The organism is Monashia sp. NPDC004114, assembly GCF_053603855.1.
In genome coordinates, this window is record NZ_JBSGGK010000024.1 from 1 (window position 1) to 57671 (window position 57671).

Consider the following 57671-nt stretch of genomic DNA (forward strand, 5'->3'; position numbering starts at 1 on the left):
TGCGGGTGACCCCCTGCGGGGCTCCGACCGCCCGGGCGACCAGCTCCAGCAACGCGTCCGCGCGCCGGGTCGCCGGCAGCCGCGGATCCGCCGGCACCCCCGCACACACGTGACACCCACGCTCGAGGGTTCTCACACCGGCCGACCCACCGACGCACGGTGCGCGCGCCTCATCGCACGCGACTCCTTCCGGGTGCTCAGCACAGGTCCGCCCGTGACGCGCGGATGCCCCACCGAGAGCGCTGTGCGAGCCGAAAGGATCAGGTTGCCCACCCGCCGCGCCATCCGCGGGGGCGGAGCCGCCGCGCTCACCTCGCGGCTCGATGAGGTGCCCGCAGACCGGGTGCCGATACGGCACCACATGCGCATCCCAGTCCAGGTCCGGCCGCGGCCGTGCCAGCGGGTCGATCGCCGCGTCCAGCACCGCTGCCCCCTCCGGGTCCAGCCGCAGCCGGTACTCCACCAGCCCCGCGGACCGGCCCACCCGCGACAACGCCCGCCCGGCCCGCAACCGGGCCTCCTCACCCTCGACCTGCTCGGGCGGGCGCAGCGAGACCCGCGCCTGGCGCACCAGCCTGCGAACCTCCCGCACCCCCAACGCCTCGAGCTGCTCGACCATCGCACCCACCACCGAGTCCAGGTGCGCTCGGTCGGCGACCCCGGCCACCTCGTCGTGGAACCGCACGACCACCGCCGCCTGGGCCACCGTCGCCGCCCCCGAACGCACCTTGCCCGCCAGGTCCCGCCACCGCGGCTCGCCCATGATCGCCCCGACGGCGGTCAGCTCGGCCGCCCCGGCCCCCTCCAACACCGGCGCGTGCGCCGCCACCCAGTCATTGCGCGACAGCCCCTCCCGCGCTCCCAGACTCCGCGAGGTCACCTCACCGGCCAGCACCGCGCACAGGCTGTGGGCCAGCTCCCGCACCGCCTGAGCCTGCCCGATCGCATCACCGATCCCCGTCTCGGGCATGCACCACGTCGGGAACGAGCGGGTCAGCAGCCGCAGCTCGGCCGCGATCCGCGCCAACCGCGCCGCCAACCCCGGCAACCCCCGAAGCGCGTCCAGCTCGGCCGCCGGACCCGGCTCCGACGAGGCCAGCGCCGCCAGCACCGCCACCGGATCCAGCACCGCATCCAGCGCCGCATCGGGACCAGCGTCCACACCGGCCTCCACACCGGTCACCGGCTCACGGGTCGTCGTCGTCATGAGTCGAACATACGTTCGACCACCGACAGTCCAACCCCGCCATCCACAGGGCCGCACGGCGACCGGTCAGCCAAGGGCAACACCTAGAGCCGATCCTGGAAGGCCGCGAATCACCGCGCGCGTCCGAATCACCGCGCGTCCGAATCACCGCGCGTCCGAATCACCGCGCGTCCGAATCACCGCGCGTCCGAATCACGTCCGAATCACCACCGAGTTACCACCGGAACACCGCGAGCGGCGACTCACCGGTCGGGGTCATCCCATGTCCAGCGGGTCCACTCGCACGGCGACGACCTCAGACGCCTTGCGAGCGGACCGAAAGGCCTTGAGCGCCACGAGCGCGTGCGTGAGCGCCGTGGTGTCCCCCACTGGCACCCTCACCAGCACCTGATGGTCAGCCGGTGACCGCTCCCCAGCCGCTCCAGCCGCTCCCACCGCTCCCGCAGCTCCCACCGCTGCTCCGCCCGCTGCCGAGCTTCTCGAACCCACCGACGTAACCGGTCCGCGCTCCCCACCGGCCGACCTGGCTCCGCCGAAGCCCGGCGAGAACGGGAGAGGACCGAGCACCTGTGCCGCCGCGGGCAGGTCCACCTGGGTCAACGCCTCTTCGAGGGCCCGCCGGCTACCGGTCAGCTGGGCGATACGCACGGCCGGAGGCAGTCCCAGCTCGCGTCGGTCGGCAAGCTCGCGGGCGGCCAGCCACGTGGGGTCCCAGCGCACCAGCGCCTCGACGGCTGGCAGAGCGATCGCCTCCGGAGCGCCGCAGAGGACCACAGCGCGACCCTCACTCGCCAGGGCGGCGGCCGCCATCCACCGCCGAGCCGCTTCGAGCGGTGCGTCGAGGACGGGAAGGTCGAGCATCGCCCAGGCGTCAAGGAGCACGACGGCCGAGTAACCCCCATCGGCCACGGGCTCCGCGCCCGGTGTGGAGATCACGAGCGACGGCGCTGCCCCCACGGTCGCCAGCACCTCGCCCGATCCCGACGTGTGAACGGGCACACCCGGGAAGGCTCGGCCGATCTCCTCGGCGGTCCGCCGTGCTCCGGTGACCGCGGACCGCAGCCGGTGCGAGCCGCAGTGGACGCACTCGAAGCGTCCACCCGCGACCGGCAGGGCGCACCACCGGCAGGTGGGCGCCGCCCCCGACGAACCGAGCGCGACGGGGCCCTGGCAGCGAGCACAGCGCACCGGGGTGCGGCACTGCGCACAGCTGAGTGCGGGCAGGTACCCCCGCCGTGGCACCTGAAGCAGGACCGGCCCGTCGAGGAGGCCGTCCTTGGCGATCCGCCACGCGCGGGAGGGGATGTGTGCGCGTGCGGCGGGACCGTCGCGCTCCTCGTCGGCGCCTTCGCCCGCGATGGTGACTCGCGGCATCGCCTCGCGCAGGGCGGCCGGGGTCGCCTCGACGGGCACCATGAGCCCGGCCTCGACGCCGAGCTGGACTCGCAGGCTGCGGCCGAACCCTCCCGAGAGCAGCGCGGCGCCGGTGGCGGCGGCACGCAGCTGGAGCACGACACCGACCTGGTGATACGGCGCCCTCGGCTCGGCCAGGAGGTCGTCGCCGTCGTCCCACCACGCGACCAGCCCGAGGTCGTGCACCGGCGCGAAGGCCGCGGCCCGCGTGCCGATAACGACACGAACGTGGCCTCGCAGCACCTTCAGCCACGCGGTGTACCTCGCCTGCGGTCCTTGGTCGGCCGTGAGCCGGACATGCCTGCCCTTGCCGACGAGGGCGACGAGAGCGGACTCGAGCCGGTCGACGTCACGATGGTCCGGGACGATGAGCACCGAGCCGCGCCCCGCCGCCAGGGCCGTCGCGGCGGCCGTCGCGAAGGCGGCCGGCCAGTCCTCGTCGGGCCGCCGTCCGGGCAGCGCCTGCCAGGCGGCGGCCGGCGCCTCACCGTCGGCAATGCGGCGCAGCCAGGCAGGCCCGGCCGGGTATGCCGCCCACGGGCCGGGAGCGGGCGCCGTCACCGGCCCGCAGGGTGGCGGCTCGACCGGCAGGTTCCGCTCCGCCGTGGCGTGCCGCTTGGGCACGGCGAGTCGGAGCACGTCGCTCACGGTGCCGGCATACCGCCCGGCGACGGCACGCGACAGCTCCAGCACCTCCGGCGTCAGCACCGGCTCGGGACTGACCACGCGGCGAATGGGCGTCAGCGCTCCGGCGTGCTCGGCACGCTCGCGTCGCTCGACGACGAAGCCGTCGAGATCGCGGCCCGCGAAGCGCACCCGCACCCGAGCGCCGGGGACGGCGTCCGTGGCCAGCTCGTCAGGCACGGCGTACTCGAAGAGCCGGTCGAGATGGGCCAGCGGCGTCTCCACGACAACCGCAGCGACCGGCCGGTCGGCCGGTCGCTGCGAAATGAGGTCGTCGCCCACGGGGGCGAATCTAGTCTCAGCCGGAGACGGCGGCCCTCAGCGCGTCCACACGGTCGGTCCGCTCCCACGTGAAGCCGTTCTCGACGCCGTCGGCCTTGGTGCGGCCGAAGTGGCCGTATGCCGCGGTGGGCCGGTAGATCGGCCGGAGCAGGTCGAGCGCGTCGACGATGGCGGCGGGGCGCAGGTCGAAGACCTTCGTGATGGCGGCCTGGATGGCGTCGGTCGGCACGGTCTCGGTGCCGAACGTCTCGACGTAGAGGCCCACGGGCTGGGCCTTGCCGATGGCGTACGCGACCTGGACCTCGCAGCGACGGGCGAGCCCCGCAGCCACGACGTTCTTGGCGACCCACCGCATGGCGTAGGCACCGGAGCGGTCGACCTTGCTCGGGTCCTTGCCGGAGAAGGCGCCGCCGCCGTGGCGGGCCATGCCACCGTAGGTGTCGACGATGATCTTGCGGCCGGTGAGCCCGGCGTCGCCCATCGGGCCGCCGATCTCGAAGCGGCCGGTGGGGTTGATGAGCGCACGGAAGTCGGAGGTGTCGAGGTCGGTCCCCTCGGCGGCAAGCTCGGCGAGAACGGGCTCGAACACGTGTGCCTTGATGTCCGGCTCGAGCATCCCCTCGAGCGACACGTCAGGGGCGTGCTGTGTCGAGAGCACGACCGTGTCGAGCTTGACCGCCTTGTCGCCCTCATAGGCGATGGTGACCTGGGTCTTGCCGTCGGGGCGCAGGTAGGCCAGCTCCTCGCTCTTGCGCACCTGGGTCAGGCGCTCGGCGAGCCGGTGCGCCAGGAAGATCGGCAGGGGCATGAGCTCGGCGGTGTCGTCGCAGGCGTAGCCGAACATGAGGCCCTGGTCGCCGGCCCCCTGCTTGTCGAGCGGGTCGACGCCGCCGTGGCGGTTCTCGTGCGCCGTGTCAACGCCCTGGGCGATGTCGGGCGACTGGGCGCCGATGGAGATGGAGACGCCACAGGTGCGACCGTCGAAGCCCTTCTGCGAGCCGTCGTAGCCCACCTCGAGGATCGTGTCGCGCACGAGCTTGGGGATCTCGACGTACCCCGTCGTGGACACCTCACCGGCCACGTGGACCAGTCCGGTCGTGACCAACGTCTCGACTGCGACGCGCGCGTGCTTGTCCTCGGTCAGGAGGGCATCGAGGATCGAGTCGCTGATCTGGTCGCAGATCTTGTCCGGGTGGCCCTCGGTGACGGACTCGGACGTGAACAGACGTGCGGTCACTTGCTCTCCCTAGCTCTGTGCGGTGGTTGTGCGCCGCGTCGCGACCACGATGAGCCGTGGTCTGCGTAGGGCGCCGAGTGTAATCCTCAGGTCAGTAGCGGCACGACGGCGTCCCACAGCGCATCGGCCACAACGTCCTTGGTCGTCGGACCGACGGTGGTCACGTCGTCGCTGCCGCGAAGCAGGATGTGCACGGTCGTGTCGTCGCGGCCGAACGTCTTGTCGACGCCGACCTCGTTGACGACCTGGACGTCGCTGCCCTTGCGTTCGAACTTTGCCCGCGCGTGGTCCATGACACTTCCGGCGGCATCGCCGGTCTCGGCGGCGAAGCTCACCACGACCGGCCGCCCGCCGCCGCGCTCGGCGCGCTCGCTGACGAGGGCACGGACGATGTCGGGGTTCTCGACGAGGCGCAACGTCAGCCCGTTGCCCGACCCGTCGCCGGAACCGTCATCCCGGGGCGTGCTTGCTTTCTTGATCTTGCTGTCGCTCACCCGGGCCGGGCGGAAGTCGGCGGGCGCGGCCGCCATGACGACGACGTCGGAGCTGGCGGCCTCGCCGAGCACCGACCCCATCAGCTCGAGGGTGGTCTCGACCGGGAGCACGCGTATGCCGTCGGGCGCGGCAAGCGCGACGTTCGCCGCGACGAGCGTGACCTCGGCACCGCGCGCGGCTGCGGCCCGCGCGATGGCCCAGCCCTGCTTGCCCGAGCTGCGGTTGCCGAGGAACCGCACCGGGTCCAGCGGCTCGCGGGTCCCACCCGCACTGACGACGACCTTGCGGCCGGCCAGGTCGAGGCGACCGACTGGCCGCTCGTCAGCCGGCTGGCCATCGTCCGCCTCCGACGAGCCCTCGAAGTGCCCGCGGGATACGATCGCCAGGCACGCGGCATACAGGTCCTCGGGCTCAGGAAGCCGGCCCGGCCCGGTGTCGGCGCCCGTCAGCCGCCCGGAGGCCGGGTCGATGACATGCGCGCCGCGCGAGCGGAGCGTGGCGACGTTGGCGCGCGTTGCCGGGTGCTCCCACATCTCGGTGTGCATGGCCGGCGCGAACGCCACCGGACAGCGCGCGGTGAGCAGCGTGTTGGTGAGCAGGTCGTCAGCGAGACCGGCGGCAGCCTTGGCGAGCACGTCAGCAGTGGCCGGCGCGACGACCACGAGGTCGGCGTTCTGCCCGATCCGCACGTGCGGGACCTCGTGCACTGATGACCACACGTCGGTGCTCACCGGCTTGCCGGACAGCGCCGACCATGTCGGCGCCCCCACGAACCGCAGGGCAGCCTCGGTCGGCACGACCGTGACGTCGTGGCCGTTCTCGGTGAACAGCCGTAGCAGGGAGCACGCCTTGTAGGCGGCGATCCCGCCGCTCACTCCGAGGACGACCCGCAGCGACTGCATCAGTGGTGGGTGCTCCCTGCTCTTCGGTCCGCGCGTCGGCCCGGCTCAGGCCTCGGTCGGCTCGGAGGTGAGCAGGCCCTCGTTGATCTCGCGCAGCGCGATCGACAACGGCTTCTCGTGGACCTCGGTCTCGACGAGCGGGCCGACGTAGTCGAGCAGGCCCTCCTGCAGCTGCGAGTAGTAGGCGTTGATCTGGCGAGCCCGCTTCGCGGAGTAGATGACGAGCGCGTACTTGGAGTCGGCGGCGGTCAGGAGGTCGTCGATCGGCGGGTTGGTGATGCCGATGGGAGCAGCCTGGGTACCGGACACAGTGATCTCGTTTCGTTTCGGTGAATCGTGGTGAATCGGGGCGAACCTCGTGCTCGATGCGGATGGCGCACCGATAGACGCACAGCAAGGCTCACCGGGTGGCGTGCCCCGATCTCATCAATGATACGAGTTCCTCGCTCGCACGCCGAACATCGTCGTTGACGATGACCTCGTCGAACTCGGGCTTGGCTGCCAGCTCGGCCCGCGCGGTCTCGAGCCGGCGCTCCCGCTCGGCCTCCCCCTCGGTGCCTCTGCCGACGAGACGACGCACCAGCTCGTCCCAGCTCGGCGGGTCGAGGAACACGAAGAGCGCGTCGGGCCAGCTCTCGCGCACCTGGCGCGCTCCCTGCAGGTCGATCTCGAGCAGGGCGTCCCGGCCCTCGCGGATCGCCCGCTCGACGGGCCCGCGCGGCGTGCCGTACTTCGCCGCGCCGTGCACGACGGCGTACTCGAGGAACTGTCCGGCGACCACGAGGCGGTCGAACTCCTGCTCATCGACGAAGTGGTAATGCACCCCGTCGACCTCGCCCGGACGTGGCTTGCGCGTCGTCATCGAGACGGAGAACCACACTCCGGGGAAGTGCGTGCGGACATAGGAGGCGATGGTGCCTTTGCCGACAGCGGTCGGCCCGGCGAGCACTGTGAGACTGCCCGGCCGTGGGCCGTGGTTCTGCGAGGGCGTCCTGGTGCTGGGCTCCGCCGACATCACTGCCGTTCGAAGCGGCGCAACAGGGCCGCGACCTGGTTGGCCCCGAGGCCGCGCACGCGGCGGGACTCGGCGATGCCCACCTCGGCCATGATCGCCTTGGCCCGAACCCGGCCGACGCCCGGCATCGACTCGAGCAGCTCGGTCACCTTCATCTTGCCGATGACCGGGTCGATCTTGCCGTCCTCGAGGACCTCGGCGAGCGAGCCGCTGGAGTACTTGAGGCGGTTCTTGACCGCCGCCCGCTCCCGACGAGCGGCCGCAGCCTTCTCAAGAGCTGCTGCCCGTTGCTCAGGGGTGAGCGGTGGAAGCGCCACGGTCTTCGGTCTCCTCGCTGCCTGCGGGAACGACTGCGCCCCCGCCCGATCCAGATGTTGTCTCCGCCGAACCTAGCGAGCCGCACGTCCGTGCCGCAACGCGGGGGCGCGATCCCCACGGCCGCGGTCGGCGCCGTGCATCGTCGCGGCGGCACCGCCTCACTTGGAGAGGTCGATCCCGCAGGTCTCCTTCGCGTGGGTCTCGATCTTCTTCGCGGCGCTCTCGAAGCCCTGCATCTGCTGCGTGAGCGCCGTGAGGTCCGGCTTGTCCACCGTGAACTTCTCGAACAGTGACTCGAGCGAGATCCACTCCGACCTCACCTCGTCGGGCGCCGTGGCCTCGATCTGCTTGACGGTCACGACGAAACGGGTCGCGGCCTCCTTGTTCTGCAGGGACGCACCTGCCGACGCCCACTCGGACTCAGCCGACGTGAGCGCGTCGCAGTATGCCCCGCCCGACGATGAGCAGGCAGAGATCGACAATATCGCCGCCACGAGGATCAGCGTCCCCGTGCGCACGGTCGTCGCTCGCACGACCCCACCGTATGCCGTGCGCGCTGGTGCGTCTTGCGAGTGGCACAAGTGGGTGCCGTGGGTCACGCCAGGAGCGACTCGGCGACGCGCCGGGTCTGCGCAGCCAGGCGTCCCGGCTCGGGGCCTGCGGAGAGGATCTCGCGGCTCGACGCGGCGAGCACCTGACCCCGCGCCCGACCGAACGTCGCGGCGATCGTGTCCACCGTGCCGCCCTGCGCCCCGATGCCCGGGGCCAGGACGGGCGTCGCGGCGGACACGAGGTCGAGCCCGAGGTCGGAGACCGCGGTGCCGACGGTCGCGCCGATGACGAGGCCGACGCTGCCGAGCTCGCCACGGGCGCGAGCCGGGGCGTTGTCGGCCGACGCGCCGTCCACCATCGAAGCCGCCACGTAACGCCCATCTCGGACCGCATGCTGGACGGTCGCGCCCTCCGGGTTCGAGGTGAGAGCGAGGACGAAGACACCGCGGCCGGTCTGCTCGGCAAGGTCGATGGCGGGCCGCAGCGACTCGTAGCCGAGGTAGGGGCTCACGGTGAGCGCGTCCGGTGGCGCGACAGCGTCCTTGCCGAGATAGGCCTCTGCGTATGCCGTCATCGTCGACCCGATGTCACCGCGCTTGGCGTCGAGGATCGTCAGCGTCTCGGCCTCGCGGAGCTCGGTGATGACGCGTTCGAGCACGGCGAGCCCGCGGCTGCCGAACACCTCGAAGAACGCCGACTGCGGCTTGACCGCGGCCACGCGGCCGGCGAAGGCCTCGACGCACGTGAGCGCGAAGCGCTCCAACCCGGCGACGTCGTAGGTCAGCCCCCACGACTCGACGAGTGACCGGTGGGGGTCGATGCCGGCACAGAGCGGGCCGTTGAGGCGCATCGCGGCCTGGAGGCGGGCCCCGAAGCTCGTGGTCATCGTTCGGACTCCAGTTCTGGTTGGGACAGGCTCGTGGCCTGGCGTCGGACTCAGTCTCGGTGGGCGATGCCGACCGCGTCTGCGAAGCGGTCGTACCCCTTGGCGTCGAGCAGCTCGCACAGCTCACGGAGCACCCGCACCGGGGCCGACGGGTCGTTGAAGACGGCCGTGCCGACCTGGATGGCGCTGGCACCGGCGGCGACGAGCTCGAGTGCGTCGCGGCCGGTCCGGACGCCGCCGACGCCGATGATCGGCACCGTCGCCATGCGGCCCTCGATCATCGCTCTACGGACCTGCCAGATGGCGCGCACCGCGACCGGCCGGATGGCCGGCCCGGACAGACCGCCCGTGACGCCGCCGAGCTGCGGTCGCATGGTGTCGGTGTCGATCACGAGGCCGAGCAGGGTGTTGATCATGGTGAGCCCATCGGCGCCTGCGTCGACGCAAGCCGACGCGATCGCCGTGATATCCGTGACGTCCGGGCTCAGCTTGGCGAAGACCGGGATCTCCGGCGGCAGCTGCTCACGCACCAGGCCGATCACCTTGGCCGAGGCCCCCGGGTCGCACGCGAACACCAGGCCGCGGTTCGCGACGTTGGGGCACGAGATGTTGACCTCGACTCCGACGACGGCGCCGAAGTGCCGGCTCGCCCGGAGGGTCGCGGCCACGTGGGCGTACTCCGTGCTCGAGCTACCGGCGATGGACGGCAGGACCCGAGCGCCGACGGACGCGAGCCAGGCGAGGTCCTCGTCGACGAACGCCTCGATGCCCGGCCCCTGGAGCCCGATGGAGTTGAGCATCCCCGAGGGCGTCTCGGCCATCCGCGGGGTGCCCCGGCCCGAGCGCGGCTCGGCCATGACCGACTTGGTGACGAACGCTCCGAGGTCGGCGACGTCGAAGAAGCGGTGCAGCTCCTTGCCGTTGGCCGCACACCCCGATGCGGTCATGAGCGGGTTGGGCAGACGCTGTCCGGCCAGGTCCACAGCGAGGTCGACCATCAGTGACCCCCCACCTTGGGTGCGCCGACCGCGTCGTCGGGCACTCGGGCGTGGTTGCCGTCGAAGGCGTCCCAGCGCACCCGATCCCCCCTGAACACCGGCCCTTCGACGCACGAACGGACCATCCTCGTCAGCCCGTCCGTGCCGACGACCGGCATGACGCACGTCATGCACACGCCGACACCACACGCCATGGACTCCTCGACCGCGACCTGGGCGACCGCCCCGTGGTCGCGGGCCACCTCGGTGATGGCGCGCAGCATGCCCATCGGCCCGCAGCCGTAGACGACCGCTGCACCAGTGCGCTCGATGATGCCGGGCAGCACGTCGCTCACCCAGCCACGCTGTCCGGCGGACCCGTCGTCGGTGGTCACGGTCACGCCGTCACCGCTGCGTCGTGCCTCGACGACGCCGAAGAGGCGGTCCTCGCTTGCGGCGCCGAGCACCATCTCGACATGACAGCCGCGTTCGCGCAGGTCTGACGCGAGCCAGAAGAGCGGGGCGCTGCCGTAGCCGCCGCCGACGAGGACACACGGGACGGGCTCGGTCGGCAGGGGGAACTGCTTGCCCAGCGGGCCGACGACATCGATGGTGTCGTGCGGCTCGCGCTCGACGATCCACCGGGTGCCGACGCCGACGGCGGAGACCACGATCTCGACCGTGCCGCCGTAGGTCCCGCTGGGAGTGGCCCGGTGGATCGAGAACGACCTCCGCAGCAGGGTCGCCGACGACTCGCCGCCGACGGCGAGCGCCACGAACTGACCGGGACGCGCCAGCTCGGCGACGCCGGGCGCGACGAGAGTGAGGTGCTGGTAGGCCCCGACGCGCCGGGTGGCGATCACCTCGGCAACCTCCTGCACCACCTTGGCCCGCAGGCCGGTCCCACCCGCGATCGAGCCCGTCACGCGTCCGCCCCCGTGCCGACGAGGGCCCGGCGACCGTAGAGGTCGAGGTCACGGGCGTGGTCCTGGAGCGACTTCACGCGGATCTCCTCGGTCAGCTGCGCCTCGATGCCGAGCACTGCTGCGGCCAAGGTCGCGATCGTCGTGACGATGGGCTTGTCGGCGCTGGTCGTCGCCGCCCGGATCGCGTAGCCGTCGGCACGGGCATCCTGCCCTGACGGGGTGTTGACGACCATCTGCACGGTGCCGTCGAGGATGAGGTCGACGATCGAGCGCTCGCCATGGTCGCCGTCGCCGCGCTCGGTGATCTTGCGGACGAGGGTCGCCTCGATGCCGTTGCGCTTGAGGACCGCAGCGGTGCCGCTCGTCGCAAGGATCGTGAAGCCGAGGTCGACGAGCCGCTTGACCGGGAAGAGCATGGCCCGCTTGTCGCGGTTCGCGACAGACACGAAGATCGCGCCGGAGCGCGGCAGGGCCGAGCCGCTGCCCTGCTGGGCCTTGGAGAACGCCGAACCGAAGTCGACGTCGATGCCCATGACCTCGCCCGTCGAGCGCATCTCCGGGCCGAGCAGCGAGTCGACGGCCACACCCTCCTTGGTGCGGAACCGCTTGAACGGCAGCACCGCCTCCTTGCACGACACGGGCGCGTGTGCGGGCATCGCCCCGCCGTCGCCGACCGCCGGCAGCAGGCCCTCCTCGCGCAGCTCCTTGATGCGCGCTCCCAGCATGACCCGCGCGGCCGCGCTGGCCAGGGGCACGCCCGTGGCCTTGGCGACGAACGGCACGGTGCGCGACGCCCTCGGGTTGGCCTCGATGACATAAAGGATGTCCTGTGCCAGCGCGAACTGGACGTTCATCAGGCCCCGGACGCCGATGCCCTCGGCCAGCTTGCGGGTGGCCTCGCGGACCCGCCCGAGCTCACCGTCCCCGAGCGTGGCCGGCGGCAGGGTGCACGAGCTGTCACCCGAATGGATGCCGGCCTCCTCGACGTGCTCCATGATGCCGCCGAGGTACATCTCCTCGCCGTCGAACAGCGCGTCGACGTCGATCTCGATGGCGTCGTCGAGGAACCGGTCGATGAGGATCGGGTGGTCCGGAGAGGCCTCGGTGGCCTTCTCGACGTACGTCACGAGCGAGTCGTCGTCGTAGACGATCACCATGCCGCGCCCACCGAGGACGTAGGACGGGCGGACCAGGACCGGATACCCGATCTCGCGTGCCACCGCAAGGGCTTCGTCGGGGCCGTATGCCGTTCCGTGCTTGGGTGCCACGAGCCCGGCGCGCGCGAGGACCTGTCCGAAGGCCCCGCGGTCCTCGGCGAGGTGGATCGCCTCGGGCGACGTGCCGACGATCGGGACGCCTTCCGCGGCGAGGGCCCTGGCCAGACCCAGCGGCGTCTGCCCGCCGAGCTGGACGATCACTCCCGCGATCGGCCCGGCCTGCGACTCGGCGTGGATGACCTCGAGGACGTCCTCCAGGGTCAGCGGCTCGAAGTAGAGGCGGCTGCTGGTGTCGTAGTCGGTCGACACGGTCTCCGGGTTGCAGTTGACCATGACGGTGTCGAAACCCTTGTCCCGCAGGGAGAACGACGCGTGCACGCAGGAGTAGTCGAACTCGACTCCCTGGCCGATCCGGTTCGGTCCGGAGCCCAGGATGATGACCGCCGGCCGTTCGCGCGGCTCGACCTCGGTCTCCTCGTCGTAGGACGAGTAGTGATAGGGCGTGCGAGCGGCGAACTCGGCCGCACACGTGTCGACCGTCTTGTAGACCGGGCGCACGCCGAGGGCGTGGCGTACCCCGCGGACCACGGCCTCCGGCATACGGCGGATGCCCGCGACCTGTGCGTCACTGAAGCCGTGCCGCTTGACCAGGCGGAGCAGGTCGGGCGTCAGCTCCGGGGCATCCGCGAGCATGGCGGCAACGTCGTTGACGAGCGCGATCTGGTCGAGGAACCACGGGTCGATGCCGGTCGCGGCATGGACCTCCTCGACGGAGCACCCACCCCGAAGGGCCTGCTGCACCAGCACGATGCGCCCATCGGTCGGGACCCGAGCCTCCTCGAGGGCCCGCTCCGCGGCAGCCTTGCCGATCTCGCCATCCCAGTGGAACGTCGCGCCCTTCTTCTCCAGTGAGCGCAGCGCCTTCTGGAGGGCCTCGGTGAAGTTCCGCCCGATAGACATCGCCTCGCCGACCGACTTCATGGTCGTCGTCAGGGTGGGGTCGGCTGCCGGGAACTTCTCGAACGCGAAGCGCGGCACCTTGACGACGACGTAGTCGAGCGTCGGCTCGAAGCTCGCCGGCGTCTCCCGGGTGATGTCGTTGGGCACCTCGTCCAGCGTGTAGCCGATCGCCATCTTCGCCGCGATCTTGGCGATCGGGAACCCCGTCGCCTTCGACGCGAGAGCGCTGGACCGGGACACGCGGGGGTTCATCTCGATGACGATGACCCTGCCGTCGCGCGGGTTGACCGCGAACTGGATGTTGCAGCCACCCGTGTCGACGCCCACCTCGCGGATGACCGCGATGCCGATGTCCCGCAGCCGCTGGTACTCGCGGTCGGTCAGTGTCAGCGCCGGCGCCACGGTGATCGAGTCGCCGGTGTGCACGCCCATCGGGTCGAGGTTCTCGATCGAGCAGACCACCACGACGTTGTCGGCGTGGTCGCGCATGACCTCGAGCTCGTACTCCTTCCAGCCGAGGATGGACTCCTCGAGCAGGACCTCCGTGGTCGGGCTGTACTGCAGGCCCTGCCCGGCGATGCGACGCAGGTCCGCCTCGTCGTAGGCGAACCCGGAGCCCAGGCCGCCCATCGTGAACGACGGGCGGACGACGACGGGATAGCTCAGCTCCCCGGCGGCGGCCAGGCACTCGTCCATCGTGTGGCAGATGATGCTGCGGGCCGACTCTGCACCGCAGCGCTCGACGACGCCCTTGAAGGCCTCGCGGTCCTCACCGAGCTGGATCGCCTCGACGTTGGCGCCGATGAGCGGGCACCCGTACTTCTCGAGGACGCCGTTCTCGTGCAGGGCGATCGCGCAGTTCAGGGCAGTCTGGCCACCCAGCGTGGCGAGCACCGCGTCGGGCCGCTCCTTGGCGATGATCGCCTCGACGACCTCCGGCGTGATCGGCTCGACGTACGTCGCGTCGGCGAACTCCGGGTCCGTCATGATCGTGGCCGGGTTGCTGTTGACGAGGACGACCCGGATGCCCTCCTCGCGCAGCACCCGGCACGCCTGGGTGCCGGAGTAGTCGAACTCGCACGCCTGGCCGATGACGATCGGCCCGGAGCCGATGACCAGGACGCTCTTGATGTCGTCACGCTGAGGCATTATTTGCTCGCTCCGCTCGCGTTGGTCATGAGTTCCACGAAGCGGTCGAAGAGGTACGCGGCGTCGTGGGGTCCCGCGGCCGCCTCTGGGTGGTACTGCACCGAGTAGGCCGGCACGTCGAGGCACTCGAGACCCTCGACGACGTCGTCGTTGAGGCACACGTGCGACACGCGTGCCCGACCGTATGCCGTGTCGCTGTCGCGGTCGAGCGGGGCGTCCACGGCGAAGCCGTGGTTGTGCGCAGTGACCTCGACCTTCCTCGTGGACCGGTCCATGACCGGCTGGTTGATGCCCCGGTGGCCGTACTTCAGCTTGTACGTGCCGAACCCGAGAGCCCGCCCGAGCAGCTGGTTGCCGAAACAGATCCCGAAGAACGGGACGCCGGCGTCGAGCACCTGCCGCAGCAGTGCCACCTCACGCTCAGCCGTCGCCGGGTCGCCCGGCCCGTTGGAGAAGAAGACACCGTCCGGGCCGCCATCACCGACGGCCATGACGTCCTCGAAGGACGCGGTGGCGGGCAGCACATGGACCTCGATGCCGCGCTGCGCCATGAGCTGGGGCGTCATCGCCTTGATCCCGAGGTCGACCGCAGCGACGGTGAAGCGCTTCTCGCCGACGGCAGGGACGGCATACGGCTCGGTCGTCGTCACCTCCTCGGCGAGCGCCGCGCCGGCCATCTGCGGGCTCCGGCGCACCGCGTCGAGCAGGTCCGCCTCCGGCCGCCCTGCGGCGACGCCGCTGAAGATCCCGACCCGCATCGCGCCGCGCTCGCGCAGGTGGCGGGTCAGCGCCCGGGTGTCGACCTCACAGATCCCGACCACCCTCTGGTCGCGCAGCTCGTCCTCGAGGTCACGCGTCGCGCGCCAGCTGGACGACCTGAGGGCCGGGTCGCGCACGACGTAGCCCGCGACCCAGATGCGAGTGCTCTCGTCATCCTCGGTGTTGACGCCGGTGTTGCCCACGTGCGGAGCCGTCATGACGATGACCTGGCGGTGGTAGCTCGGGTCCGTGAGAGTCTCCTGATACCCGGTCATCCCCGTCGAGAACACCGCCTCGCCGACTGTCTCGCCGAGGGCGCCGTAGGAGGCCCCCCGGAAGGTGCGGCCGTCCTCGAGCACGAGGACGGCGGCCTCTCGAAGCCGGCTCGTGCGGTCGTTGCGACCCGGCACGTGGATGGGTGTCTGGGTGGTCACTCGTCAGCCCCCGATGCGTTGGCGTTCGTCAGTACTCGTTCGGTGTGGGACTCCGGGTCCGCGACGAAGGTCACCCGCCCTCCGAAGACCGTGGTGGCTACGGCGCCGCGGAACGTGCGTCCGTGCCACGGGTTGTTGCGGGACCGGCTGCGGCTCGCGGTCGCGTCGACCGTGACCTCGCGGTCGGGGTCGACCAGCGTGATGTGAGCCGGGCTCCCCGCCTGGAGCGGGCGGCCTTGGTGCGCAAGGCCGCCGATGCCGGCCGGGGCGACGGACATGACTCGCGCCACGTCGGCCCAGTCGAGCAGGCCGGGCCGCACCAGCACCTCGCTGACGACCGAGAGCGCCGTCTCCAGGCCGATCATGCCGAACGCCGCGTCGACGAAGGCGTGCTCCTTGTCGTGCCGCGCGTGTGGTGCGTGGTCGGTGGCGACGGCGTCGATCGTGCCGTCGGCCAGGGCCTCGCGCAGCGCCTCGACGTCCTCCGTCGGGCGCAGCGGCGGGTTGACCTTGTAGACGGGGTCGTAGCCGGAGAGCAGGTCGGTCGTGAGGGCCAGGTGGTGCGGCGTGACCTCCGCCGTGACGGAGATGCCCTGCGCCTTGGCCCACCGGACCACCTCGACCGTGCCGGCAGTGGACACGTGGGCGATGTGCACGCGAGAGCCGGTGTGGCGAGCCAGCATGACATCGCGGGCGACGATCGACTCCTCCGCGACCCCGGGCCAGCCCGGCAGGCCCAGACGCCCGGAGATCTCCCCCTCGTGGCAGCAGGCGTCAGGCCCGGCGAGCCGCGGCTCCTGCGCATGCTGGGACACGACGCCGCCGAACGGCTTGAGGTACTCCAGGGCCCGGCGCATGATGCGGGCATCGTGGACGCAGTGTCCGTCGTCGGAGAACACCCGCACCTGCGCCCGGGACCGCGCCATGAGGCCGAGCTCGGCGAGCTCGGCGCCCTCGAGACCCTTGGTCACAGCGCCCACGGGCACGACCTCGGTCAGGCCGCAGGCACGTCCGAGGTCGAGCACCCGCTCGGCCGCCTCTGCGGTGTCGGTGACCGGGCTGGTGTTGGCCATGGCGTAGACCGCGGTGTAGCCGCCCGCCGCCGCTGCCGCCGAGCCCGTGGCGATCGTCTCGGCGTCCTCGCGGCCCGGCTCGCGCAGGTGGACGTGGAGGTCGACCAGCCCGGGCAGCGCGACGAGGCCGTCGGCGTCTATGACCTCGGTGTCCCGAGCCGACGCGACCTGGCCGAGCGATCCGACCTCACGGATGACGCCGTCGACGACGAGCAGGTCAGCTGCCTCGGCCCCGAGCAGTCGGGCCCCTCTGATGAGCAGTCGGGTCATCGGGTCGCTCCTTCCGAGGGCGCGGCGTTCGTCGGTACGGCCGGTGGGCCGTCGTCTCCGGCGAGCAGGTGGTAGAGCACGGCCATCCGCACCGCGACGCCGGCCGACACCTGGTCGAGAACGACGGACTGTGGCGAGTCGGCCGCCTCGGGCGCGATCTCCAGCCCGCGGTTCATCGGCCCGGGATGCAGGACGAGCACGTCGGGGTTGCGGGTCACGAGCGTGTCGAGGCGGTCGCGGGTCAGGCCGTAGCCGACGGTGTACTCGCGCGCCGTCGGGAAGAACCCACCGCTCATCCGCTCGCGCTGCACCCGGAGCATCATCACGGCGTCGACGTCGCCATGCTCGCCGCGTCCTTCCAGGACCTCGTCGAGGTCCCAGCTCGTCGCGAAGCCGTCGGCCGCGCTCCAGGCCGCGATGCCGCTGGGCATGAGGGTCGGTGGCGCCACGACGGTCACCTTGGCGCCGAGGGTCTTCAAGGTGATGACGTTGCTGCGGAAGACCCGCGAGTGAGTCAGGTCGCCGACGATGGCCACGTGCCGGCCGTCGAGGTCGCCCATCCGGGTGCGGAGCGTGTAGGCGTCCAGAAGCGCCTGGGTGGGGTGCTCGTGCGTTCCATCACCGGCGTTGATGACGCTGCACCGCACCCACTGCGCGACCTGGTGGCAGGCCCCGCTCGCGTTGTGCCGGATGACCAGGGCGTCGACCGCCATCGCATCGACGGTCATGGCCGTGTCGCGCAGACTCTCGCCCTTGCTCGTCGAGGAGCCCTTGGCCGAGAGGTTGATCGTGTCGGCCGACATCCACTTGCCGGCGATCTCGAAGGACGAGCGAGTGCGCGTCGAGTCCTCGAAGAAGAAGTTGATCACGGTGCGGCCGCGCAGCGTCGGGACCTTCTTGACCTCGCGCCGCTGCAGGTCGTGCATCGAGCCGGCGGTCTCGAGGATGTCCTCGACCTCGCGACGGGTCAGGTCGGCCGACGAGATGAGGTGCTTGGTCATCGGGCCTCTCCCCCGCTGATCCGGACGACGTCGATGCCGTCGATCTCGGCCACCCGGACATGGACGCGCTCGTCGCGGGAGGTCGGGAGGTTCTTGCCGACATGGTCGGCCCGGATCGGCAGCTCACGGTGGCCGCGGTCGACGAGCACTGCGAGGCGCACCGCGCGCGGGCGGCCCAGCTCGGACAGCGCGTCGAGCGCAGCGCGGATGGTCCGGCCGGAGTAGAGCACGTCGTCGACGAGGACGACGACCCGGTCGTCGATGCCGGTCGCCGGGATCCGCGACCGGTGGGCGGCCCGGACCGGCTGCCGGCGCAGGTCGTCACGGTGCAGCGTGATGTCGAGCTCGCCGACGGGGATCGGCGTCCCCTCGACGTCGGCGATGCAGGAGGCGAGGCGGGTCGCGAGCGGGACCCCGCGCGAGGGGATGCCGAGCAGGACCAGGCCTTCGCTGCCCTTGTTGCGCTCGAGGATCTCGTGACCGATGCGCCGCAGCGCCCGGGAGATGTCCCCTTCGCTCATGACGTCGCGTGCGTCGGCAGGGGTGCTGGAGCGGTCGCTCGATGGCTGGGCAGGCACACTCAGGTCAGGGCAGGTCACAGCCGCTGGACCTCCTTCCCCGCCTCACAGGACGGTGGTTAAAGGACGTCGTTCGGCGCCGAGTCTAGCCGCCGGACGCCGCTGCTCCGAATCCGGCCCGCGGTCCGACGATGCGAGCCGCGGGAGAAGCACGAAGCCACCCGCGGGCGGGTGGCTTCGTGCAGTGGGCGCGGCGCGGTGCCGCAAAGCAGGCTCGGACTGCCGTTCAGACGATCGTGGCCTTGACCTCGGCGAGCCGGCCCAGCAGCCCGTTGACAAAGCTCGGCGACTCGTCGGTGGACAGGTCGGTCGCGAGTGCGACCGCCTCGGAGATCGCCACGGCGTCGGGGATCTCGTCGTTGTAGAGGACCTCCCACGCACCCATCCGCAGGATCGCCCGGTCGACCGCAGGCATCCGCTCGATGGTCCAGCCCTGGCTGTAGTCGGTCAGGGCCGTGTTGATGTCAGTCCACTTCGCGACGACACCGCGCACGATCTCCGCGGAGTACGGGTTGTTGCCCACACGGGACTCGGAGTCTGCGAGCCGCTGCTCGAGCAGCGTCTGGGCGTTCATCCCGCGCTGGTCGGCCTCGAAGAGGATGTCGAGGGCTCGCGAGCGAGCCTTGGTGCGTGCAGCCACGTTGGGGGCCGGTCCTGTTCCGTGTGTCTCGTCGCGGTGTCGTCAGTCGTTGACGCGGCCGAGGTATGACCCGTCGCGGGTGTCGACCTTGACCCGGGTGCCGGTCTCGAGGAACAGCGGGACCTGGATCTGCGCACCCGTCTCGAGGGTGGCCGGCTTGGTGCCGCCGGTGGAGCGGTCGCCCTGCAGGCCCGGCTCGGTGTGGGTGATCTCGAGGACCACGGACGCGGGCAGCTCGATGTAGAGGGGCGCGCCGTCATGGGTCGCGACGATGGCGTTCTGGTTCTCGAGCAGGTAGTCGGCCGAGCCGCCCACGGTGGTCTCCGACACGTGGAGCTGGTCGTAGGTGTCGGTGTCCATGAAGACGAAGTCGGAGCCGTCCTTGTAGAGGTACTGCATCGTGCGCTTGTCGACGTTGCTCGTCTCGACCTTGATGCCCGCGTTGAACGTCTTGTCGACGACCTTGCCGGACAGGACGTTCTTGAGCTTGGTGCGCACGAACGCAGGGCCCTTGCCCGGCTTGACGTGCTGGAACTCGACGACGGACCAGAGCTGTCCCTCGAGGTTGAGCACCATGCCGTTCTTCAGGTCGTTGGTCGAAGCCATCGTTGTCAAACCACTTTCGTATGCCGGCCGGCTGGGTCGCGCGCCCACGGGCACGCCGGAGCCCCGGACGTTCTTGACTTGGGAAGTTGCCGCGCAAGTCTAGCCGCGCGGATCCCTGATCGAAGAATCGGCAGGAGGCGGCTCCCTCCGGCGGTGTAGGCTCGTGCCCTTTCGCCGAGCGCACGGCGCGCGAGCGTGGACAGGGTGGTGGGGGGTGGTGACGATGCACGACGGATCCGGCGCACTCGCTGACGAGCAGCGCTACCTCGAGCTTGCTCGGGCCGAGCTGGCACGGATGCGGGAGGCCGCCCTCAGCCTCGATGCATCACGAGCGAGCGACGCCATCTCGGGAGAGGTCCTCTCCCGCGTGCTCGCGAGACGGATCGCATCGCTGCAGGACGACCCGCGCACGACGCTCTTCTTCGGTCGCATCGACGTCGACCCACCGGGAGGCCCGGCGGAGCAGTTCCACATCGGTCGGCGGCACGTCTCCGACGAGTCCGGCGACCCGGTCGTCGTCGACTGGCGGGCCCCCGTGTCCACGGCGTTCTACCGCGCGTCGCAGAGCGACCCGATGGACGTGGTGCTGCGGCGACGGTTCGGCGTCGACCATGGCCGGCTCACAGCCCTGGAGGACGAGCACCTGCGGGACCCGGGCCACGACGGGCGCGGCACCCTGCTCGCCGCCGAGATCGAGCGGCCCCGCACCGGGCCGATGCGCGACATCGTGGCCACCATCCAGCCCGAGCAGGACGAGATCGTGCGCAGCGACGTCGGTGTCACCGTCTGCGTCCAGGGCGCGCCGGGGACCGGAAAGACCGCCGTCGGCCTGCACCGCGCCGCCTGGCTGCTCTACTCCTTCAGGGACCGGCTCGACCGCTCCGGGGTGCTCGTCGTCGGACCCAACAGGGCGTTCCTCGACCACATCGGCGCTGTGCTGCCCTCGCTCGGCGAGGTCCGCGTCCGCCATGCCACGATCGAGTCGCTGCTCCAGCACGGCACGGTGCGCGCGACGGAGACCGCCGAGGTCGCACGCCTCAAAGGTGACGCCCGCATGGCCGGGGTGCTGCACCGCGCCGTCTGGTCGCACCTCCGGCGCCCGACCGAGCCCCTCGTGGTCCCGCGCGGGGCGCGCAAGTGGCGCGTTCCGGCATACGTCGTCGCCGACGTGCTCGACGAGCTTGCCGGGCGGGGCGTCCGCTACTCCGCGGCTCGCGACCTGCTCCCCCAGCGCCTCGCTCATCACGTCCTGCTCGAGATGGAGCGGGATGGGGAGGCGCCGGACGACCGTGTCCAGGACGCTGTGGCGAAGTCACCCGCGGTGAAGCGGTACGTGGCGTCGGTGTGGCCCGCGCTGGATGCCGCCGCCGTGCTGCACGGCCTCTGGTCCGACGCAGACTTTCTGGCGACGGCCGCAGACGGCGCCCTCACCGAGCAGGAGCAGGCCGCGCTGCTCTGGCCCCGGCCGCCACGCACCAAGGGCAGCGCTCGCTGGAGCCGGGCCGACATGGCCCTGCTCGACGAGGTCACCGACCTGCTTCAGCGGGAGCGGAGCCTCGGGCACGTCGTCCTCGACGAGGCGCAGGACCTGTCGCCCATGCAGCTGCGCGCAGTCGGGCGGCGCTGTTCCACGGGGTCGGCGACCGTGCTCGGTGACATCGCCCAGGGCACGACGCCGTGGGCGACGTCGTCCTGGCGCGAGGCGATGACCCATCTCGGCAAGGCCGACCACGATCTCGTCGTGCTCGACCGCGGTTTCCGAGTGCCCGCTGCGGTAATCGAGTACGCAACGCGGCTCCTGCCCGCGATGGCGCCCGGGCTCGGTGCGCCGGTGTCGGTCCGCGACAATCCCGGCCGGCTCGACATCAGAGCAGTCGCCGCTCCCGGCGCTCTGCTCGACGAGGTTGCCGCCCTGGCGGCTGCGGCGGCTAGGCAGCCCGGGTCGGTCGGCGTCATCGCCGCGGACGGCACCATCGAGGCGCTATCCGGAGCTCTCACCGACCGCGGCATCCGGCACGGCCGGCTCGACGACGACCACGGCGACGACGAGGACCGGCAGGTGGAGGTCGTGCCTGCCAGCGTCGCCAAGGGTCTCGAGTTCGACCGCGTCGTCGTCGTGGAGCCGGCCGCCATCGCCGCGGCCGAGCCGGACCAGCGCACGGGACTACGGCGGCTGTACGTCGTGCTCACCCGAGCCGTGTCAGAGCTGACGATCGTCCACGCCGAGCCTCTGCCCGCCGACCTCGCGCCACCGCCAGCTCGGGTCGAGGTGTTGGGGTCACGGTGATCGCTCGCTGCATGCCGCGACACCTCGCCTCGACCCGGGATACCTCGAACGGGGGTCGTCACACCGCGATGGTCAGTGCAGCGGTGTAGCCCGTGGCCGGGTCGCCCGACATGGTGGCGAGCTGGTGGATCCCGCCGTCGTCTCCGAAGACCATGTCGGTCGCGAGGCTGACCCGCGAGAGATTCAGGACGCTCTGCTCGTAGCCCGCCGTCGCGTAGACGGTCTCGCAGGTCGACTGCGGCAGGGCGATCTGGGAGGTCTTGACGATCGGGCCGCTCGTCGTCGCCTCCGCGACGCTCGCGTAGACCTCGAAGTGGATGTGCGGCCAGCGGCCGTCGTAGCAGGCCGGATAGACCGAGGTGAACGTCGCCGTGCCGGTGACGTCGGTGGGCTGCACGCCACGGAGATAGTTCTCGCTCTCCACCCCGCTGGAGTAGAGCGAGTACTGCCCGTCGCGGTTGCAGTGCCACAGGTAGACCGCCGCCCCGGCCATCGCGGTGCTCGACGCGAGGTCCTTGACCGTGAGCCGGACGGTGAGCGGGACGCCTTCCGCGGTCGTGGTCGAGCCGCCGTAGCTCTGACGGATGTCGGAACGGACGATCCCGGAGTCGTCGAGGACGTTCGGACCGTTGGATCCGTCCCCCGGGAAGGGTCCGCCGGTCTCGTCCGGTGCCTCGACGAGTGCCCCACCGGCCGAGGAGGCGCTTGCCGACGCGCCCCCGGCTCCTGACCCGGCAGAGCCCGATGACCCCACCCCGCTGGACGTCGCGACGTCTGTCGGAGTGCCGCAGGCCGCGATCGCTCCAGCCACGCCGAGCCCACCGATCAGGCTGAGGGCTCGGCGGCGGTCGAGGAGCGTCCGCAGGTCGAACCGCAGACCGCGGTCGTGGTCCTCGATCTCGGTGCCGTCGTCGCCGAGCCAGTCGGATGCCGGACGCTCCTGCCGTGCCATGGTGAGTCCTTCCGTCGTTCGACCCGGGCGGGCTTGCCTGGCTCGATCCTGGAGGCCCCGCCAAGGGTGCCTCTGTCCGGCGGCTATGAGGTGACTGTGTCCCCAGCGTGGCGGTGACCCGGGTCCGGCCGGCGGCCTACACGAGGGCTCGCAACGCGAGCAGGTACGACTGGAGGCCGAAGCCGGCGATCGTGCCGGTCGCAACGCCTGCGACGACCGACGTGTGACGGAACTCCTCACGAGCGGCCGGGTTGGACAGGTGCACCTCGACGAGGCTGCGGCCGCTCGTGGTCACGATCGCGCAGGCGTCGCGGACGGCATATGAGTAGTGCGTGAACGCGCCGGGGTTCAGCACGACGTCGGCGCCGGCGTCGACAGCCTCGTGGAGCCAGTCCACGAGGACGCCCTCGTGGTTGGTCTGGCGGCAGTCAGCGACGAGCCCGAGGTGGCGCGCCTCACGCTCGACCGCCTCGTGGATGTCCTCGAGCGTGTCGGAGCCGTACACCTCCGGCTCGCGCGTGCCGAGCCGGTTGAGGTTGGGGCCGGACAGGACGAAGACCCGCGGTGCCGTCATGCGGCGAAGTCTAGTGAGCGCCGTGCCCGCGGGTCGGGGTCTGCTCGTCGGTGTCGGAGGCATGGTGGGCGACGAGGTCGTATGCCGCTCGCAGCAGGTCGTCACTCGGGCCGACCAGCCGGTCGGGGTGGGCCAAGGAGTCGAGCACGACGAAACGCAGCGTCGACCCGCGAGACTTCTTGTCGCGCCGCATCGCCTGGTGCAGCTCCGCCCAGCGGTCGTCGCGGTAGCCGGTCGGCAGGCCGAGCGACGCGAGAACCGACCGGTGGCGCGCGACGAGCGCATCGCCTTGCGGCCCGGCGAGATGACCGGCCAGGCGCGCGAGCTCGGCGACGTAGACCATGCCGACCGCGATCGCCTCGCCGTGCCTCCACCGGTACCCCTCGACCTGCTCGATGGCGTGGCCGAAGGTGTGGCCGTAGTTGAGGATCTCGCGCAGTGAGCTCTCGCGCAGGTCAGCGGCGACGACGTCGGCCTTGACCCGCACGGCCCGCTCGATGAGCTCGGTCAGGTGCGGGTTGTCGGCGCGCCGTGCCGCCACCGGGTCGGCCTCGACGAGGTCGAGGATCACCGGGTCGGCGATGAAGCCGCACTTGACGACCTCAGCGAGGCCCGCGACAAGGTCGACGGCCGGGAGGGTTGCGAGCGCGTCGACGTCGCACAGCACGCCAGCGGGCGGGTGGAATGCGCCGACGAGGTTCTTGCCCTCGGCGGTGTTGATACCGGTCTTGCCCCCGACCGCGGCGTCGACCATGCCGAGCAGGGTCGTCGGGACCTGGACGACCTTGACCCCGCGCAGCCAGGTGGCGGCGACGAAGCCGGCGAGGTCGGTCACCGTGCCACCGCCGACCCCGACGACAGCGTCGGACCGGGTGAAGCCCTCGCGGCCCAGCGTCCCCCAGAGATCGGCGGCAACGGCTGCTGTCTTGGCCGGCTCCGCGTCGGGCACCTCGGCGGTGGTGACGGCATACCCCTGTCGCCGTAGCGCGCCGGCAACCCGGTCCGCGACATCAGGGAGCGTCGGGGGGTGCACGACGAGCACCCGGTCGACCCCGACGCCGAGAAGGCTGCCGACCCGGTCGGTCACTCCCGAGCCGATGACGACGTCATAGTCCCCGCCGACCGAGATGGTCGTCGGCTCGGCCAGCGTCACGCCGACGCCCCGTCGAGCGCCGGCACGATGAGGTCGACGACCTCGTCGGGCGTCCGCCCGGCCGTGTCCACCGTCAGCGTCGCGACACGGCGGTAGGTCGGGCGGCGGTGGTTCATCATCGCAACCCAGGACGCGCGCGGGTTGACCGAGAGCAGCGGTCGCGAGCGGTCGAACCCGATGCGCTTGCTCGCGTCGGCGATCGCCACGTCCAGGAAGACCACCACGTGGCCCGCCAGCGCCTCCTCGGTCAGCGGGTCCATGACCGCACCGCCGCCGAGCGCGACGACGCCCCGCTCCTGCTCGATCGAGCGCGCCACCTCGCCGCGCTCGAGGTCGCGGAAGAACGGCTCACCGTCGTCGACGAAGATGTCGGAGATGGAGCGGCCCTGCGCCGCCTCGATGGCGGCGTCGACATCGTGGAACTCGACGCCGAGCCGGTCGGCGAGCGCACGACCCACCGTCGTCTTGCCGGCACCCGGCGGGCCGACCACGATCGCGACGGGCCGGGCGGATGCCGGCGTCACCACGTGCGCAGCCCCTCCGGGACGGCGGCGAGGTATGCCGCGTGGTTCCGCGAGGTCTCGGCGACCGAGTCGCCGCCGAACTTCTCGAGGCAGGCCTGCGCGATGACCAGCGCCACCATGGCCTCGGCGACGACGCCCGCCGCGGGGACGGCGCAGACGTCCGAGCGCTGGTGGATGGCCGTGGCCGCCTCGCCCGTGGCGACGTCGACGGTCGCGAGCGCCCTCGGAACGGTGCTGATCGGCTTCATCGCGGCGCGCACCCGGAGCGGCTGGCCCGTCGACATCCCACCCTCGGTGCCCCCGGCGCGGCCGGTGCGCCGCACGATGGCACCCTCGACGAGGTCCATCTCGTCGTGCGCCTCCGACCCCCGGCGGCGTGCGGTCTCGAAGCCGTCGCCGACCTCGACACCCTTGATCGCCTGGATGCCCATCAGTGCCTGCGCGAGCCGGCCGTCGAGACGGCGGTCCCAGTGGACGTGCGAGCCCAGGCCCGGCGGCAGGCCGTAGGCGAGGACCTCGACGACGCCGCCCAGGGTGTCGCCGTCCTTGCGCGCCGCGTCCACCTCGGCCACCATCGCGGCCGACCCGTCGGTGTCGAACGCACGCACGGGGTCGGCGTCGAGTCGCTCGACGTCGTCCGGGGTAGGCACCAGCGCGTCGGACGCGACCTCCGCGCGACCGATGGACACCGTGTGCGACACGAGCCGGATGCCGTAGGCCTGCTCAAGGAAGCGGGCGGCGACCTCCCCGAGCGCGACGCGCGCGGCGGTCTCGCGCGCGGAGGCACGCTCGAGCACCGGACGGGCGTCGGTGTGACCGTACTTCTGCATGCCGACGAGGTCCGCGTGCCCGGGACGGGGGCGGGTCAGCGCCCTGTTGCGGGCGATCTCCTTCTCCGCGTTGACATCGTCGGCGGCGGCATACGCCTCTTCCGAGACGGCCTCGGGGCTCATGACGGTCGTCCACTTCGGCCACTCGCTGTTGCCGATGCGGACCGCGATGGGCGAGCCGATCGTGACCCCGTGCCTGAGCCCGCCGAGGAACTCGACCTCGTCCTGCTCGAACTTCATCCGGGCTCCGCGGCCGTAGCCGAGCCGGCGGCGCGCCAGGGCGGCCTGCAGGTCCTTGGCGCCCACCTCGACCCCCGCCGGAAGCCCTTCGAGGACCGCTACCAGCGCGGGGCCGTGCGACTCACCGGCCGTCAACCAACGCAACATGTCTCGATCCTCCCACGCTGGTTCCGGGCCCAGCCGGGCCGCCCGCGAGGCGGACGGCGCGGGTCAGACGAGGTGGACCTCGGCGAACAACGACAGCAGGAGCCCGACGAGCATCCAGGGGCCGAAGGCGATGTCGTCCTTCCTGGTGCCCCTGCGCAGGAGCAGTCGGGAGAGGCCGTAGAGGCCGGCCAGGATGAACGCAGTCCACGAGGCGACGAGCGTCGTGGTCACACTGAGATAACCGGTCGCGAGACCGACGAGGCCGGCGAGCGTGACGTCGCCGAAGCCGAACCCGCTGCCCAGCAGGGCGGCGGCGAGGGCGAGCAGGAAGTAGCCGACCCACAGCACGGCGCCGGCGATGGCCGCTCGGCGCAGCGCCCCCCAGTCTCCCGACGCCAGGGACGCGAGAGCGAGCTGCCCCACGAGCATCGGGTACGCCGGGTAGGTCAGCCCCCGCGGGAGCCGGTGCACGTCGGCGTCGATCCACGCCAGGGCGACCGCGACGAAAGCGAAGCCGAGGTATGCCGGCGACAGCGCCCACTGCGACGCGGGACCGAAGCGCCACGCCAGCAGGCCCCACAGCAGCCCGAGCCCGACGGTCACGGCATACGTGGAGACGCGCGGCCCGCGCCCGGTCTCGTCGTCGAGCCGGTAGCCACCGGATGCGAGGCGGCGACGCAGCACCTCCCCCATCGCGAGCCCGGCCAGGGTCACCGCGACGACGAACCACCAGGGTGTCGCCGGCGACTCGACCCAGGTCATGCTCGCGCTGGTGGGGCCGGGCTCGAGCCACGCCGGGCGAGCGCTTCGTGCAGCGCGTCGCGCATCGCGCCGAGCGGGGCCTCGCGGCCCGTCATGAGCCGGACCTGTGCGGCCGCCTGGTGCAGAAGCATGTCGGTCCCTGGCATCAGCGTCCAGCCGCGCTCCACCGCGGCCAGCTGCACCGGCGTTGCGCCGGCACCGTAGACGACATCGAGGAGTACTCGGGGACCCTGCCGCCGTCGCTCAACGACCGGAGGTGGTGCCGCCGCGGCCAAGCTCGCCGGCGGCACGGTCGAGACGATGACCTCCGCATCGGTCGGCCAGTCGCCGATCTCGACCGCGTCGACCTCCAGCTCGAGCGCCTCGGTGAGGTCGACGGTCTCGGGACGGACCGCGGCCCGCACCATGAACGTCACGCGGCCCAGTCCCGCGCCGGCGAGCGCGAGCACGGCCGATCGCGCCGTGGCGCCGGAGCCGACGACCACGGCGTGGTCCACGTGGGTGACACCGTGCTCGCCCAGGGCCGCGTGGATGCCTTCGACGTCGGTGTTGTGCGCGGACCAGCCAGACTCCTCACGCACCAACGTGTTCGCCCCACCGGCGGCGCGCGCCGTCGGGGACGCCTGAGCCGCAGCAGCGAGGGCCGCCACCTTCAGCGGCATCGTCAGGGACAACCCGCGCCAGGTCCCGTCCAGGCCCGCGAGGGCGTCGGCGAAGCCCGCCTCGTCGACCTCTCGCCGGTCGTACGACCAGTCGTCGAGTCCCAGGGCGTCGTATGCCGCCCGGTGCAGGACCGGGGAGAGCGAGTGCTCGACCGGGCTCCCCCAGACGGCGCAGCGCGAGGCCGCGCGGCCGGGGTCGCGCCCCAGGGACCCGGGCGCCCCGGCGTCGTCCGCGGGCGCCCCGCCGTCGTCGGCCGGCGCCCCGGCGTCGTCGGCCGGCACCTCGCCGTCGGGGGCGGTCAGCACTTGCCCTTGTTGGCGGCGCACCAGTCCTGGAACTCCTGGACGAACTGCTGGTGCTCCTGGTACGTCGTGGCGAACTTCGTCTCGCCCGTGTCGAGGTTGACGGTGACGAAGTACAGCCAGGGGCCTGCAGGCGGGTTCGCGGCGGCGGTCAGCGCGCTCTCACCGGGGTTGCCGATCGGGCCGGGCGGCAGCCCGGTGAACCGACGGGTGTTGTAGGGGTTGCTGCTGTCGAGCATGTCCTGGGTGGGCACGCCGCGCTTCTTGAAGATGTAGTTGACGGTCGAGTCGAGGCCGAGCGACATCTTCTGGGCGAGGCGGTTCTCGATGACCCGGGCCACCTTTGCCTGGTCCGCCTCGGTGCGGGCCTCGCCCTCGACGAGGCTCGCCACGGTGACCGTGCGCTCCATCTGGTCCGCCGTGATGCCGAGGGAGTCGAGACGCTTGGTCGACTCCGCGATCATCTGCTTGAGCTGGTCGACGGCTGAGGACGAAGGCCCGAACTCATAGCTGGCGGGGAACAGGTAGCCCTCGATGTTGCCCTTCGCCGCCGCCGGCAGGCCGATCTGCTTCACCTGCTTGGCCGCCGCGGCATACTGGGCGACCGGGATGCCCGACGCCTTGGACAGGCGGGCGAAGATCTCGCTGGCCCAGAGGCCCTCCGGGATGGTGACGCGGGTGACGATGCGGTTCTTGGGGTCGATGAGGATCGCGAGCGCGTCGGACGCCTTCATCTGCCTCTTCATGTCGTACACGCCGGGCTGGATCGCCGCACTCTTGGGCTCGGCGTTGGCGGCTTCGATGAAGGCCTTGGTCGACTTGACGACGCCGGCGTCGACGAGGGCCTTGGCGATCGCGGTGCCGCCGGCGCCCTGCTCGACGGTCACCTTGACGTCGCCGTCCCCGGGGCCGGGGTAGTCGTTGGCCTCGAGGAAGCTCTCGACCACCGGGCGCAGGGCCTTGTAGGCCACGGCGACACCGCCGCCGATCAGGGCGAGTGCGAGCACGATGACGAGGATCCGTCGAAGGACCGACGGCTTGCCCTTGGGCCGCTTGGTCTGCTTGCGTGCGGCCAGCTCGGCCTCACGTGCCTCACGCCGCGTCATCGGCGCAGGGGCCACCGGCTCGACGTGCTCGAGAGTGTCCTCCTGGTCGCCAAAGATGGACGATTCGAGATGGTCCTTCATCGACGACGTTCCTTCTTCCTTTTCCCGCCGGGGGTGACGGTCTCCCCTGGCGGCCTGCCGGTGTGCGCCTCGGTGTCGAGGGCGTTCTGCAGGATGAGCACCGCGGCCGCTTGGTCGACCACAGCCCGCTGGCCGCGACCGGGCACTCCGCTGTCGCGTAGTCTGCGGTGCGCGTCGACAGTGGTCAAGCGCTCGTCGACAAGCCGCACCGACACACTACCCAGCGTGGCTGCCAGCTGACCGGCGAAGAGCCGAGCCTCCTGGGCGGACGCACCCTCCTGGCCGGACAGCAACCGCGGCAGCCCGACGACCACCTCCACCGCACCCAGGTCCTCCACGAGCGACACGATCGCCGCAAGGTCGGACCCCCCCGCGACGTCGCGGGGGACCGTCCGCACCGGGTGGGCGAAGGTCGCTGTCGGGTCCGACGCGGCGACGCCGACGCGGGCGTTGCCCACATCGACGCCGACGCGTGCCCCCGGACGGGTGCGATGGGAGGACACCGGTCAGGCGCCTCGGCTCCGCAGCGCGTCCTCGACGGCGCCGAGCGCCATCGACACCTTGGTGGCGTCGGTGCCACCTCCCTGGGCGAGGTCGTCCTTGCCGCCGCCACCGCCACCCAGGGTCTGGGCGGCGATCTTGACGAAGGTGCCCGCCTTGAGGCCGGCCTGACGGGCGAGGTCGTTCGTCGCCACGATGACGATCGGGCGACCGTTCGCGACGGCAGCCATCGACACCAGCGCGGGACGCTCATTGCCGAGCCGGGCGCGCACGTCGATGACCAGCGCGCGAAGCTCGTCGCCGGACACGCCCTCCCCCGCGTCGTGGCTCACGAACCTCACACCCGTGATGTCGCGCGCGGTGGCCACCAGGCCCGCAGCGGCGCCGAGGACCTGGGCCTGCCGGATGGAGGCGATCTCCTTCTCCGCGTCGCGCAGTCGGGTCAGGATGCCCGCGATGCGGTCCGGCAGCTCGTCCCGGCGCACGCCGAGCGAGTCGGTGAGCTGGCTGACGATCGCCGCCTCCCGGGCCAGATGGGTGTAGGCGTCCGCGCCCACGAGAGCCTCGACTCGACGAACGCCCGAGCCGATCGACGACTCACCGAGCAGCTTGACGACCCCGATCTGGCCGACCCGCGGGGTGTGCGTGCCGACGCACAGCTCGCGCGACCAGTCACCGATGGACACGACGCGCACCCGCTCGCCATACTTCTCGCCGAACAGCGCCATCGCGCCGAGCCGCTTCGCGCTGTCGAGCGCCATGACGTCCGCGGTCACCGGCAGGTCGTCGAGCAGGATCGAGTTGATCTGCGCCTCGATCTGCCCCATCGCCGCGTCCGGCACCGCCTGCAGGGATCGGAAGTCGAAGCGCAGCCGCCCCGGGGAGTTCTCCGACCCGGCCTGTGTCGCGGTAGGCCCGAGCTCGTCGCGCAGCGCCTGGTGGACCATGTGCGTCGCGGTGTGCGCGCGCGAGACCGACCGGCGCCGCACGACGTCGACCTCGGCTTCGGCGTCCTCACCGACCGCGCCCTCGCCTTCGAGCACCGTCGCGCGGTGAACGACCAGGCCCGTGATCGGACGCTGGACGTCCTTGACCTCGATCAACGCTCCGTTGCCGAGGCGAATGCGGCCGTGGTCGGCCTGCTGGCCACCGGACTCGGCGTAGAGCGGCGTGCGGTCCAGGACGATCTCGATGTCGTCGCCCGCCACGACGCGGTCCACGACGACGCCGTCCCGGATCAGCCCGCGCACTCGGGCGTCGGTCACGGTCTGGTCGTACCCCGTGAACTCGACGTCGCGACCCAGCGCGTCGGCGACCTGACGGTAGACCGTCGTGTCACCGTGCGCGCTCTTCTTGGCCTTCGCGTCCGCCTTGGCGCGGTCGCGCTGCTCGGCCATGAGGCGTCGGAAGCCCGGCTCGTCGACCTGAAGCCCTTGCTCCTGCGCCATCTCGAGTGTGAGGTCGATGGGGAACCCGTAGGTGTCGTGCAGGGCGAAGGCCTCCGCACCGCCGAGGGTCGTCGAGCCCGCGGACTTCGCCCGCGCGACCGCCGAGTCGAGGATCGTCGTGCCGGCGGACAGGGTGCGGCGGAACGCCTCCTCCTCGGTGTACGCGACCTCGCCGATCCGACGGAAGTCGGTCTCCAGCTCGGGGTAGGACGCCTTCATCCGCTCGACGCTGACCGGGAGCAGGTGCTCGAGCGTGGGCGCGTCGACACCGAGGAGCCGCATCGAGCGCACGGCCCGGCGCAGCAGGCGACGCAGGACATAGCCACGGCCCTCGTTGCCCGGGGTGACGCCGTCGCCGATCAGCATGAGCGCGGACCGCACGTGGTCCGCGACCACGCGGAAGCGGACGTCGTCCTCGTGGTTCGCGCCGTAGCGGCGGCCCGTCAGGTCCTCGGCCGCCGAGATGACCGGGAAGATCTCGTCGATCTCGTAGATGTTGTCGACGCCCTGGAGCAGGTACGCGACCCGCTCCAGGCCCATGCCGGTGTCGATGTTGCGCTTGGGCAGTGGCCCGGCGATGTCGAAGTCCTCCTTCGACCGCACCGCGGACAGGTCGTCCTGCATGAAGACGAGGTTCCAGAACTCGAGGTATCGGTCACCCGCCTCCCAGTCGCGGTCGGCGCCGAACTCCGGGCCCCGGTCGATGAGGATCTCGGAGCAGGGGCCGCCCGGGCCGGGCACACCCATGTTCCAGTAGTTGTCCTTCTTGCCGAGCCGGACGATGCGGTCGTCGGGCAGCCCCGCGACACGCTTCCAGAGCTGGATCGCCTCGTCGTCCTCGTGGTAGACGGAGGCGTAGAGGTCCTTCTCCTCGAAGCCGTACCCGCCCTCGCGCTGGCTGCGCGTGACGAGCTCCCAGGCGAGCTCGATCGCGCCTTCCTTGAAGTAGTCGCCGAAGGAGAAGTTGCCGTTCATCTGGAAGAACGTGCCGTGGCGGGTGGTCTTGCCGACCTCCTCGATGTCGAGGGTGCGCACGCACTTCTGGACGCTGGTGGCCCGGTTGAACTGCGGCGTCTCCTGGCCGAGGAAGTACGGCTTGAAGGGGACCATGCCGGCGTTGACGAACAGCAGGTTGGGGTCCTCGTGCACGAGCGGCGCGCTCGGCACGACGGTGTGGCCGCGGCTGCCGAAGAACGAGAGCCAGCGACGCCTGATCTCAGCGGTTTCCATGGTTGAGTCCTTGGGTGGATCGGTGGGTGCAGGTGGGTCGGGGCGGGGTCAGTCCGGAGCGCCTCACTGGGGCGCGACTGACCCCCGGGGAGCTCGCCTCCACCGGCTCGCGCTCACCTCTTGGAGCAGGTCCACCACGTGTCCGTCCTTCGACTCGCCGGCCCGGTCGTCCGCGCCGCTGCATTCAACCCTAACGGACCCGGACGGGCCATCCCAGCGCGTTGTGGGCGCATCGGAGCCGTCCGCAGGCGCAACGAGCGGCGCAGACCCGACCCGGTATGCCGCTGGGCCGGCTCCCAGGTGGAAGCCGACCCAGCGGCACAGCTGCGTGGTGCGGTGACCGGGCACGCGGTCAGGCGCTGTGCTCGACCTCCGCGACGAGGTCGGTCTTGACCTCGGGGAAGTGGCAGGCCTGGGTATGCAGGCCGCCCTCGCGGCGGCCACGGGTCGACAGCTCGGCCTCGGAGGCCAACAGCGGAGGCTCCTGCTGGGCGCAGATCTCCTGAGCCTTCCAGCACCGGGTGCGGAAGCGGCAGCCGCTCGGCGGGTCGATCGGGCTCGGGACGTCGCCGACGAGGCGGATCCGCTCCTTGGGCGCGATGCCGCGCGCGACGTTGATGTCGGGAGCCGCGGACAGCAGGGCCTGGGTGTACGGGTGCTCGGGCGACTCGTAGATCTTCTTCTTGTCGCCGTACTCGACGATCTTGCCCAGGTACATGACTGCGACCTGGTCGCAGAAGTGGCGCACCACGCCGAGGTCGTGGGCGACGAAGATGAAGGCCAGGTCGAGCTCGTCGCGAAGCTTGGCGAGCAGGTTCATCACCTGCGCCTGGATCGAGACGTCAAGGGCCGAGACCGGCTCGTCGGCGATGATCAGCTTCGGCTCCACCGCCAGGGCGCGGGCGATGCCGATGCGCTGCCGCTGACCGCCGGAGAACTCCGACGGGTAGCGGTTGATGTGCTCCGGGTTGAGGCCCACCAGCTCGAGCAGCTCCTGGACCCGGGCCTTCTCCTTGCCCTTGTGCAGGCCGTGCACGTTCAGCGGGGTGGTCAGGATCGAGCCGACCGTGTGGCGGGGGTTCAGCGAGGAGTACGGGTCCTGGAAGATCATCTGGACATCGCGCCGGATGCTTCGCAGGTCCTTCTCCTTGAGGTGCGTGATGTCGCGGCCCTCGAACTCGACGGTGCCGGCGGTCGGCTCGTCGAGACGGGTGACGAGGCGCGAGGTCGTCGACTTGCCACAGCCGGACTCGCCCACCAGGCCCAGGGTCTGGCCCTCCTTCACGGTGAAGCTGATGCCGTCGACGGCCTTGACCGTCGCGCGCACCATCTTCAGGCCCTGCACCTCACGGAACGGGAAGTAGCGCTGGAGGTCGGTGACCTTGAGCAGCGGGGCACGCGAGGCGTCGGACGGCGCCGGGGCCGGAACAGTCTGCTGGGTGGTCATCGGACTCCCTCGTCGTGCTGCAGCGTGGCCACCGGGTCGGCCAGGTGACAGCGGATCTCTCGGTTGGTCAGGCCCGGGGTCGGGCGCCACTCCGGCAGGACGGTGAAGCACGCGTCACCCTCGACCTGGTCCTTGAACGCGCATCGCGGGTGGAAGGAGCAGCCCTTGGGCAGGTTGAGCAGGCTGGGCGGCGCGCCCGGGATCGCCTTGAGCTCGTCGAGGTCCTCCGAGTGCGACGGCAGCGACTGCAGCAGGCCGTAGGTGTACGGCATCGACGGCTGCGCGAGCACCTCCTTGGCGTTGCCCTTCTCCACGCCGCGACCGGCATACATCACGAGGATGTCGTCGGCGGTCTCAGCGACGACCGCGAGGTCGTGCGTGATGAGGATGACCGCGCTGCCGAACTCCTTCTGGAGCTCGTTGACGAGGTCGAGGATCTGCGCCTGGACGGTCACGTCGAGCGCGGTCGTGGGCTCGTCGGCGATGAGCAGCTTGGGGTTGTTCACCAGACCCAGCGCGATCATCGCGCGCTGCCGCATGCCGCCCGAGAACTCGTGGGGGTACTGCTTGGCGCGGCGCTGCGGGTTCGGGATGCCGACGAGGTCGAGCATCTCGACTGCGCGCTTGTCCGCGATGGCCTTGCTCACCTTGTTGTGCGCCTGGTAGGCCTCGGCGATCTGCTTGCCGACCTTGTGGAACGGGTGGAGCGAGCTCTGCGGGTCCTGGAAGACCATCGCCGCCTTCGTGCTGCGGATCTTCTGGAAGGTCGACTGCGGCGCCCCGACGAGCTCCAGGCCGTCGAGCTTGATGCTGCCCGTGATCTGCGTCCGCTTCGGGTTGTGCAGACCGAGGACCGCCATGCTCGACACGGACTTGCCCGAGCCCGACTCCCCCACGATGGCGAGGGTGCGGCCGAGGCGAGCCTGGTACGACAGGTTCGAGACGGCCCGGACCAGGCCCTCCTCGGTGGGGAAGGCGACCGACAGGTCAGAGACGTCGAGGACGACGTCACCAGCCTGGTGCGCCTCGGACGTCTGGGTCGGGATGACGTTGGCGGTTGCGGTCACGAGAGCCTCACTCGCGGGTCGATGAAGGAGTACGCGATGTCGACGAGGAGGTTCATGATGACGACCACGGTCGCACCGATGAGCACGGTGCCCATGATGACGGGAAGGTCCTGCGCGCGCAGCGCCTGCAGGCCTCGCTTTCCGATGCCGTCGACGCCGAAGATCTGCTCGGTGATGAGCGTGCCGGTGAGCAGCGCCGCGAGGTCGAGACCGAGGATGGTGGCGATCGGGCTCATGGCAGCGCGGAAGCCGTGCTTGAACAGCACCCGCCGCTCGCCGATGCCCTTGGACCGCGCCGTGCGGATGTAGTCGGTGGAGAGCGTCTCGATCATCGAGTTACGCGTGTACCTGACATATGAGGCCGAAGTGACGAAACCGAGGATGAGCGCCGGCGCGAGCATTCCGGCGAAGTATGGTCCAGCACCTGATGACATCGGCGAGTACTGCGGCAGGACGTTCCAGAGCACGACCGGGTAGAGCGCGACGAGCAGGGCGAGCACGTAGTAGGGGATCGAGCCGAGCACCTGGGAGGCGCCGACGACGCTCCGGTCCGTGCCGGAGCCGCGGCGCACCGCCGCGAAGATGCCGAGCGTCACGCCGACCGTCACGAAGACGATGGCGGCCATGATCGCGAGCACGAAGGTGTTGGGGAACCGCGTGAACAGCTCCTCGTTGACCGAGCGTCGGGTCACGAAGGAGAACCCCAGGCAGGGAGCGCCGCAGTGGACGGTGTCACCGGCATAGACGAAGTCGCGGCCGACGAACAGGCCCTTGAAGTAGTCCATGAACTGCACGGCCAGTGGCTTGTCGAGGCCGAGGCTCTGCGAGATCTGTGCGAGACGCTGTGGGTTGCATTTCGTCTCGGGACACATCGCGAGCGCCGGGTCTGACGGCGCGGCGAAGAACAGCAGGAACGCTGACACCAGCGTTGCCAGGATGACGCTCAGAGCGAGAGCCAGACGCCTGAGGATGTAGGTGAGCACGGGGTGGTTTACCTTCCCGGAACGAGGGTGGGCGCCGATAGTGGGGGCCCGGGATATCCGGACCCCCACCGCGGCTATCGGTTCAGATCTTGCTCTCCCGAAGGAGGGCTGTCACTGCCGTCTTACTGGTCCAGCCAGATCTGGGTGATCTCCGGCATACCCTTGTTGGGGTTGTTCATGACGTTGTGGACCTTGGTCCCGAAGACCGAGTTGCCCTTGTCGTAGTAGTCCGGGATGGCCAGGAGGTAGTTCTCCGTGAGCCACTTGTCCATCTTGCCCCACTCCGGGCCCTGCTCCGTGATCGAGAGCTGCTGGACGCGCTTGATCTCGGAGTCGATCTTGGCGTCGGAGAAGTTACCGAAGGTCGTGCCACCCTGCGAGAGGGCGATGGTGCCGACGGTGGGCGGGATGATCGAGTCGGCCGACGGCCAGTCGAAGCACCAGCCACGCGGCGACTGGAGCATGTTGTGCTTGCCCTTGGGGTCACCGATGAGCTTGCGACGCTCGGCGTTCGGGACACCGATGTCGGTGACCTTGAAGCCGGCGGCCTGGAAGGCCTGCTTGCGGACCTGGTTGGCCTTCTGCGCCGAGTCGTCGTCGTTCGTGTAGTAGTACGTGAGCTCGAACGGCTTGTCGGCGCCGTAGCCGGCCGCAGCCAGCATCTCCTTGGCCTTGGCCGGGTCGCCGTCGCCCTGGCCGTTCATCTTGAAGCCCGGAGCGGCCTCGGCCACGTAGGACAGGTGACCCGGGATCTGCGGCGGGACCATCGTGCTGGCCGGCGTGAACGAGTGCGAGGTCTCGCCGAGCGCCTTGTGCATCGAGTCGAACGGGTACGCCACGGCGATCGCCTTGCGGACCGCGATCGGGATCTTGCGGGCGTCCATGTTGACCATGATCACGCAGGAGGACGGACCCTCGACGAACTGCGCCTTCTTGTCGCCCTCGATCTGGGGGATCAGCGAGGAGTCGATCGGCGACCAGTTGAGCGACGTGGCGTCCTCACCGTTCGAGGCGAGGATGGCGGTCTGCGTCTTGAGGTCGTCAACGCCCCACTTGAAGTGGAAGCCGTCGGGGTAGTTGTTGCGGGCCGGGTCGGAGTTCGGGTCCCACTGGTCGTTGCGCACGAGAGTGAGCTCGGTGCCCGGGGTGTACTTGTCGAACTTGTACGGACCGGTGGCGAGCGGGTGCAGCTGGTAGTCGGCCTTCTTGTCCTTCGCCTCGGGGATCGGCGTGAACTGGTTGAAGGACACGAAGTACGGCAGCGTCTCGAAACGCTTCTCGAGGTGGAAGACGACGGTCTTGTCGTCGGGAGCCTCGACGCTGTTCCAGTTCTTGTCGCCCTTGTAGGGGCCCTGGTAGTCGGCGCCGTTCTTGAAGAACTCGCGCTGGTAGGTCGGGCCGTTGGCGGCCAGGTCGGGGTCGAACGAGCGCTTGGCGGCGAAGACGATGTCCGCAGCCTTGACCGGCGAGCCGTCCTCGTACTTGATGCCGTCCTTGAGGGTGAACGTCCAGGTCAGGCCGTCCTCCGACGCCTTGCCGAGGTCGGTGGCGAGGTCCGGAACGAGCACCATCTTGCCGTCACGCATGGTGAAGGTCGTCAGGGCGCGGTGCGTCAGCGAGAAGATGACGGCCGTGTCCTGGTAGAACTGGTCGCTCGGGTCCATGTTGGCCGGGACCGAGGAGTAGGCAACCGTGAGGATGCCACCCTTCTTGGCGCCCGGGACGGCCGGGGCCGGGCCCTTGGCGTTGGGGTCGAGGGCGGCGCCCGCCGTATCGACCGGCTTGTTGCCGCCGTTCGTGCCGCCCGCGCCACCGTTGTTGGCGGACGGGGCGCCGCAGGCCGCGACAAGGCCGAGGGAAGCGACGGCTCCCACGGTCAGGACTTTGGTCCAGCGCATTGTTGTTTGCTCCCTTTTGTGCTTGTCCCGACGTTTTGCCGGGAACATCTGTTGGCCGCGAACCGGGTGGGTTATCGGCGACTGGTGGGGTCGAAGGCGTCGCGGATCGAGTCGCCGAGCAGGCTCAAGGCGAGGACGAGCAGCGACAGGCCGATGACCGAGGGCCAGAGCCACAGTGGGTACGTGGCGAAGAGGTTCTGTGCGTCCGAGATGGTGCGGCCCCAGGACGCGGTGGGCTCGACGAGGCCGGCACCGAGGTAGCTCAGGGTCGCCTCGAGGGTGATGTAGAGCGGGACGGCGATCGAGGCCGAGACGATGATCGGGCCGACGAGGTTGGGCAGAACCTCCTTGAAGAGGATCTGCCGGGTCGGCACGCCGATGGCCCGGGCGGCCTGGACGAACTCCCGCTCGCGCAGGCTCTTGACCTCACCTCGGACGAGTCGGGCCAAGCCCATCCAGCCGAAGACGAAGAGGATCACGATGAGCACCCAGAACCGGATCTGCGAGGTCTGGTCCGCGGTGAGGTCGCTGTTCGCCGCCAGGCTCTTCTGCATGATCGGCACGATGGCGAGCACGAGCAGCAGCAGCGGCAGGCTGAGGAAGAAGTCGATGATCCACGAGATGACTCGGTCGGAGGCGCCACCGAGGTATCCGGCCATGAGGCCGAGCGTGACGCCGATGAGGGTCGAGGCCGCGGCCGCGACGAACCCGATGATGAGCGAAGGACGGGCACCGTAGGCCCAGCGGGCGAACAGGTCACGGCCGAGGCGCGGCTCCACGCCGAGCCAGTGGGCCGTGCTCGGGCCGACGGTCGGGAGGCCGTTGAAGTCGATGATCTTGGTGTTGACCGCGTCCGGGCTCGCCTTGAGCCCCGTCGTCGGGTCGGCGGCCTGCAGCGAGGTCAGGAACGGCGCAAAGATCGCGACGAGGATGAAGAGCAGGATGATGACGGCGCAGACGATCGCGACCTTGTCCTTCTTGAGGCGGTCCCATGCGACCTGGCCGGGTGACCGGCCGGTGCGTACATCCTTGTGCTGAGGTGACGTGGTCGAAGCGGTCTCCTCGGATGCCTCGGTCAGCGTTCCGGCCGCAGGCCCCGGCATTGCGTTCAACGCGTTGTCTCCATCCTTGTGGGATCACATCTCGACGGGCGACGTATCGCTCGCCCTCCCCGGCAGCGGACGCGTCGGACTCTCTCCGTCTCGCGTGCCACCCTCGCCCGGGACGGAGTCACCCTGCCATACAGTGTGGGCCCGTCCAAAGGTCGAGACGACCATGGATGACAAATCGTTACCCTGAGCCCATCCTCGCCACACAATGTACGTCGAAGTGCTACAGCCCCGAAACAATCGACGAGCGAGGCGCAAAACGTGGTGTCAAGCCTCTGCGGATCCTCCTGGTAACACGGGTCACTCGCCGCGCGTGCGCCCCAGCCGTCCCGCCAGCCACTCCCATCGCGCCTGCAGGCGCTCCTCGAACCCCCGCCCCGTCGGGCGGTAGTAGCCGACCTGGTCGTGCAGGTCGTCGGGCAGGTACTGCTGCCGCGCCACGGCATCGGGCTCGTCGTGGGCGTACACGTAGCCCGCACCGTGTCCGAGACGCTCCGCGCCGGCATACCCGCTCCCCCGCAGGTGGGCCGGGACCGGCCCCCCGCGCCCCGCGCGGATGTCGGCGATGGCCTCGTTGATGCCGAGGTATGCCGCATTGGACTTGGGTGCCAGGGCGTTGTGCACGACCGCCTGGGCCAGGATGATCCGCGCCTCCGGCATACCGATCTGCGCGACGGCGTGCATCGCGGCCACAGCGGTCTGCAGTGCGGTGGGGTCGGCCATCCCGACGTCCTCGCTCGCCGAGATGACGATGCGGCGGGCGATGAAGCGCGGGTCCTCCCCCGCCTCCAGCATCCGCGCGAGGTAGTGCAGCGCCGCGTCGACGTCACTGCCGCGCATCGACTTGATGAGCGCGCTCGCGACGTCATAGTGCTGGTCGCCCGCCCGGTCGTAGCGAACCGCGGCGTGAGCCACCGCCTGCTCCACGTGCGCGAGGGTGATCGCGACCGGCTCATCGGTGGATCGACCGGGCGGCTCGGCGTCCAGCGCGACGCCCGCGGCGGCCTCGAGCGAGGTGAGCGCGCGGCGAGCGTCTCCCCCGGCGATCCGGACGATGTGCGCGAGCGCCTCGTCGTCGAGAGTGTGGGCTCCGTCGAAACCGCGCTCGTCGGTGAGTGCCGCGGTGACCAGGTCGGCGACGTCCTCGTCGGACAGCGACTCCAGCGTCACGAGCACCGATCGGGAGAGCAGCGGTGCGATGACGCTGAAGGAGGGGTTCTCGGTGGTTGCCGCGACGAGGATCACGGTCCTGTTCTCGACACCGGGCAGCAGCGCGTCCTGCTGCGCCTTGGTGAAGCGGTGGATCTCGTCGAGGAAGAGTACGGTCTGCCGGTCGTAGAGATCTCGCTCGCGGACGGCGCCGTCCATCACGGCCCTAACGTCCCGCACGCCGGCGGTGACGGCAGACAGCTCGACGAACCGGCGGTCGGCCGCGGTGGCGACGAGATGCGCGAGAGTGGTCTTGCCGGTGCCGGGCGGCCCCCAGATGATCGCCGAGAGCGGCCCGGCGGCACCGCCCGAGCCCTCGATGAGACGCCGGAGCGGGCTCCCGGGGCGCAGGATCGCCGCCTGCCCACGGACCTCGTCGAGAGTGCGGGGCCGCATCCTGGCGGCGAGCGGCGCGGCGCCGGCCGTGGGCGGCAGGTCGTCGCGGGCCGCCGCGGACGCGGCGCCGAACAGGTCGCTCGGGCTGTCTGAGGTCACTGTGGAAGGCTATCCGCGTGTCGACCCCCACACCCGCCGCCCCGGTGGCGAGCACCGCGCGGAGACGAAGCGGTCACCGCACCGTCATGACCCGGCTGGGTGGCGTCATCGCACGACACCCCCGCTGGTGGGTCTTCGGCTGGCTCGTCGCCGCGATCGCGTGCTACGCCGTCGCGGTCGGCGGCGTTGCTGGCGAGTCCCTCTTCCAGCGCCTGCACTCCGGCGAGCCCACGGTCCAGGCCGAGTCTCGCGAAGCCCGCAACATCGTCGAGGCCGCGGAGCCGGCCCTGTCCAACCTCACACTTCAAGTCTCCGGAGCCGATCTCGGTGACCCGGCGTCCGTGCGCGCGGGGACCGAGAAGACACAGGCGATCTCCTCGATCCCCGGGGTGGCACGGGTGCAGTCGCCCCTGCTGGCGCCCCAGGGGCCGGCGGACCCGAAGGTCGCCACTCTTGTCGGGGTCGGTGGCCCACAGTCGGGCCGGTTCGTCACCGTGGTCGAGCTCGACCCCGACCTGGACAAGGCGGCCCAGGACCGCGCCGAGTCGGACGTCGAGACCGCCCTGCACGGCGTGGCCGACGCCATGCACGCCCAGGGCGCCGTCGGTGGGCCCTCCAAGGTGCTCCATGCGATCACCGGGACGATAGAGCGCGACCTGGTGCGCGGTGAGGGCATCGCCCTGCCACTGACCTTCCTCGTCATGATCCTGGTCTTCGGCGGCCTCCTGGCCGCAGGCATGCCCATCGTCGGCGCTCTCGTCTCGATCGCGGGCGCACTGATGGCACTGTTCGTGTTCTCACATGCGCTCGAGCTCGACGCGACCGTCGTCAACATCGTGACCCTGCTCGGGCTCGGCCTGTCGATCGACTACGGCCTGCTCACGGTGAGCCGGTTCCGCGAGGAGCTCGCCCACCGCGCCTCGACCGGGCCGCCGACGAAGGAGGAGATCCGCGTCGCGACCGAGCGCACCGTCGCGACAGCCGGGCGCACCGTCTTCTTCTCCGGTCTCACCGTGGCGATCGCGCTGTCCGGCCTGCTGGTCTTCGAGGCCGACATCCTCAAGGCGATCGGCCTCGCCGGGGTGAGCGTCGTGCTCGTCGCGATGATCGTCGCGATCACGCTCGTCCCGGCGCTCTGTGTCCTCGGTGCGAAACGCTTGGCCCGCAAGGCAAGAGAACAGGTGTCGGACGTCGGCGTCTTCTCCCGGCTCGCCCATGTGGTCCAGCGGCGGCCGGTCGTCGTCATCGTCGCCACGCTCGTCGCGCTCGTGACGCTCGCCCTGCCGACCTTCGGCCTCAAGCTGACCTCGTCAGGCACCGAGCTGCTGCCCAAGACCGCCCAGGAGCGGGTGTTCTTCGACGACCTTCGCCGCGACTTCCCCGCGCTCGCCGCCCCTGAGGTGTCGGTGGTCGCGAAGTCGACCGACACGACGCAGGTGACCTCGTGGGCGCAAGGTCTCAAGTCCGAGCCCGGTGTCACCGCCGTGACGGTCCGGCCACTCGGCGACGAGCACCAGCTGGTCAGCGTCAGGGTCGCCGGCAAGCCCACCTCCGACGAGGCCCAGAACCTCGTCCACCAGGTGCGCGACAACCGCCCGGCCTTCCAGACCTGGGTGACCGGCCAGGCGGCCTCGCAGATCGACTTCCTCGACTCCATGGCTCATCGCGCTCTGTATGCCGTCGGGCTCGTCGTGCTCGGCACCTTCGTGCTGCTGTTCCTCATGACCGGCTCCGTCGTCATCCCGGTCAAGGCGCTGCTGCTCAACATCGTCTCGCTGGGCGCCGCGCTCGGCGTCGTCGCCTGGGTCTTCGAACAGGGCCACCTCGAGGGCCTGCTCAACTTCTCGTCGGTCGGTGCGGTCGAGTCGATGGTGCCCTTCCTCGTCCTGGCGTTCGGCTTCGGGCTGTCGATGGACTACGAGGTCTTCCTGCTCTCGCGGATCACCGAGTTCCACAGAGCCGGCTACGAGAACGACCGTGCGGTCTCGCTCGGGCTTCAGCGCACGGGTCGCATCATCACCAGCGCTGCGTTGCTCATCGTCATCGTGTTCGCCGGGTTCATCGCCGGTGACATCCTCATCATCAAGGAGATGGGACTGGCCCTCGTCGCCGCGGTCGTCATCGACGCCACGCTCGTGCGCATGCTTCTCGTGCCCGCCACGATGACGCTGCTCGGGCGCTGGAACTGGTGGGCGCCGGCGCCACTCAAGCGGCTCCACGCACGGTTCGGGATCACCGAGTGACGTCCGCAGGCTCTCACCACGCCGTGCTCGACCCTGGGCTGGACGTCCGGCACGGGATCGCGGCCCTGCTCGCGGCGACCCACGGCAACCCCTTCGTGCGCTGGGAGGTGACCGAAGAGCTGGCGACGACGTGGTGGCAGGCGGAGGGCGCCGTCGGCTTCCGCCGGATTCGCCCCAACGGCCGCTCCACCTTCAATCTCCTGGGAAGCGACACGGGTGTCGCCAGGCTGGTGGAGCACCTGCCGGCCGTCGCTGACGCCGTCGAGCCTCACCGGACGGCTCACTCGGTCTTCGGAGTGAGCGTGCCACAGCACCTGGAACCTCTACTGCACCAGCGGTTCCGAATCATCCAGGGTGGCGACTGGGAGTGGTTCCACACGACAACGCTGCCCGACGCGCTCCCGACCGACAGGCTGGTGCAACCGCTCGACGACGTCGCCCGCGCGGACGAGGTGGCGGCATTCCTCGCAGAGCACTCGCCGACGGCGGACACTGCGCCTGGCCTCGGCGAGCGCTGGTTCGCTCTGGAGGACGGCGGCCGCCTTGCCGCCGTGGCTGCGTGGGGCCACACCCGAGCGGGCGCCCCACATCTGTCCTCGGTGGCCGTCGACACGAGCCGCCGCGGCCAGGGCCTCGGGCGGGCGATCGTCAGCGCGGTGACCAGGCGGGCAGTGCTCGAGACGGGACTCAGCACGCTGGGGATGTACTCCCACAACGACGTGGCACGGCGCCTCTACGAGTCCCTCGGCTACCGGATGGTCTGCGCCTGGGCGAGCCGGGCCGTCACGCCCCTGCACGCTGCCCCCTGACGCACCGCCCGCCGGCAACACACCCGGTAACCGCACGGTGCTCACGCCTGCAAACGTGACGAGGATGCGGTTACCGGGGGTGTTCGGGGTCAGTCGAAGTCGGCTGCGCTGACGGGCGACTGGGACGGCTCCACGAGCACCAGCCAGTTGCCGGAGTTGTCGCGGCACACGGCCTCGGTGCCGTAGGGCCGGCGCGACGGCGGCTGGATGAACTCGACGCCCTGCTCCGACAGCTCCTCGTAGGTGCGCTGGCAGTCGTCGACGTTCAGGCCGATCCCGTTCATCGTGCCTGCCTCCTGTGCTCGCTTGACGGCCTCGACCATCTCCGGCATGAGCGGGGGCCCCGGGAGCGCGAGGTGCACGGTGAGCTCGGGCTGGCTGGGGTGCACGACGGTGCACCAGCGGAATCCGTCGCCGAGCGTGATGTCGTCCTTCTCTTGGAAGCCGAGGACATCGGTGTAGAACTTCCTGGACTCGTCGACGTCCTGCACGAAGACGCTGATGATGGAGATGTTGGTGATCATGTCCCCAACGCTATGAGGCAGGCGAGGCTTCCGGCTTCTCCTCGGTTGCGGAGCCGTGCATGCCCATCTCAGGCTGCTGGCGCTCCGCAAGACCCCACATGAACACGTAACACCCGGGGATGTGGGGAGCGCCCTCTGCGGCATACCGGGCCTGGAAGGCGCTGGGCGTCTCACCGACCACGGCCCGGAAGCGGCTGCTGAAGGAGCCGAGGCTCGAGTACCCGACAGCGACGCACACCTCGGTCACGGTGAGGTTCGTGGCCCGGAGCAGGTCCTGGGCGCGCTCGATACGGCGGCGGGACAGGTAGTCCGCGGGTGTGGTGCCGTAGGTGGACCGGAACAGCCGCAGGAAGTGGTACTTCGACAGACCCGCCGCCGCCGCGATCCGGTCGAGGTCGAGCGGGTCCGCGTAGCTGCGGTCGATGAGGTCACGCGCTCGGCGCAGATGCGCGAGGACGTCGTCGGGAGCGCGTGGGACCGTGGTGGACACACCCGATTGTCGCGCACGCCACCGACGTCCCGACCGCCTGCAGACAATGGGCTCCGCTCACGCCGTGGCTCGCTCGTGCGCCGCGGCCGCCCCGGCCTCAGCCCGGCCCGCCGTTCGCGCCCACACCGGCCGCATCCGGCGCACCAGGTAGCGGGCGTCACGGTCGAGGCCCTGGATCGTGCCGGACGCCTGGGCGAACTGGAACTCGAGGCCCAGGAAGTAGAGACCGGAGACGTCCGAGACACCGCGGTCCTGCGGCGGCCGGCCGGAGTCATCGGTCAGCCCGTGCAGGAACGAGTGGTCGGGGCGCGATCCGGTCGCCCAGACGACCGTCGAGATGTCGCCGAGTATGCCGTCCTCCTCGGTCACCGGGCACCCGTCGGAGATGCCGACGACCCGCCCGACGCGCACCACGCCGGCGGCGTCCAGGTCGGCCAGCTTGTTGCGGACGAGATTCACGCCGTGCTCCTCCGCCTGACGAGCAGCCTTGCGGCCCAAAGGAGTTCGCAGCGTCAGGACGTGCCTGAAGACGAACATGATGATCGGCGTCATTGCCATCCCGATCCCGGTGTCGATGTCGAGCGGCACCTGGCCCGGGTGGCGTCCGCTCAGCCACGTCGGGTGGCCGGCGGCCGCCGACTCCAGAGCGATGTCCGTGCCCGAGTTCGCCGCACCGACGACCAGCACGCCGCCCGGGGCGAGCTGCTCCTCGTTGCGGTACTCGAGCGAGTGGATCTGCCGGATCGACGGGCGCAGCCGGCCCTCGATCATCGGCACCACGGGCACCCGGTGTGCCCCGGCGGCTACCACCACCGTGTCGGCGTGGATGAGGCCGCTGCTGGTGTCGACGAGGAACCCGTCCCCGTCGCGGGTCACCTGCAGCACGCTGACGTCGTTCCGGACGGGCAGCTCGAAGCGAGCGGCATACTGTTCCAGGTAGTCGGCCATCTGGTCCCGCGTCGGGAACGTGCGCTGAGGCATCCGCCAGCCGGGGAGACTGGCATAGGTCGGCATGCTGAAGAGCCGGAGCGAGTCGTACCGCTCGCGCCAGCTGTCCCCCACCCGTCGGCCCGCGTCGAGGATCACGAAACGGACCCCAGCCCGCTGCAGGTGGTAGCCCATGACCAGCCCTGCCTGTCCCCCGCCGATGACGACGGTCGCGAACCGCTCGGTCGTGACGCCGTTGGTGTCCTGTCCGCTCATCTCGAGCCTCCTTGTCCTCTGCATCGAGGCTAGGAAGAGGGCGCGAGCGGCCGCGTCGGGCGAATGACCCAACTGCGCAGTCGTCGTTGGGTAGAACGACCCACTGCCGGACGCGAGGCGAGCCTGCTTCAGGCCCAGTGGTGCTCGAAGGCGCGTGCGGTCGCGGCGGATCGGCTCGTGACGCCGAGCTTGGCGAAGATGTTGCTCAGGTGCCGCGCGACCGTCTTCTCCGAGAGGACGAGCTGGGCCGCGATGGCGCGGTTGGAGGCGCCGGTCGCGAGGATCTGCAGCACCTCGAGCTCACGCGGCGACAGCGGGCAGTCGTTGCTGGCCGGGCCTCCCGGGGCGACGCCGTCGCCGGCGCCCGTCGCCGGCGGTCCGTCGACCAGCCACTCGGGGACGGTCGCGCCGAGCGCCTCCAGCGCGCTGAGCGCCGCAGCCTCCTCCATCGCGGCGGCGTCGGAGTCCCCGAGCCGGGCGCACGTCCGCCCGAGGGTCAGCTGCGCCGTCGCCGCCTCGTACCGGGCGTCGAGGTCGGTCCACGTCGAGAAGGCCTCCCGCAGCCGAGGAAGCGCCCCAGCCCAGTCGCCGGAGGCGCACCGGACGATCCCCTCCGCGTATGCCGCCATCGCCCTGAGGAACGGCGGGGAGCCGTCCGCTACAAGCGGGGTGAGCCGGTCGAGCGTGGCGCGGCCATCGGCGAGGTCGCCGGTCGCGAGGCACGCCTCGACGCGAGCGCACAGCAGCTCGGGGACCGCCCGGACGTCGCGCCGCTCGGCCAGGGCACGGTCGAGCCCGGCCAGGGCGGCGTCCGGCCGGCCTTGCGCCAGGCGCAGCCGCGCCAGCCCCGGCTGGACCTCCTGCCCGACGGCGGCCGCCCGCTCGAAGGCGCGCTCTGCCGCGTCGAGGTCGCCACGGAGACGGGCGAGCTCGCCGATGCGATAGTGTGCCGGGCCGGCCGCCCGCTCGCTCGCCGCGCGCAGCTGGGCACATGCCTCGTCGGCCTGGGCGACGGCCTCGGCCCAGGCGCCATGCAGCTGGAGGAGCTCGGCGCGGTGCACGAGGCAGGTGCCCCGATAGGGCAACATGCCCTCCTGCTCCGCGACCCAGCCGGTCAGCGCCTCGGTCCACTCCTGCGCGCGACGGACGTCGTACCAGGCCCGGCAGAGCTCGATCATCGAGCAGTAGGCGAGACCGACGACCTGAGGCTGCACCCGGCGAGCAGTGACGTAGACCATCACCTCGTCCAGGACGGTGCGAGCCTCGACGTCCCGGCTGAGCATCTGCAGGCAGCGGCCCTGCCCGAGCCGGGCCAGCACGTACTGGTCGACCGAGCCCTCTGCGCGTGCGGACCGGGCAGCGCGCTCGAACAGCCCCAGCGCCCCTGTTGGGTCACCGGAGTACATCAGCCCCGCGGCGCGAGGCTGGTCGAGCATCCCCCGCAGCCATGGGTCGTCGCTCTCGGCCGCCAGCACGCTCAGGCGCTCGACCCACCCGGCCGCGCGCGCCGAGGCGCCGGTGGTCTGCAGGTGGAAACCGAGCCAGAAAGCGCACAGGACCGCGGCGTGGGTCTCCCCCGCCGCGAGATAGAGCTCCATCGCACGCTCGCGCAGCACCACGACCTCGTCGTCGTGGCCGAGCAGGGTGGCCGCGACGGCGAGGTCCTCCAGCTCAGGCGCCGAGAGCGAGCCGTCGCGGTCGGCGGCGGCCAGAGCGGCATACTCGGCTGGCCAGTCGGGCACCCCGCCAGTCTAGGTCGCACCTCCGCGCGGGCTGGGTGCTCTTGTCGACGTGTCCGGGCCGAGACGATGCTTGGGGACATGGCCATCGACCTGACCCACCAGTGGCGCTCCCAGCTCGCCGACGCGCGCTTCACCCCAACCCGCAAGCGGCTCCGGGCGAGCCGCGAGGGCAACCTCGTGTGCGACACGGCTGACGCCGTCATCGTGTGGCTCCCGCGTCGCGTCGTGCCGGAGTATGCCGTCCCGCGGGCTTCGTTCGTCGCTGACGTCCCCGGGTCCGCGCGAGGCCTGGAGGCGCACGGCCTCCCGGACCATGTGCTCCTCCCGTTCGGCGACTTCGACTGGCTCGAGGAGGACGAGCCGATCATCGGGCACCCACACGACCCCTTCGCCCGGATCGACATCCTGCGCAGCGCACGGCATGTGCGCGTCGAGCTCGACGGGCTCGTGCTCGCCGACACGCATCACCCGACGGCGCTCTTCGAGACACACCTTCCGCCGCGGTGGTACATCCCGATGAACGACGTGAACACCGAGGTGCTGACCCCGACCGACACGCGAACCACCTGCGCGTACAAGGGTCACGCGTCGTACTACAGCGCTCCGGGGAACGCCGGCGTCGACATCGCGTGGGTCTACCGGCAACCGCTGCGCGAGGCCGAGGCGGTCCGAGACCAGCTCTCCTTCTACGCCGAGCGCACCGATACCCTCGTCGACGGCGTCAAGGACCCTGGCTTCGTCGGCGGCATGCCGCAGCACTGAGGCGCCTGCTACCTCCCGCCCCCAGCCGCCGAACGCGGCGTACGAGGGCCGGTCAGGTGGTTGCGGCGGCGCTCGACGCGCTGCTCACCGATGGCGCAGGGCGGCCGTCCTGGCCGGCCGGCTTGGCGTCGACACCCGCCTCCTTGCGCTGCTCGGGCGTGATCGGCGCCGGCGCGGAGGTGAGCGGGTCGTAGCCACCGCCCGACTTCGGGAAGGCGATCACGTCGCGGATCGACTCCGTGCCGGCCAGGAGCGACACGATGCGGTCCCAGCCGAACGCGATGCCGCCGTGTGGCGGAGCCCCGAACTGGAACGCCTCGAGCAGGAACCCGAACTTCTCCTGGGCCTCCTCGTTCGAGATGCCCATGACCTTGAAGACCCGCTCCTGCACGTCGCGCCGGTGGATACGGATCGACCCGCCACCGATCTCGTTGCCGTTGCAGACCATGTCGTAGGCGTAGGCCAGAGCCTCGCCCGGGCGCTCGTCGAAGGTGTCCTCGAACTCCTTCTTCGGCGAGGTGAACGCGTGGTGGACGGCCGTCCAGGCGCTGTAGCCCAGAGCGACGTCACCGGACGCCGTCGCGTCGGCGGCCGGCTCGAAGAGCGGCGCGTCGAGCACCCAGAGGAAGCTCCAGGCGTCCTCGTCGATAAGCTCGCAGCGGCGGCCGATCTCGAGGCGGGCTGCTCCGAGCAGCGCGCGCGAGGCCTTCGTCGCGCCGGCAGCGAAGAAGACGCAGTCGCCGGGCCGGGCGCCGACGTGGTTGGCGAGGCCTGCGCGCTCCTCGTCGCTGAGGTTCTTCGCCACCGGACCTCCGAGCTCGCCGTCCTCCTGGACCAGCACGTAGGCGAGACCGCGAGCACCGCGCTGCTTGGCCCACTCCTGCCAGGCGTCGAGCTGCTTGCGCGGCTGGCCGGCGCCTCCGGGCATGACGACCGCACCGACGTACTCGGCCTGGAAGACCCGGAACGAGGTCTGTGCGAAGTAGTCAGTGCACTCGACGAGCTCCTGGCCGAACCGCAGGTCGGGCTTGTCGGACCCGAAGCGAGCCATCGCGTCGGCGTAGGTCATCTGCAGGAAGGGCGTGTCGAGGTCGACGCCGATGAGCTGCCAGATCTCACGGACGATCGCCTCGCCGAGCTCGATGATGTCGTCCTGGTCGATGAAGGACATCTCGATGTCGAGCTGGGTGAACTCGGGCTGCCGGTCGGCGCGGAAGTCCTCGTCCCGGTAGCAGCGGGCGATCTGGTAGTACCGGTCCATGCCGGACACCATGAGCAGCTGCTTGAACAGCTGGGGGCTCTGCGGCAGGGCGTACCACGATCCGGGGGCCAGGCGGGCGGGCACGAGGAAGTCGCGGGCACCCTCCGGGGTGGACCGGGTCAGGGTGGGCGTCTCGATCTCGACGAAGTCGCGCTCGCCCAGGACCCGACGAGCCGCGGCGTTGACCCTGGAGCGGAGCCGGATCGCCGCGCCGGCCGAGCTCGCGCCAGGGCGCCGAAGGTCGAGGTAGCGGTGCTTGAGCCGCGCCTCCTCGCCGACGGTCACCCGCTCGTCGATCTGGAACGGCAGCGGCGCCGACGGGTTGAGCACCTCGAGCTGGCTGACGATGACCTCGATCTCGCCGGTCGGGAGGTCCGGGTTGGCGTTGCCCTCGGGCCGGTTGCGCACCTCGCCGACGACCTTGATGCAGTACTCGTTGCGCAGGTCGTGGGCACCGCCCTGGGCCAGCACCTCGTCGCGCGCGACCACCTGGGCCACCCCGGACGCGTCGCGCAGGTCGAGGAAGGCGACCCCGCCGTGGTCTCGGCGCCGCGCGACCCAGCCGGTGAGGGTGACGGTCTGGCCTGCGTGGTCGGCACGTAGGGTGCCGGCCTCGTGAGTGCGGAGCACGGAGGGATCCTTCCGGGGACGAACGGGTCTTGTCGCTGGGCGTCGCGAGTGGGCCGCACGGGCGGCGCCGCCCGGAGGCCGAGGACCAATCCTAGACCCGGACGCGAGACCACCCCGCGCGCGGCTGATCTCACGACCCCGATGGCGCCGCGTGCTCTCGCCGTGCCGTGACCTCGGTCGCGCTGCCGGCCTCACGACCGGTGGGCCGTCACCACCCCCGTTGCTCGGGCCCAGACGAGGTAGCCGCCCTGGAAGTTCTGTCGGATGCCACCGCTGACGGCGAACGGGTCGCTCTTCGGGTAGCCGAGGAAGGAGCGCTCCCAGCCGAGCGCGGCATACTTCGACCGGATCGCCCCGGTGACCGGATGCGCTCCGGTGCTGGCACTCCAGAAGATCGAGCCACCCTGGAAGTGCTGGTACGTGCCGTCCTTGCGCGCGGTCGCGTTCGTGTGGGTCGTCGGGTACTTGAGGACGGACGCCTCGGCCTTCATCGCGGTGTACTTGGTCAGGGTCGCGCCGGTCACGTAGCGCGCGCCGGTGGCGGCCGACCCGTAGTAGACGGTGCCGCCCTGGAACCTGGTCAGCCAGCCGTTGCCGCTCGGTGTCTTTGCGATATCTGCGGCGGGATAGCGCAGCAGCGACCGCTCCCAGCCGAGGCTGGCCCACAGGTCCCGGATGCGACCGTTGACCCAGTGGGTGCCGGCCTTGCTCCAGAAGATGGAGCAGCCCTTGGCGAAGTGGTTGTAGTAGCCGTCCAGCCCGGCGGTGCGGGCCTCGTCCGTCGTCGGAGGGCCGCACCATGCGGGACCGCCCAGGCTCGCATACCTCCCACCGATGGCACCAGCCACGAAGTGCACGCCCGTCGCCGGCGACCAGTGCGCCACCCCGCCGACGAACGCGCGCGACCGGAGCGAGAGGTCACCCTGCTCGACGCCGGTGGGAGCTCCCATCCGTGTGCTGAACGCGGCGTCGGTCGCGAGCCGAGTGTCGATCGGCGTGCGGTAGACGACGTCCACGGTCAGGTCGCCCGTGCCGACGGTGACCTGCCGCGAACGGCTGGTCTCCCCATCGCCCCAGGCATGGAATGCCGACAGGCCGTCATAACCTCGCTCCGGCGCGACGAGCAGCAGCGCGAGGCCCTCGGTGAACAGGCCGCTCGAGACGTGCTCGTCGCCGATCGTGAACGCTGCGGGCCACGTGCTCTCGATGGTGACGAGGTGCTGGCGAGGCAGCACCTTGAACTCCTCGCTCGCCGAGGCGCCCCGGCTGTCGGTGGCCGCGGCCGTGACCCACAGCGTCGTGTCGCCCTCGTGCCCCTCCATGACGAGGTCGAGGGTTGGCCCGGTGCTGGTGGCGCCGTAGTGCTGGTGGCAGTCCGTGGCGCTGTAGCAGTGCTCGAGCCGCGAGCTCCACGTGACCGTGACCGGTCCGTCCTCAGGGTCGGTCGCAGTGGCACTGGCGTGCACGACGTCGCCGACGGCATACGTCAGCGTCGGGTCGGGCCACGTCACATCGAGGCTGGGCGGATGGTTGCCCGGATAGACGGTCGTCGTCTTCGTTCCCTTTGCCCCGAGCGGGTCGGCAACGGTCAGCGTCACGTCGTAGTGGTCAGGGTCGGCGGCATACGTGTGGGTCGCGGTGACACCGGTGGCGGTCGAGCCGTCGCCGAAGTCCCAGGAGTAGGAGAGCAGGTCACCGTTGGGGTCGCTCGACGCGCCGGCGTCGAACGCGACGTGCAGCGTCGCGGGGTCTGCCGTACTCGTGAAGGCTGCGACCGGCGCCGCGTTGCCCGGCGCGTACACGAGCCGGCGCACCCGGGCCGACCCGATGTCGGCGAACACGATGTCGCCTCCGGGTGCCGTCGCGAACCGCGACGGCCGGCCGACGGCGGTGCCGAAGCCGGCCGGCTCGGGTGCCTGGGTCAGCTCACCCGTCGGCGCGAAGCCCAGCGTCCACAGCAGCTGGTCGACGTAGTCGCCGAAGAAGAACCTTCCGCGGTATGCCGCCGGGTATGTCGTGCCGGCGTAGACGACACCGCCCACCACCGCTGCACCGCTGCCGTTGTGCGGGTACTCCCACAGCGGCTTGGTGGTGGTGACCCCGGTGCACTCGGCGAGGTCGGTGTAGCCGACGGTCGGGGCGGAGCCCTCCCAGCATGGCCAGCCGAAGGAGTAGCCGGGCCGGACGAGGTCGACCTCCTCCGTCGTGTTCTTGCCGACGTCGCCGAGGATGGGCAGGCCCGTGCCCGGGTCCAGGCTGAAGCGGAACGGGCTTCGGAACCCACTGGCGAAGAGCAGGCTTCTCGCGGCGGTGGCCTTCGCCGGGTCGTAGAAGGGGTTGTCGGACACCCCAGAGCCGTCGGGATGGATGTGCAGCAGCTTTCCGTGTACGTCGTCGAGGTTCAGTGCCCGCAGGGCCATGGTGTCGACGCGGTTCGTGGCGCTGTCGCCGATCGTGAGCCACAACGTGCCGTCGCGATCGGCGAGGACGGACCCGAAGGAGTGGATCGACGAGTCGGCCGACGCCTCGAGCACCGTGGTCTCGTCGCGCAGGCCCGTGGGGTCGCCCGCGGCGTCGACGTCGACCGTCCATCGGCTGAGCCGCAGGATGCCGTTCGCCCCGGACCCGGGTGCCGTGCTTGGCACGGTGCGCGCGGTGTAGACCGTGTGGTTCGCCGCGTAGTCAGGGGCGACCGCGACGCTGATCAGGCCGAGGTCGCCGGTGGAGTTGACCTGCAGGTCCGCGATCCGGCGAGGTGCGCCGACCCGGGGCACCCACTGCACCCGGCCGTACTTGCCTGTGGCGATGAAGCTCTCGTCGGGCAGGTACGCGAAGTCGGTGAGCAGGTCACCAGGCCCGCTCGTCGACGGCGGCACCATGCCCGTGTCGATGTCCTGCAACAGGAAGCCCGTCGGCAGGACCGTCGCCGCAGTCGCGGTGGCTGCCGGCCCCGCCAGCAGCAGCATCGACGCGACGACGGTGGGCACGATGCCGAACACCGTCGTCCGCGCGCTTCGTCGCCCGTCTCCCGAAGCCAGAAAATAACGCATCCCCACCAGACCCCCATTACCACGACGATCCCCCGCTTCGGCGGCGCGTCATCACGTTAGCGAGGGCTGGGGGCTCCCACAGCCGATGCCCGAATTGTCGGCAGCGCAAGGGATTCCGAGGCCGCCGCTCAGGCGAGGTCGTGTGACCCTTCAGCGGCGAGCGCTTCGATGACGACGGCCAGTGCCGGTCGCTCAGTCATCGTGCGACGCCACACCAGACTCACGGTGCGCTCGGAGACGGGCTCCACGATGGGCAGGGCGACCACCGAGTCCGGGAGGGGGCCCCGGCCGAGCCGAGGCACCAGTGCGATGGCCTCGCCGCGCTCGACGAGTGCGATGTGTGTGGCGAACTCGAGAGCGATGTGCCCGATCCGTGGTGCCCGGCCGATGTCGAAGTACATCTTCTGCAGCCACTGATGGCAGATCGAGCCTGGCGCGACGCTGGCCCAGCTCTCGTCGACGACATCGTGGACGGTGAGGCTCTCCCGGCGTGCCAGTCGGTGGTCCACGTGCACGAGCACGTCTGCGCGGTCACGACCGAGGTCGCGCACCTCGAGGTGGTCAGGGATCGCGAGCGGCAGCGGCTCCCAGTTGTGCACGAGGGCAAGGTCGTGTGTCCCGGCGGCGACGGCGTCCACCGCCTCCCAGGGGTCGATCTCGTCGGGTCTCAGCACCACGTCCGGGGCCTGCTGTCGCAGGCGGCCGAGGGCGCCGACGACGATGCCGCGGTATGCCGTCGCGAAGGTCGCCAGCCGGACCGTGCCGACTTTCTCGCCGCTCGCGCCGTGGATCCTGGCCTCGAGGAGCTCCATCTGGGCCAGCAGCTCACGGGCCGAGGCGGTCAGCGTGCGCCCGGCCTCGGTGAGAAGCACGCCCCGACCCTGGCGCTCGAGCAGCTGGACGCCCGTCTGCGACTCCAGCCGCTTGATCTGCTGCGAGATCGCGCTCGGCGTGTAGTCGAGCGATGCGGCCGCCGCGCCGACGGACCCGTGCTGCTCTACGGCGACGAGGGAACGGAGAGCCACCGGATCGATCATTCAGTGATGCTACATGGTGGTGGTCACGAATGTTTGATGGACGTACATCGTCCGGGCATCGCAGGATCGACCCATGCGTCTTCGGGACACCACCCTCGCCATCGTCGTGGCCGTGATCTGGGGGACGAACTTCGTCGCCATCAAGACCGGCCTCGAGTCCGTGCCGCCGTTGTTCTTCCTCGCGGTCCGCTTCGTGGTCGTCTGCGTCCCCGCGGTGTTCTTCGTGCGACGTCCCGACCTGCCCTGGCGCGACCTCGCACTGATCGGCGTCTTCATCAGCCTCGGGCAGTTCGCACTGATGTACCTCGCTCTGCACCTCGGCATGCCGCCGGGCCTGTCTTCACTCGTGCTCCAGGCTCAGGTGCTGCTCACCGTCGTGATCGCCGCGGTGTGGCTGCGCGAACCGCCTTCCCGACCGCAGCAGGTCGGGGTCGCGCTCGGCGCGGCGGGCCTGGTCACGATCGCCTTCGGCCGCGGGCTCGCGGCACCGGTGCTGCCTTTCGTGGTGCTCGTCCTCGCCGCCCTGTCCTGGGCGGTGGGCAACGTGCTGACCCGGCGCGCGGGGAGCGTCGCCCAGCGGCCCGGCGGAGCCGCGTCGGGGCTGAGCCTCACCGTCTGGTCGGGACTCGTCGTGCCGATCCCCGCGCTGTTGCTGTCCCTCGCGTTCGAGGGCCCGGAGGCCATCGGTCAGGCACTCAGCCACGTGCAGTGGCAGGCGCTCGCGTCGACGGCCTTCACGGCATACCTCTCCTCCCTGGTCGGGTACGGCATCTGGAACACGCTGATCGGCAGGTACCCCGTCGCGCAGGTCACGCCGTTCGCGATGCTCGTGCCGGTCTTCGGCATGGCCGCGGCGGCGGTCGCCTTCGGCGAGCGCCCGGCGCCGCTCGAGCTCGCCGGTGGCGTCGTCCTCCTCGCCGGGGTCGCCGTGGCGGTGCTCCGCCGGGGCCGCATCGGTCGTCGAGTGGAGTCGACCGGATCAGCGCCTCCGGCTGAGCTGCGCCTCTCTGGCCGGCCAGCGAGCGTCCTTGGGGCGCAAGGTCGCCCAGCCCCGCTGCCTCGAGAGCTGCGCGCTGAGGAGCCCGATGATCGTGGCCGTGTTGCTGATCCGGCCACCGAGCGCGGCATCGACAGCGTCGTCGAGAGGCACCCACAGGGGGCGCAGCGTGAGCTCCTCGGCGGTGCGCGTGTGGGCCTCGCTCTCCGGAACGTCTCGCAGGCCCCGAGCCAGGAAGACCCGGACCGTCTCGGCGAACGCGCCGGGTGACGTGACGTCGTCCGCGAGCACCCGCCAGTCGTCGGCGACGAGGTCGACCTCCTCGGCGAGCTCGCGGGCTGCCGCCAGCCAGGGCTCCTCGCCGGCGACGTCGAGAAGGCCGGCCGGCAGCTCCCAGACGTGACCCCCCGATGCGTGGCGGTACTGCCGGATGAGCAGCACGTGGTCGACGCCGTCCAGCTCACGCAGCGCCAGCACCGCGACGGCGCCTGGGTGCTCGATGTAGTCGCGTGTGACGACGCCACCGGCACCAAGGTCGACGCGGTCGCGGCGCACACCGAAGATCAGCCCGTCGAAGACCAGCTCCGACCCGAGGACCGGCTCGCTCACCCACTCCTCGATGATGTCGGCGCCAGTGCCCCGCCGCGCGTTCAGGCTCACCCGGGTCAGTCGGCGTCGAGGACGGCCGAAGCCCAGGCGAACTGACCCGGGTCCCCCGGCTGCCCTGACGTGTCGTGCTCGTCCGGCTCGGCATCGAGTGGCCGCGGACGCTCGACCTCGACGAGGCGCTCGGCGCGCTGTCGCTCGAGCGCGGCGCCGACGAGACCCGCGAACAGCGGGTGGGCACGGTTCGGCCGGGAGAGGAACTCCGGGTGGGCCTGCGTCGACACGTAGTAGGGGTGGACGTCACGAGGGAGCTCGACGAACTCCACGAGCGTGCCGTCGGGCGAGGTGCCGGACACGACGAGGCCGGCCGCCTCGAGCTGCTGCCGGTAGCCGTTGTTCACCTCGTAACGGTGGCGGTGGCGCTCCTTGACCTCGGCCTGGCCGTAGGTCGCCGCGACGACGCTTCCCTCCCTGAGGACGGCCGGGTAGAGGCCGAGTCGCATCGTGCCGCCGAGGTCGCCTGCACCCTCGACGAAGGCCTTCTGCTCCTCCATGGTCGCGATCACCGGGTGGTCGGTGCCCGGGTCGAACTCGGTCGAGGACGCACCGCCGTTGCCCAGCACGGTGCGGGCGTACTCGATGACCATGCACTGCAAGCCGAGGCAGATCCCCAGGGTCGGCACCTGCTTCTCGCGCGCCCAGGTGAGCGCGCCGAGCTTGCCCTCGATGCCGCGCACGCCGAAGCCTCCGGGGACGAGCACCGCATCCACGCCGCCGAGCGCCTTCTGGGCACCGGCCGGGGTCTGGCACTCGTCGCTGGCCACCCAACGGATGCGCACCTTGGCGTCGTGGTGGAACCCACCGGCACGCAGCGCCTCGGTGACCGACAGGTAGGCGTCGGGCAGGTCGATGTACTTGCCGACCAGCGCGATCTCGACGTCGTGCTCAGGGTCGTGCACACGCTGGAGCAGCTGGTCCCACTCGGTCCAGTCGACGTCGCGGAAGTTCAGACCGAGGCGGCGGATCACGTACGCGTCGAGCCCCTCACGGTGCAGCACCTTGGGGATGTCGTAGATGCTCGGGGCGTCGACCGCAGCCGCGACGGCCGCGACGTCGACGTCGCACATGAGCGAGATCTTGCGCTTGATCGGCTCGGGAATCTCGCGGTCGGCTCGCAGCACGAGCCCGTCCGGCTGGATGCCGACCTGGCGCAGCGCCGCGACCGAGTGCTGGGTCGGCTTCGTCTTCAGCTCGCCGCTCGGTGCGAGGTACGGCACAAGCGAGACGTGCAGGAAGAAGGAGTTGTCGCGGCCGATGAGGTGGCGGACCTGCCGCGCTGCCTCGAGGAAGGGCAGCGACTCGATGTCACCCACCGTGCCGCCGATCTCGGTGATGATCACGTCGGGAGCGTCGCTGCCGCCCGTGGCCAGTGCCCGCATGCGCGAGACGATCTCGTTGGTGATGTGCGGGATGACCTGCACCGTGTCGCCGAGGTACTCGCCGCGCCGCTCCTTGGCGATGACGTTGTTGTAGACCTGGCCGGTCGTCACGTTCGCCGAGCCGACGAGGTTGACGTCCAGGAAGCGCTCGTAGTGCCCGATGTCCAGGTCGGTCTCGGCGCCGTCGTCGGTGACGAAGACCTCGCCGTGCTGGAACGGGTTCATCGTCCCGGGGTCGACGTTGATGTACGGGTCGAGCTTCTGCATGGTGACCTTGAGGCCACGGGAG

Annotated in this window: 47 protein-coding genes and 2 pseudogenes (1 of these 49 running past the window's edge); 6 read left to right on the plus strand and 43 right to left on the minus strand. The window is 70.7% G+C overall.

Annotation, left to right across the window (positions count from 1 at the left end):
* The 18 genes and pseudogenes from ACWEOW_RS22315 to efp form a co-directional block, all read right to left on the minus strand.
* Window positions 1-1207, minus strand: a pseudogene (locus ACWEOW_RS22315) (hypothetical protein); the annotation flags it as partial.
* 255 nt (window positions 1208-1462) lie between these two features.
* On the minus strand, window positions 1463-3586 hold the full coding sequence (locus tag ACWEOW_RS22320; protein ID WP_452271446.1) for a primosomal protein N': 2124 nt from the start codon (window positions 3584-3586) through the stop codon (window positions 1463-1465).
* A 16-nt stretch (window positions 3587-3602) separates the two neighbouring features.
* Complete coding sequence (gene metK, locus ACWEOW_RS22325) at window positions 3603-4823, minus strand: methionine adenosyltransferase (RefSeq protein ID WP_452271447.1); 1221 nt, start codon at window positions 4821-4823, stop codon at window positions 3603-3605.
* An 86-nt stretch (window positions 4824-4909) separates the two neighbouring features.
* Window positions 4910-6211, minus strand: a complete 1302-nt coding sequence (locus ACWEOW_RS22330) for a bifunctional phosphopantothenoylcysteine decarboxylase/phosphopantothenate synthase (RefSeq protein ID WP_452271500.1) — start codon at window positions 6209-6211, stop codon at window positions 4910-4912.
* Between the two features lie 54 nt (window positions 6212-6265).
* Window positions 6266-6529 (minus strand): DNA-directed RNA polymerase subunit omega, encoded by a 264-nt coding sequence (gene rpoZ / locus ACWEOW_RS22335; RefSeq protein WP_452271448.1) that lies wholly within the window; start codon window positions 6527-6529, stop codon window positions 6266-6268.
* A gap of 91 nt (window positions 6530-6620) precedes the next feature.
* On the minus strand, window positions 6621-7235 hold the full coding sequence (gmk, locus tag ACWEOW_RS22340; RefSeq protein ID WP_452271449.1) for a guanylate kinase: 615 nt from the start codon (window positions 7233-7235) through the stop codon (window positions 6621-6623).
* Window positions 7235-7552: an integration host factor, actinobacterial type gene (gene mihF / locus ACWEOW_RS22345; RefSeq protein ID WP_452271450.1), complete on the minus strand. Its 318-nt coding sequence runs from the start codon at window positions 7550-7552 to the stop codon at window positions 7235-7237. Before mihF ends, gmk begins: the two co-directional genes overlap by 1 nt.
* A 159-nt stretch (window positions 7553-7711) precedes the next feature.
* Entirely contained in the window at window positions 7712-8086 is a 375-nt protein-coding gene (locus ACWEOW_RS22350) for a hypothetical protein (RefSeq protein ID WP_452271451.1), read from the minus strand.
* Window positions 8087-8148: 62 nt separating this feature from the next.
* A complete protein-coding gene (gene pyrF / locus ACWEOW_RS22355; RefSeq protein WP_452271452.1) occupies window positions 8149-8991 on the minus strand; it encodes an orotidine-5'-phosphate decarboxylase in 843 nt (280 codons plus the stop codon).
* A gap of 50 nt (window positions 8992-9041) precedes the next feature.
* Complete coding sequence (locus ACWEOW_RS22360) at window positions 9042-9989, minus strand: dihydroorotate dehydrogenase (protein ID WP_452271453.1); 948 nt, start codon at window positions 9987-9989, stop codon at window positions 9042-9044.
* Complete coding sequence (locus ACWEOW_RS22365; protein WP_452271454.1) at window positions 9989-10894, minus strand: dihydroorotate dehydrogenase electron transfer subunit; 906 nt, start codon at window positions 10892-10894, stop codon at window positions 9989-9991. The genes ACWEOW_RS22360 and ACWEOW_RS22365 overlap by 1 nt, the downstream gene beginning before the upstream one ends.
* A complete protein-coding gene (carB, locus tag ACWEOW_RS22370) occupies window positions 10891-14220 on the minus strand; it encodes a carbamoyl-phosphate synthase large subunit (RefSeq protein WP_452271455.1) in 3330 nt (1109 codons plus the stop codon). The genes ACWEOW_RS22365 and carB overlap by 4 nt, the downstream gene beginning before the upstream one ends.
* Window positions 14220-15413, minus strand: a complete 1194-nt coding sequence (carA, locus tag ACWEOW_RS22375; RefSeq protein ID WP_452271456.1) for a glutamine-hydrolyzing carbamoyl-phosphate synthase small subunit — start codon at window positions 15411-15413, stop codon at window positions 14220-14222. Before carA ends, carB begins: the two co-directional genes overlap by 1 nt.
* Window positions 15410-16756, minus strand: coding sequence for a dihydroorotase (locus ACWEOW_RS22380; protein WP_452271457.1), 1347 nt, complete (start codon window positions 16754-16756; stop codon window positions 15410-15412). The genes carA and ACWEOW_RS22380 overlap by 4 nt, the downstream gene beginning before the upstream one ends.
* Window positions 16753-17757 carry an aspartate carbamoyltransferase catalytic subunit gene (locus ACWEOW_RS22385; protein WP_452271458.1) on the minus strand — a complete coding sequence of 335 codons (1005 nt, stop codon included), beginning with the start codon at window positions 17755-17757 and terminating at the stop codon, window positions 16753-16755. Before ACWEOW_RS22385 ends, ACWEOW_RS22380 begins: the two co-directional genes overlap by 4 nt.
* Entirely contained in the window at window positions 17754-18335 is a 582-nt protein-coding gene (gene pyrR / locus ACWEOW_RS22390) for a bifunctional pyr operon transcriptional regulator/uracil phosphoribosyltransferase PyrR (protein ID WP_452271501.1), read from the minus strand. Before pyrR ends, ACWEOW_RS22385 begins: the two co-directional genes overlap by 4 nt.
* Before the next feature lie 226 nt (window positions 18336-18561).
* Window positions 18562-18975 (minus strand): transcription antitermination factor NusB, encoded by a 414-nt coding sequence (gene nusB, locus ACWEOW_RS22395; protein ID WP_452271459.1) that lies wholly within the window; start codon window positions 18973-18975, stop codon window positions 18562-18564.
* A 42-nt stretch (window positions 18976-19017) separates the two neighbouring features.
* Window positions 19018-19581: an elongation factor P gene (gene efp, locus ACWEOW_RS22400; protein WP_452271460.1), complete on the minus strand. Its 564-nt coding sequence runs from the start codon at window positions 19579-19581 to the stop codon at window positions 19018-19020.
* A 223-nt stretch (window positions 19582-19804) separates the two neighbouring features.
* Here efp and ACWEOW_RS22405 point away from each other — a divergent pair, with 223 nt between their 5' ends.
* A complete protein-coding gene (locus ACWEOW_RS22405; protein ID WP_452271461.1) occupies window positions 19805-21868 on the plus strand; it encodes a HelD family protein in 2064 nt (687 codons plus the stop codon).
* Window positions 21869-21926: 58 nt separating this feature from the next.
* Here the strand turns inward: ACWEOW_RS22405 and ACWEOW_RS22410 are convergent, their stop codons facing one another.
* The 16 genes from ACWEOW_RS22410 to ACWEOW_RS22485 all read right to left on the minus strand — a co-directional run bounded on the left by ACWEOW_RS22410 (window position 21927) and on the right by ACWEOW_RS22485 (window position 40589).
* Window positions 21927-22820, minus strand: coding sequence for an intradiol ring-cleavage dioxygenase (locus tag ACWEOW_RS22410; RefSeq protein ID WP_452271462.1), 894 nt, complete (start codon window positions 22818-22820; stop codon window positions 21927-21929).
* A 136-nt stretch (window positions 22821-22956) separates the two neighbouring features.
* On the minus strand, window positions 22957-23394 hold the full coding sequence (gene aroQ / locus ACWEOW_RS22415) for a type II 3-dehydroquinate dehydratase (RefSeq protein ID WP_452271463.1): 438 nt from the start codon (window positions 23392-23394) through the stop codon (window positions 22957-22959).
* A 10-nt stretch (window positions 23395-23404) separates the two neighbouring features.
* Complete coding sequence (aroB, locus tag ACWEOW_RS22420; protein WP_452271502.1) at window positions 23405-24541, minus strand: 3-dehydroquinate synthase; 1137 nt, start codon at window positions 24539-24541, stop codon at window positions 23405-23407.
* A gap of 2 nt (window positions 24542-24543) precedes the next feature.
* On the minus strand, window positions 24544-25071 hold the full coding sequence (locus tag ACWEOW_RS22425; protein ID WP_452271464.1) for a shikimate kinase: 528 nt from the start codon (window positions 25069-25071) through the stop codon (window positions 24544-24546).
* Entirely contained in the window at window positions 25068-26288 is a 1221-nt protein-coding gene (gene aroC, locus ACWEOW_RS22430; protein WP_452271465.1) for a chorismate synthase, read from the minus strand. The genes ACWEOW_RS22425 and aroC overlap by 4 nt, the downstream gene beginning before the upstream one ends.
* Before the next feature lie 63 nt (window positions 26289-26351).
* Entirely contained in the window at window positions 26352-27050 is a 699-nt protein-coding gene (locus ACWEOW_RS22435) for a prepilin peptidase (protein ID WP_452271466.1), read from the minus strand.
* On the minus strand, window positions 27047-28018 hold the full coding sequence (locus ACWEOW_RS22440) for a shikimate dehydrogenase (RefSeq protein WP_452271467.1): 972 nt from the start codon (window positions 28016-28018) through the stop codon (window positions 27047-27049). The genes ACWEOW_RS22435 and ACWEOW_RS22440 overlap by 4 nt, the downstream gene beginning before the upstream one ends.
* Window positions 28012-29202: an endolytic transglycosylase MltG gene (mltG, locus tag ACWEOW_RS22445; protein ID WP_452271468.1), complete on the minus strand. Its 1191-nt coding sequence runs from the start codon at window positions 29200-29202 to the stop codon at window positions 28012-28014. The genes ACWEOW_RS22440 and mltG overlap by 7 nt, the downstream gene beginning before the upstream one ends.
* Window positions 29199-29705, minus strand: coding sequence for a Holliday junction resolvase RuvX (gene ruvX, locus ACWEOW_RS22450; RefSeq protein ID WP_452271469.1), 507 nt, complete (start codon window positions 29703-29705; stop codon window positions 29199-29201). Before ruvX ends, mltG begins: the two co-directional genes overlap by 4 nt.
* A gap of 3 nt (window positions 29706-29708) precedes the next feature.
* Window positions 29709-32381 (minus strand): alanine--tRNA ligase, encoded by a 2673-nt coding sequence (alaS, locus tag ACWEOW_RS22455; protein ID WP_452271470.1) that lies wholly within the window; start codon window positions 32379-32381, stop codon window positions 29709-29711.
* 352 nt (window positions 32382-32733) lie between these two features.
* Window positions 32734-33828 carry an ABC transporter ATP-binding protein gene (locus ACWEOW_RS22460; RefSeq protein ID WP_452271471.1) on the minus strand — a complete coding sequence of 365 codons (1095 nt, stop codon included), beginning with the start codon at window positions 33826-33828 and terminating at the stop codon, window positions 32734-32736.
* Window positions 33825-34895 (minus strand): ABC transporter ATP-binding protein, encoded by a 1071-nt coding sequence (locus ACWEOW_RS22465; RefSeq protein ID WP_452271472.1) that lies wholly within the window; start codon window positions 34893-34895, stop codon window positions 33825-33827. Before ACWEOW_RS22465 ends, ACWEOW_RS22460 begins: the two co-directional genes overlap by 4 nt.
* Window positions 34892-35878, minus strand: a complete 987-nt coding sequence (locus ACWEOW_RS22470; RefSeq protein ID WP_452271473.1) for an ABC transporter permease — start codon at window positions 35876-35878, stop codon at window positions 34892-34894. Before ACWEOW_RS22470 ends, ACWEOW_RS22465 begins: the two co-directional genes overlap by 4 nt.
* A gap of 122 nt (window positions 35879-36000) precedes the next feature.
* Window positions 36001-37752: an ABC transporter substrate-binding protein gene (locus ACWEOW_RS22475; RefSeq protein WP_452271474.1), complete on the minus strand. Its 1752-nt coding sequence runs from the start codon at window positions 37750-37752 to the stop codon at window positions 36001-36003.
* A gap of 95 nt (window positions 37753-37847) precedes the next feature.
* Window positions 37848-38879: an ABC transporter permease gene (locus ACWEOW_RS22480; RefSeq protein WP_452271503.1), complete on the minus strand. Its 1032-nt coding sequence runs from the start codon at window positions 38877-38879 to the stop codon at window positions 37848-37850.
* 306 nt (window positions 38880-39185) lie between these two features.
* Window positions 39186-40589, minus strand: a complete 1404-nt coding sequence (locus ACWEOW_RS22485) for a replication-associated recombination protein A (protein WP_452271475.1) — start codon at window positions 40587-40589, stop codon at window positions 39186-39188.
* A 17-nt stretch (window positions 40590-40606) separates the two neighbouring features.
* On the opposite strand from ACWEOW_RS22485, the gene ACWEOW_RS22490 reads away from it, so the two are divergent.
* On the plus strand, window positions 40607-42832 hold the full coding sequence (locus tag ACWEOW_RS22490) for an MMPL family transporter (RefSeq protein WP_452271476.1): 2226 nt from the start codon (window positions 40607-40609) through the stop codon (window positions 42830-42832).
* A complete protein-coding gene (locus ACWEOW_RS22495) occupies window positions 42829-43641 on the plus strand; it encodes a GNAT family N-acetyltransferase (protein WP_452271477.1) in 813 nt (270 codons plus the stop codon). Before ACWEOW_RS22490 ends, ACWEOW_RS22495 begins: the two co-directional genes overlap by 4 nt.
* Before the next feature lie 89 nt (window positions 43642-43730).
* On the opposite strand, the gene ACWEOW_RS22500 is transcribed toward ACWEOW_RS22495, so the two are convergent.
* From ACWEOW_RS22500 to ACWEOW_RS22515, 4 genes are all read right to left on the minus strand, one after another.
* Complete coding sequence (locus tag ACWEOW_RS22500) at window positions 43731-44165, minus strand: VOC family protein (protein WP_452271478.1); 435 nt, start codon at window positions 44163-44165, stop codon at window positions 43731-43733.
* Between the two features lie 10 nt (window positions 44166-44175).
* Entirely contained in the window at window positions 44176-44655 is a 480-nt protein-coding gene (locus ACWEOW_RS22505) for a helix-turn-helix domain-containing protein (RefSeq protein WP_452271479.1), read from the minus strand.
* A gap of 57 nt (window positions 44656-44712) precedes the next feature.
* A complete protein-coding gene (locus tag ACWEOW_RS22510) occupies window positions 44713-45858 on the minus strand; it encodes a flavin-containing monooxygenase (protein ID WP_452271480.1) in 1146 nt (381 codons plus the stop codon).
* Window positions 45859-45986: 128 nt separating this feature from the next.
* Window positions 45987-47600: a LuxR C-terminal-related transcriptional regulator gene (locus ACWEOW_RS22515; protein WP_452271481.1), complete on the minus strand. Its 1614-nt coding sequence runs from the start codon at window positions 47598-47600 to the stop codon at window positions 45987-45989.
* 78 nt (window positions 47601-47678) lie between these two features.
* Between ACWEOW_RS22515 and ACWEOW_RS22520 the strand changes: the two genes are divergently transcribed.
* A complete protein-coding gene (locus ACWEOW_RS22520) occupies window positions 47679-48362 on the plus strand; it encodes a DUF427 domain-containing protein (protein ID WP_452271482.1) in 684 nt (227 codons plus the stop codon).
* A gap of 52 nt (window positions 48363-48414) precedes the next feature.
* On the opposite strand, the gene aspS is transcribed toward ACWEOW_RS22520, so the two are convergent.
* From aspS to ACWEOW_RS22535, 3 genes are all read right to left on the minus strand, one after another.
* Window positions 48415-50253, minus strand: coding sequence for an aspartate--tRNA ligase (gene aspS / locus ACWEOW_RS22525; RefSeq protein ID WP_452271483.1), 1839 nt, complete (start codon window positions 50251-50253; stop codon window positions 48415-48417).
* Between the two features lie 191 nt (window positions 50254-50444).
* The gene (locus tag ACWEOW_RS22530; RefSeq protein WP_452271484.1) at window positions 50445-53240 is read right to left on the minus strand and encodes a PQQ-dependent sugar dehydrogenase; all 2796 of its coding nucleotides are present in this window, start codon (window positions 53238-53240) and stop codon (window positions 50445-50447) included.
* A 191-nt stretch (window positions 53241-53431) separates the two neighbouring features.
* A complete protein-coding gene (locus ACWEOW_RS22535) occupies window positions 53432-54340 on the minus strand; it encodes a LysR family transcriptional regulator (RefSeq protein ID WP_452271485.1) in 909 nt (302 codons plus the stop codon).
* 73 nt (window positions 54341-54413) lie between these two features.
* Between ACWEOW_RS22535 and ACWEOW_RS22540 the strand changes: the two genes are divergently transcribed.
* Window positions 54414-55607 carry an EamA family transporter gene (locus ACWEOW_RS22540; protein ID WP_452271486.1) on the plus strand — a complete coding sequence of 398 codons (1194 nt, stop codon included), beginning with the start codon at window positions 54414-54416 and terminating at the stop codon, window positions 55605-55607.
* Here ACWEOW_RS22540 and ACWEOW_RS22545 read toward each other — a convergent pair.
* Window positions 55530-55892: pseudogene (locus ACWEOW_RS22545) on the minus strand (NUDIX domain-containing protein); the annotation flags it as partial. The gene ACWEOW_RS22540 and the pseudogene ACWEOW_RS22545 overlap by 78 nt on opposite strands.
* On the opposite strand from ACWEOW_RS22545, the gene ACWEOW_RS22550 reads away from it, so the two are divergent.
* Window positions 55779-56042 carry a hypothetical protein gene (locus ACWEOW_RS22550; protein WP_452271504.1) on the plus strand — a complete coding sequence of 88 codons (264 nt, stop codon included), beginning with the start codon at window positions 55779-55781 and terminating at the stop codon, window positions 56040-56042. The pseudogene ACWEOW_RS22545 and the gene ACWEOW_RS22550 sit on opposite strands and share 114 nt — an antisense overlap.
* On the opposite strand, the gene ACWEOW_RS22555 is transcribed toward ACWEOW_RS22550, so the two are convergent.
* Window positions 56003-57671 carry the 3' portion of a CTP synthase gene (locus ACWEOW_RS22555; RefSeq protein ID WP_452271487.1) on the minus strand. 95 nt of this gene lie beyond the right edge of the window, so 1669 of the gene's 1764 nt are visible here — the last part of the coding sequence; its start codon lies off the right edge, out of view — the gene reads right to left on this strand; its stop codon occupies window positions 56003-56005. The genes ACWEOW_RS22550 and ACWEOW_RS22555 overlap by 40 nt on opposite strands.

Bases quoted from the DNA above. Each gene is read 5' to 3' on its own strand.
- ACWEOW_RS22480 (WP_452271503.1), bottom strand. From the start codon at position 38,879: ATGCCGGGGCCTGCGGCCGGAACGCTGACCGAGGCATCCGAGGAGACC.
- ACWEOW_RS22410 (WP_452271462.1), bottom strand. From the start codon at position 22,820: ATGGCACGGCAGGAGCGTCCGGCATCCGACTGGCTCGGCGACGACGGC.
- ACWEOW_RS22435 (WP_452271466.1), bottom strand. From the start codon at position 27,050: ATGACCTGGGTCGAGTCGCCGGCGACACCCTGGTGGTTCGTCGTCGCG.
- aroQ (WP_452271463.1), bottom strand. From the start codon at position 23,394: ATGACGGCACCGCGGGTCTTCGTCCTGTCCGGCCCCAACCTCAACCGG.
- carB (WP_452271455.1), bottom strand. From the start codon at position 14,220: ATGCCTCAGCGTGACGACATCAAGAGCGTCCTGGTCATCGGCTCCGGG.
- ACWEOW_RS22500 (WP_452271478.1), bottom strand. From the start codon at position 44,165: ATGATCACCAACATCTCCATCATCAGCGTCTTCGTGCAGGACGTCGAC.
- mltG (WP_452271468.1), bottom strand. From the start codon at position 29,202: ATGAAGGACCATCTCGAATCGTCCATCTTTGGCGACCAGGAGGACACT.
- alaS (WP_452271470.1), bottom strand. From the start codon at position 32,381: ATGGAAACCGCTGAGATCAGGCGTCGCTGGCTCTCGTTCTTCGGCAGC.
- ACWEOW_RS22380 (WP_452271457.1), bottom strand. From the start codon at position 16,756: ATGACCCGACTGCTCATCAGAGGGGCCCGACTGCTCGGGGCCGAGGCA.
- ACWEOW_RS22510 (WP_452271480.1), bottom strand. From the start codon at position 45,858: ATGAGCGGACAGGACACCAACGGCGTCACGACCGAGCGGTTCGCGACC.
- ACWEOW_RS22385 (WP_452271458.1), bottom strand. From the start codon at position 17,757: ATGACCAAGCACCTCATCTCGTCGGCCGACCTGACCCGTCGCGAGGTC.
- ACWEOW_RS22520 (WP_452271482.1), top strand. From the start codon at position 47,679: ATGGCCATCGACCTGACCCACCAGTGGCGCTCCCAGCTCGCCGACGCG.
- ACWEOW_RS22540 (WP_452271486.1), top strand. From the start codon at position 54,414: ATGCGTCTTCGGGACACCACCCTCGCCATCGTCGTGGCCGTGATCTGG.
- ACWEOW_RS22460 (WP_452271471.1), bottom strand. From the start codon at position 33,828: ATGACCACCCAGCAGACTGTTCCGGCCCCGGCGCCGTCCGACGCCTCG.
- efp (WP_452271460.1), bottom strand. From the start codon at position 19,581: ATGGCTTCGACCAACGACCTGAAGAACGGCATGGTGCTCAACCTCGAG.
- ACWEOW_RS22535 (WP_452271485.1), bottom strand. From the start codon at position 54,340: ATGATCGATCCGGTGGCTCTCCGTTCCCTCGTCGCCGTAGAGCAGCAC.
- ACWEOW_RS22360 (WP_452271453.1), bottom strand. From the start codon at position 9,989: ATGGTCGACCTCGCTGTGGACCTGGCCGGACAGCGTCTGCCCAACCCG.
- aroC (WP_452271465.1), bottom strand. From the start codon at position 26,288: ATGTTGCGTTGGTTGACGGCCGGTGAGTCGCACGGCCCCGCGCTGGTA.
- gmk (WP_452271449.1), bottom strand. From the start codon at position 7,235: ATGTCGGCGGAGCCCAGCACCAGGACGCCCTCGCAGAACCACGGCCCA.
- ACWEOW_RS22405 (WP_452271461.1), top strand. From the start codon at position 19,805: ATGCACGACGGATCCGGCGCACTCGCTGACGAGCAGCGCTACCTCGAG.
- pyrF (WP_452271452.1), bottom strand. From the start codon at position 8,991: ATGACCACGAGCTTCGGGGCCCGCCTCCAGGCCGCGATGCGCCTCAAC.